This is a genomic window from Streptococcus infantis (genome assembly GCF_047460685.1).
GTDB classification, from domain to species: Bacteria; Bacillota; Bacilli; order Lactobacillales; family Streptococcaceae; genus Streptococcus; species Streptococcus infantis_AD.
Genome location: NZ_JASHFS010000017.1, coordinates 1 through 53,485, shown reverse-complemented (window position 1 = coordinate 53,485; position 53,485 = coordinate 1). Strand labels below are relative to the sequence as shown.

53 protein-coding genes, 1 tRNA gene, 2 pseudogenes and 1 other annotated feature are annotated in these 53,485 nt (G+C 38.6%); of the genes and pseudogenes, 9 read left to right on the top strand and 47 right to left on the bottom strand.

The features are described from left to right. The 5 genes from QM917_RS08960 to QM917_RS08940 all read right to left on the bottom strand — a co-directional run. A partial coding sequence (locus QM917_RS08960) for a YSIRK-type signal peptide-containing protein (protein ID WP_414285497.1) occupies positions 1–1,438 on the bottom strand: 1,438 nt, incomplete at its 3' end. A 255-nt stretch (positions 1,439–1,693) separates the two neighbouring features. Beyond that, positions 1,694–1,987, bottom strand: coding sequence for a 50S ribosomal protein L27 (gene rpmA, locus QM917_RS08955; protein WP_075229047.1), 294 nt, complete (start codon positions 1,985–1,987; stop codon positions 1,694–1,696). A gap of 16 nt (positions 1,988–2,003) precedes the next feature. Beyond that, positions 2,004–2,348 (bottom strand): ribosomal-processing cysteine protease Prp, encoded by a 345-nt coding sequence (locus tag QM917_RS08950; RefSeq protein ID WP_075229048.1) that lies wholly within the window; start codon positions 2,346–2,348, stop codon positions 2,004–2,006. A 15-nt stretch (positions 2,349–2,363) separates the two neighbouring features. Then, positions 2,364–2,678: a 50S ribosomal protein L21 gene (gene rplU, locus QM917_RS08945; RefSeq protein ID WP_000109137.1), complete on the bottom strand. Its 315-nt coding sequence runs from the start codon at positions 2,676–2,678 to the stop codon at positions 2,364–2,366. A 34-nt stretch (positions 2,679–2,712) separates the two neighbouring features. Then, positions 2,713–2,892 (bottom strand) — a sequence feature (ribosomal protein L21 leader region). Positions 2,893–2,965: 73 nt separating this feature from the next. Continuing rightward, entirely contained in the window at positions 2,966–3,643 is a 678-nt protein-coding gene (locus QM917_RS08940; RefSeq protein ID WP_414285496.1) for a YoaK family protein, read from the bottom strand. Positions 3,644–3,788: 145 nt separating this feature from the next. Here QM917_RS08940 and QM917_RS08935 point away from each other — a divergent pair, with 145 nt between their 5' ends. Further along, positions 3,789–4,766 (top strand): Gfo/Idh/MocA family protein, encoded by a 978-nt coding sequence (locus tag QM917_RS08935; protein WP_414285495.1) that lies wholly within the window; start codon positions 3,789–3,791, stop codon positions 4,764–4,766. Next, positions 4,763–5,845, top strand: coding sequence for a DEAD/DEAH box helicase (locus tag QM917_RS08930; protein WP_414285494.1), 1,083 nt, complete (start codon positions 4,763–4,765; stop codon positions 5,843–5,845). Before QM917_RS08935 ends, QM917_RS08930 begins: the two co-directional genes overlap by 4 nt. 115 nt (positions 5,846–5,960) lie before the next feature. Here the strand turns inward: QM917_RS08930 and QM917_RS08925 are convergent, their stop codons facing one another. Beyond that, the gene (locus QM917_RS08925) at positions 5,961–6,338 is read right to left on the bottom strand and encodes a DUF1934 domain-containing protein (RefSeq protein ID WP_414285493.1); all 378 of its coding nucleotides are present in this window, start codon (positions 6,336–6,338) and stop codon (positions 5,961–5,963) included. A 72-nt stretch (positions 6,339–6,410) separates the two neighbouring features. Between QM917_RS08925 and QM917_RS08920 the strand changes: the two genes are divergently transcribed. After that, positions 6,411–7,715, top strand: coding sequence for an HD domain-containing protein (locus QM917_RS08920; protein ID WP_414285492.1), 1,305 nt, complete (start codon positions 6,411–6,413; stop codon positions 7,713–7,715). Between the two features lie 12 nt (positions 7,716–7,727). Then, positions 7,728–8,534 (top strand): sugar-phosphatase, encoded by an 807-nt coding sequence (yidA, locus tag QM917_RS08915; protein WP_414285491.1) that lies wholly within the window; start codon positions 7,728–7,730, stop codon positions 8,532–8,534. Positions 8,535–8,573: 39 nt separating this feature from the next. Here yidA and QM917_RS08910 read toward each other — a convergent pair whose 3' ends face one another. The 7 genes from QM917_RS08910 to QM917_RS08880 all read right to left on the bottom strand — a co-directional run bounded on the left by QM917_RS08910 (position 8,574) and on the right by QM917_RS08880 (position 11,435). Next, entirely contained in the window at positions 8,574–9,176 is a 603-nt protein-coding gene (locus QM917_RS08910) for an AbiV family abortive infection protein (RefSeq protein ID WP_414285490.1), read from the bottom strand. A gap of 153 nt (positions 9,177–9,329) precedes the next feature. Beyond that, positions 9,330–9,401, bottom strand: a tRNA-Arg gene (locus QM917_RS08905). Between the two features lie 42 nt (positions 9,402–9,443). Beyond that, the gene (gene rplS, locus QM917_RS08900; RefSeq protein WP_001068669.1) at positions 9,444–9,791 is read right to left on the bottom strand and encodes a 50S ribosomal protein L19; all 348 of its coding nucleotides are present in this window, start codon (positions 9,789–9,791) and stop codon (positions 9,444–9,446) included. Between the two features lie 118 nt (positions 9,792–9,909). Then, positions 9,910–10,239 (bottom strand): fluoride efflux transporter CrcB, encoded by a 330-nt coding sequence (gene crcB / locus QM917_RS08895; protein WP_075229056.1) that lies wholly within the window; start codon positions 10,237–10,239, stop codon positions 9,910–9,912. After that, positions 10,233–10,607, bottom strand: a complete 375-nt coding sequence (gene crcB, locus QM917_RS08890; RefSeq protein WP_075229057.1) for a fluoride efflux transporter CrcB — start codon at positions 10,605–10,607, stop codon at positions 10,233–10,235. Before crcB (QM917_RS08890) ends, crcB (QM917_RS08895) begins: the two co-directional genes overlap by 7 nt. After that, positions 10,604–10,870: a chorismate mutase gene (locus tag QM917_RS08885; protein ID WP_075229058.1), complete on the bottom strand. Its 267-nt coding sequence runs from the start codon at positions 10,868–10,870 to the stop codon at positions 10,604–10,606. The genes crcB (QM917_RS08890) and QM917_RS08885 overlap by 4 nt, the downstream gene beginning before the upstream one ends. A 121-nt stretch (positions 10,871–10,991) precedes the next feature. After that, the gene (locus tag QM917_RS08880) at positions 10,992–11,435 is read right to left on the bottom strand and encodes a flavodoxin (protein ID WP_075229059.1); all 444 of its coding nucleotides are present in this window, start codon (positions 11,433–11,435) and stop codon (positions 10,992–10,994) included. Positions 11,436–11,538: 103 nt separating this feature from the next. On the opposite strand from QM917_RS08880, the gene QM917_RS08875 reads away from it, so the two are divergent. Continuing rightward, a complete protein-coding gene (locus QM917_RS08875; RefSeq protein WP_414285489.1) occupies positions 11,539–12,477 on the top strand; it encodes a DHH family phosphoesterase in 939 nt (312 codons plus the stop codon). A gap of 92 nt (positions 12,478–12,569) precedes the next feature. Further along, positions 12,570–12,812 carry a type B 50S ribosomal protein L31 gene (locus tag QM917_RS08870; RefSeq protein ID WP_000710764.1) on the top strand — a complete coding sequence of 81 codons (243 nt, stop codon included), beginning with the start codon at positions 12,570–12,572 and terminating at the stop codon, positions 12,810–12,812. 44 nt (positions 12,813–12,856) lie between these two features. On the opposite strand, the gene QM917_RS08865 is transcribed toward QM917_RS08870, so the two are convergent. From QM917_RS08865 to QM917_RS08845, 5 genes are all read right to left on the bottom strand, one after another. Then, the gene (locus tag QM917_RS08865) at positions 12,857–13,177 is read right to left on the bottom strand and encodes a heavy metal-binding domain-containing protein (protein ID WP_414285488.1); all 321 of its coding nucleotides are present in this window, start codon (positions 13,175–13,177) and stop codon (positions 12,857–12,859) included. A 332-nt stretch (positions 13,178–13,509) separates the two neighbouring features. Continuing rightward, positions 13,510–13,785, bottom strand: a complete 276-nt coding sequence (locus tag QM917_RS08860) for an HU family DNA-binding protein (protein ID WP_001284633.1) — start codon at positions 13,783–13,785, stop codon at positions 13,510–13,512. A 106-nt stretch (positions 13,786–13,891) separates the two neighbouring features. Beyond that, complete coding sequence (locus QM917_RS08855) at positions 13,892–14,728, bottom strand: DegV family protein (protein WP_414285487.1); 837 nt, start codon at positions 14,726–14,728, stop codon at positions 13,892–13,894. 182 nt (positions 14,729–14,910) lie between these two features. Beyond that, entirely contained in the window at positions 14,911–16,140 is a 1,230-nt protein-coding gene (locus QM917_RS08850; RefSeq protein ID WP_414285486.1) for a tetratricopeptide repeat protein, read from the bottom strand. Then, entirely contained in the window at positions 16,130–17,293 is a 1,164-nt protein-coding gene (locus QM917_RS08845; protein WP_414285485.1) for an AI-2E family transporter, read from the bottom strand. Before QM917_RS08845 ends, QM917_RS08850 begins: the two co-directional genes overlap by 11 nt. A gap of 209 nt (positions 17,294–17,502) precedes the next feature. Here QM917_RS08845 and QM917_RS08840 point away from each other — a divergent pair, with 209 nt between their 5' ends. Next, on the top strand, positions 17,503–18,510 hold the full coding sequence (locus tag QM917_RS08840) for a lactonase family protein (protein ID WP_414285484.1): 1,008 nt from the start codon (positions 17,503–17,505) through the stop codon (positions 18,508–18,510). A 41-nt stretch (positions 18,511–18,551) separates the two neighbouring features. Here QM917_RS08840 and QM917_RS08835 read toward each other — a convergent pair whose 3' ends face one another. The 14 genes and pseudogenes from QM917_RS08835 to QM917_RS08770 all read right to left on the bottom strand — a co-directional run bounded on the left by QM917_RS08835 (position 18,552) and on the right by QM917_RS08770 (position 31,097). Beyond that, on the bottom strand, positions 18,552–18,971 hold the full coding sequence (locus QM917_RS08835) for a F0F1 ATP synthase subunit epsilon (protein ID WP_000068038.1): 420 nt from the start codon (positions 18,969–18,971) through the stop codon (positions 18,552–18,554). 10 nt (positions 18,972–18,981) lie between these two features. Continuing rightward, positions 18,982–20,388, bottom strand: coding sequence for a F0F1 ATP synthase subunit beta (gene atpD / locus QM917_RS08830; RefSeq protein ID WP_000094353.1), 1,407 nt, complete (start codon positions 20,386–20,388; stop codon positions 18,982–18,984). An 81-nt stretch (positions 20,389–20,469) separates the two neighbouring features. Beyond that, positions 20,470–21,348: a F0F1 ATP synthase subunit gamma gene (locus tag QM917_RS08825; protein ID WP_414285483.1), complete on the bottom strand. Its 879-nt coding sequence runs from the start codon at positions 21,346–21,348 to the stop codon at positions 20,470–20,472. Positions 21,349–21,363: 15 nt separating this feature from the next. Continuing rightward, the gene (gene atpA / locus QM917_RS08820; protein ID WP_000996628.1) at positions 21,364–22,869 is read right to left on the bottom strand and encodes a F0F1 ATP synthase subunit alpha; all 1,506 of its coding nucleotides are present in this window, start codon (positions 22,867–22,869) and stop codon (positions 21,364–21,366) included. 14 nt (positions 22,870–22,883) lie between these two features. Next, positions 22,884–23,420 (bottom strand): F0F1 ATP synthase subunit delta, encoded by a 537-nt coding sequence (locus QM917_RS08815; RefSeq protein ID WP_414285482.1) that lies wholly within the window; start codon positions 23,418–23,420, stop codon positions 22,884–22,886. After that, positions 23,420–23,914 carry a F0F1 ATP synthase subunit B gene (atpF, locus tag QM917_RS08810; protein WP_153224986.1) on the bottom strand — a complete coding sequence of 165 codons (495 nt, stop codon included), beginning with the start codon at positions 23,912–23,914 and terminating at the stop codon, positions 23,420–23,422. Before atpF ends, QM917_RS08815 begins: the two co-directional genes overlap by 1 nt. A gap of 13 nt (positions 23,915–23,927) precedes the next feature. Next, complete coding sequence (gene atpB, locus QM917_RS08805; RefSeq protein ID WP_153224987.1) at positions 23,928–24,641, bottom strand: F0F1 ATP synthase subunit A; 714 nt, start codon at positions 24,639–24,641, stop codon at positions 23,928–23,930. Between the two features lie 34 nt (positions 24,642–24,675). Beyond that, positions 24,676–24,876 carry a F0F1 ATP synthase subunit C gene (locus QM917_RS08800; protein ID WP_001054552.1) on the bottom strand — a complete coding sequence of 67 codons (201 nt, stop codon included), beginning with the start codon at positions 24,874–24,876 and terminating at the stop codon, positions 24,676–24,678. Positions 24,877–25,104: 228 nt separating this feature from the next. After that, a pseudogene (locus tag QM917_RS08795) lies at positions 25,105–25,416 on the bottom strand (CHY zinc finger protein). A gap of 13 nt (positions 25,417–25,429) precedes the next feature. After that, a complete protein-coding gene (locus QM917_RS08790; RefSeq protein ID WP_414285481.1) occupies positions 25,430–26,716 on the bottom strand; it encodes a peptidase U32 family protein in 1,287 nt (428 codons plus the stop codon). Between the two features lie 125 nt (positions 26,717–26,841). Then, entirely contained in the window at positions 26,842–29,061 is a 2,220-nt protein-coding gene (locus QM917_RS08785; protein WP_414285480.1) for a ComEC/Rec2 family competence protein, read from the bottom strand. Continuing rightward, on the bottom strand, positions 29,045–29,686 hold the full coding sequence (locus QM917_RS08780; RefSeq protein WP_414285479.1) for a helix-hairpin-helix domain-containing protein: 642 nt from the start codon (positions 29,684–29,686) through the stop codon (positions 29,045–29,047). The genes QM917_RS08785 and QM917_RS08780 overlap by 17 nt, the downstream gene beginning before the upstream one ends. Positions 29,687–29,751: 65 nt before the next feature. After that, positions 29,752–30,321 carry a GNAT family N-acetyltransferase gene (locus QM917_RS08775; RefSeq protein ID WP_414285478.1) on the bottom strand — a complete coding sequence of 190 codons (570 nt, stop codon included), beginning with the start codon at positions 30,319–30,321 and terminating at the stop codon, positions 29,752–29,754. Between the two features lie 161 nt (positions 30,322–30,482). Beyond that, positions 30,483–31,097 carry a hypothetical protein gene (locus QM917_RS08770; RefSeq protein WP_414285477.1) on the bottom strand — a complete coding sequence of 205 codons (615 nt, stop codon included), beginning with the start codon at positions 31,095–31,097 and terminating at the stop codon, positions 30,483–30,485. Between the two features lie 179 nt (positions 31,098–31,276). On the opposite strand from QM917_RS08770, the gene ald reads away from it, so the two are divergent. Then, the gene (ald, locus tag QM917_RS08765) at positions 31,277–32,389 is read left to right on the top strand and encodes an alanine dehydrogenase (RefSeq protein ID WP_414285476.1); all 1,113 of its coding nucleotides are present in this window, start codon (positions 31,277–31,279) and stop codon (positions 32,387–32,389) included. A gap of 353 nt (positions 32,390–32,742) precedes the next feature. Here ald and QM917_RS08760 read toward each other — a convergent pair whose 3' ends face one another. Further along, the gene (locus QM917_RS08760; protein ID WP_414285475.1) at positions 32,743–39,174 is read right to left on the bottom strand and encodes a S8 family serine peptidase; all 6,432 of its coding nucleotides are present in this window, start codon (positions 39,172–39,174) and stop codon (positions 32,743–32,745) included. 318 nt (positions 39,175–39,492) lie between these two features. Between QM917_RS08760 and QM917_RS08755 the strand changes: the two are divergent. Next, a pseudogene (locus tag QM917_RS08755) lies at positions 39,493–40,380 on the top strand (transposase); the annotation flags it as partial. Positions 40,381–40,383: 3 nt separating this feature from the next. Here the strand turns inward: QM917_RS08755 and QM917_RS08750 are convergent. The 14 genes from QM917_RS08750 to tuf all read right to left on the bottom strand — a co-directional run bounded on the left by QM917_RS08750 (position 40,384) and on the right by tuf (position 52,986). Further along, positions 40,384–41,370 carry a PhoH family protein gene (locus QM917_RS08750; RefSeq protein ID WP_414273374.1) on the bottom strand — a complete coding sequence of 329 codons (987 nt, stop codon included), beginning with the start codon at positions 41,368–41,370 and terminating at the stop codon, positions 40,384–40,386. Between the two features lie 210 nt (positions 41,371–41,580). Beyond that, positions 41,581–41,796, bottom strand: a complete 216-nt coding sequence (locus QM917_RS08745; protein ID WP_001232087.1) for a YozE family protein — start codon at positions 41,794–41,796, stop codon at positions 41,581–41,583. Between the two features lie 7 nt (positions 41,797–41,803). Further along, positions 41,804–42,658, bottom strand: coding sequence for an RNA-binding virulence regulatory protein CvfB (cvfB, locus tag QM917_RS08740; protein WP_153224996.1), 855 nt, complete (start codon positions 42,656–42,658; stop codon positions 41,804–41,806). 60 nt (positions 42,659–42,718) lie between these two features. Then, on the bottom strand, positions 42,719–43,276 hold the full coding sequence (gene frr / locus QM917_RS08735) for a ribosome recycling factor (protein WP_001262232.1): 558 nt from the start codon (positions 43,274–43,276) through the stop codon (positions 42,719–42,721). Between the two features lie 9 nt (positions 43,277–43,285). Next, entirely contained in the window at positions 43,286–44,020 is a 735-nt protein-coding gene (gene pyrH, locus QM917_RS08730) for a UMP kinase (protein ID WP_000433488.1), read from the bottom strand. Between the two features lie 86 nt (positions 44,021–44,106). After that, positions 44,107–45,441, bottom strand: coding sequence for a methylenetetrahydrofolate--tRNA-(uracil(54)-C(5))-methyltransferase (FADH(2)-oxidizing) TrmFO (trmFO, locus tag QM917_RS08725; protein WP_322741476.1), 1,335 nt, complete (start codon positions 45,439–45,441; stop codon positions 44,107–44,109). Between the two features lie 134 nt (positions 45,442–45,575). Continuing rightward, entirely contained in the window at positions 45,576–46,454 is an 879-nt protein-coding gene (rsmI, locus tag QM917_RS08720) for a 16S rRNA (cytidine(1402)-2'-O)-methyltransferase (protein WP_414285474.1), read from the bottom strand. Between the two features lie 2 nt (positions 46,455–46,456). Further along, the gene (gene yabA, locus QM917_RS08715) at positions 46,457–46,774 is read right to left on the bottom strand and encodes a DNA replication initiation control protein YabA (protein ID WP_001034369.1); all 318 of its coding nucleotides are present in this window, start codon (positions 46,772–46,774) and stop codon (positions 46,457–46,459) included. Positions 46,775–46,798: 24 nt separating this feature from the next. Further along, positions 46,799–47,695 carry a DNA polymerase III subunit delta' gene (locus QM917_RS08710; protein WP_153224999.1) on the bottom strand — a complete coding sequence of 299 codons (897 nt, stop codon included), beginning with the start codon at positions 47,693–47,695 and terminating at the stop codon, positions 46,799–46,801. Beyond that, a complete protein-coding gene (tmk, locus tag QM917_RS08705; RefSeq protein WP_045763718.1) occupies positions 47,692–48,330 on the bottom strand; it encodes a dTMP kinase in 639 nt (212 codons plus the stop codon). Before tmk ends, QM917_RS08710 begins: the two co-directional genes overlap by 4 nt. Positions 48,331–48,449: 119 nt before the next feature. Then, the gene (gene proC / locus QM917_RS08700) at positions 48,450–49,247 is read right to left on the bottom strand and encodes a pyrroline-5-carboxylate reductase (protein WP_371608030.1); all 798 of its coding nucleotides are present in this window, start codon (positions 49,245–49,247) and stop codon (positions 48,450–48,452) included. 3 nt (positions 49,248–49,250) lie between these two features. Beyond that, complete coding sequence (locus QM917_RS08695; RefSeq protein WP_414285473.1) at positions 49,251–50,513, bottom strand: glutamate-5-semialdehyde dehydrogenase; 1,263 nt, start codon at positions 50,511–50,513, stop codon at positions 49,251–49,253. Positions 50,514–50,522: 9 nt separating this feature from the next. Then, the gene (proB, locus tag QM917_RS08690; protein WP_075231254.1) at positions 50,523–51,632 is read right to left on the bottom strand and encodes a glutamate 5-kinase; all 1,110 of its coding nucleotides are present in this window, start codon (positions 51,630–51,632) and stop codon (positions 50,523–50,525) included. Positions 51,633–51,789: 157 nt separating this feature from the next. Beyond that, positions 51,790–52,986 carry an elongation factor Tu gene (gene tuf, locus QM917_RS08685; RefSeq protein ID WP_001040718.1) on the bottom strand — a complete coding sequence of 399 codons (1,197 nt, stop codon included), beginning with the start codon at positions 52,984–52,986 and terminating at the stop codon, positions 51,790–51,792. Positions 52,987–53,485 lie beyond the last annotated feature (499 nt).

Sequence of the window (53,485 nt, the reverse complement as noted above, 5' to 3'; positions counted from 1 at the left end):
CTCCTTTATCACTTACAACGGCTTCGGGTAATGCAGGCTGAACTGCGGGTTCACCTTTATCAGTTACAACGGCTTCGGGTAACTCTGGCTGAATTGCAGGTTCGCCTTTATCGGTTACAACTGCTTCTGGCAATTCAGGTTGAACTTCTGGTTCTCCTTTATCAGTTACAACCGCTTCGGGTAAGGCGGATTGGACAGAAGGTTCCCCTTTATCGCTTACAACTGCTTCTGGTAAGGCGGGTTGGACTGTCGGTTCACCTTTGGCGTTTACAACAGCTTCTGGTAATTCAGGTTGAATTGCAGGCTCACCCTTATCAGTCACGACTGCTTCTGGTAACGCAGGTTGAACTTCCGGCTCACCTTTGTCAGTCACAACTGCTTCGGGTAAGGCGGGTTGGACTGCTGGTTCTCCTTTATCAGTAACAACTGCTTCGGGTAATTCTGGCTGGACCGCTGGTTCGCCCTTGTCACTTACTACTGCTTCTGGTAACTCTGGGTGAACTTCTGGTTCGCCTTTATCAGTCACAACTGCTTCGGGTAATTCTGGCTGGACCGCTGGTTCGCCCTTGTCGGTTCCCAGAGTTCCAGCTTGTACATTCTTATGTTCGGCTAATTGTGCTTGAGAATCTGAAGATTTTTTCTCTTCTTTTCTTGGATTCGTTAATTCTGTAGAAAGAGGTTTTTCAACTACTTGAACTTCTGTCGGCTTAGTTGAAGAAACAGGTGTTTGTTCCTGAGTAGCCTGTACTGTTGATGGATTCTCTACAAAATTCGGTGTAACACTATAATCCACCTTTTGTTGTTTTGTAGGAGTGGCTACTGATTTCTCTTGATTACTTACTTTAGAATCAGAAGTCATTTTTCCCTCTTTAATATATCCAATATATGTATAACCTGAAATGTCTTTAGGAAGAGGTAATTTTTCTCCAGAGGTTAATTCATAGTCATTATTGTAATTCAGTAAGAGATTATTTTCTAAAGCATGAGCGGATACAAGAACACCATTTCCTATTCCTGCAACCAATACTAAATGTAATACTGTTTTATTCTTAACTTTTTTCTTAGAAACGGCAAAAATTAAAACTCCCAGAGCAGCTAAGCTAGCACCAGCAACCAAGGTTTGCATATCATTCTTGCTTCCAGTATTTGGCAACTCTCCCAGTTGATTTTGGGAATTTAATTTATAAACAAGATAATAAGTCTCATCATCATTCTCCATGTATGTCGGAATGTCATAGACAAGCTGCTCCTTTTCATCTGATGATAGCTCTAACTCTGTCACATATTTATAGTGAACACCTTTAGTCTCTTGAGCCTCTACAGCTGAACTACCTAATATAGACATAAAAAATAAACTTGAAATCGTTGCAGATACAAGTCCTACTGATAATTTTCTAAATGAAAAACGCTGCTGTTTTTCACCAAAATACTTTTCCATGATTCCTCCTTGAAATACAATTTTAAAAATATGAAAGGTAAACTTTATTATATTAGCTTGTTATCTTATAAAAAGGCAACACACTTTGATTATACTCTTAATTTACAAAAAAGTCTTAAAATTGAGTTGCGCTTTCATACTTTGTTTTATATATAAAATACGAATGAGCAGGGTTTGAATTTCTTATATTCTTTTTAGATAAAAAATAGGCTCTCCGAAAACTCGGAAAGCCTTATTTAATGCTACTTAGAGCGATTATTTTGCGATTGGGTAAACAGAAACTTGTTTTTTATCGCGACCTTTACGTTCAAAGCGTACTACGCCTTCAACTTTAGCGAACAAAGTATCGTCTCCACCACGTCCAACGTTTACACCTGGATAGATGTGTGTACCACGTTGACGGTAAAGGATAGATCCACCTGTTACAGTTTGTCCATCAGCTGCTTTAGCTCCAAGACGTTTCGCTTGTGAATCACGTCCGTTTGATGTAGAACCTCCACCTTTTTTGTGGGCGAAAAGTTGCATGTTAGTAAGAGTCATTTTTAACATAATGTTTTCCTCCGTGTTAGTTTTCTGTGATAACTCTGGTTTGGACGAACTCAGAAGAGTCCTCCGATAAGTTTGCCATTCCTAAGAAAAATGATTCAAAGAATAACTGAGTCATTTCTCTCTGATGTGAAGGGATATCTTTAGGAATTTCCACCATTAGATAACCATCTTCATCTTCGTTTAATTGTAAGATTGGTTCATAGCCTGCAAATTTCTCAATTGAATTGACAAAGTTAGTGGCAAGCGTAGAAACCGATGCACACACGACGTCAAAGCCGTTTTCGCCAATTTTGGCGTGTCCAGTAATCTCCGCACTCCTCAGCTCGCCATCTTCGGCTCTCTCAAAGACTGCTTGTATCATGTGTTCTCCTTAAAATTAAGCGTTGATTGCGTTGATGACAACTTTTGTATATGGTTGACGGTGACCTTGTTTACGGTGGCTACCTTTTTTAGGTTTGTACTTGTAAGTAACAACTTTCTTTTGTTTTCCTTGTTTTTCAACAGTTCCAACTACAGTAGCTCCAGCAACAAGTGGAGTTCCGACAACAGTGTTTTCACCACCAACAAGAACAACTTCGTTAAAAGTAACTTCTTGACCAGCTTCAACGTTCAATTTTTCAACGTAGATTGCTTGACCAACTTCAACTTTAACTTGTTTTCCGCCAGTTTTGATAATTGCGTATGTGCTCATTATGCACCTCCTATGATTTTTTGGGGTTTCCCCGTATTTTGTGAAGACTCGCCTAGCATCGTGGGACGAACCACTTAAAAGAAGAGCTCTTAGTATAACAAAGAATAAACTAGGAATTGAGCCGAAGACATAACTTATGTTAGGCGAGGCGATAATAACGAAGTTTAAATTTGTTATACGACGAGCAACGATGTTCGTGCGGTTGCACAGGACTGTGCATAGTCAACTCTACAAGTATAGCACGATTTCTTTTTTTTGACAAGCATTTATCATCAAAATTAAGCTTTTTATCCGACTTTTTTCCTCCAATTAGCAAAAAGCATACTTAGATAAAAAATGCTCATCATTATTGGAATTCCTAAAATTGTTTTTTCTTCATAAAAAATACTTAGATAAGCTGAGACAACAACTCCAAGAACAAAACTCGATAGCAAACTTACAAAGATTAGACCTTCTCGCAAAAAGGGGGTATGTTTGGTTCGAACATAGTCACCGAAAGCCAACATAGTTCGTTTAATATTCCCCGTCATAAAAGCATTATTATAGGCAATACCCGAAACTTCACCGAAGGCTGTTGTCACAAGTCCCATACAAAATGCAAGCGGCGGAACTATAAAGTGATTATCGACTGTTAAAGGTACAAATCCGATAATCAAGGATAAAACTCCCAAAGGAACAAGGGATAGAATTGGTTTTTTTACAATTTTCAATTTTTCCTTGTAAATAGTTAGGAGAAATACTCCCAACATGAAGGACAAAAGGGTCAATATTTTCACTTCAGCATCTGCTACATTGTGTTGAACGATTCCAACTGATAAAAAAACCACATTTCCAGTTTGACCTGCAACTAGGGTATTTCCTCTTTCGATAAAGGTATAGGCGTCTACATAGCCCGCACAAAAAGTCAAAAAAAGCGCCAATCTTTTTGAATGACGAGAAATTTTTCTCATTGGTAATAATCTCATACTACACTCCTAATTCTACTAAAACTATTGTACCATTTTCTCTTAATTTTTCGAAGTGTCAAATAAAAGATTTGTCTCCCTTTGGCTAGTTTAGTCTATCTGTGATATAATGAAAGCAGTCATTACTTGTAGAAAAGGAGATTTCATGCTAAAACTTGGTATTATCGGTACTGGTGCAATCAGTCACCACTTTATAGAAGCTGCTCATACTAGTCAGGAATTCCAGTTAGTGGCTGTTTATTCAAGAAAGCTCACGACTGCTCAGCAATTTACTAGTCCTTATCAAAATGTTAGTCTATTTGATAATTTAGAGGATTTCTTCCAGTCTGAATTTGATGTTGTCTATATCGCAAGTCCAAATTCTCTACACTTTACTCAAGCTAAGGCTGCTTTATCTGCTGGCAAGCATGTTATCCTTGAAAAACCAGCGGTGACTCAACCACAAGAATGGCAGGATTTAGTTGAAGCAGCTCAAGAAAATCAATGTTTTATCTTTGAAGCAGCAAGAAACTATCACGAAGATGCTTTTGCCACAATCAAAGACTTTCTTGCAGACAAGCAAGTTTTAGGGGCAGATTTTAACTATGCCAAGTATTCTTCTAAGATGCCTAACCTTCTTGCTGGCGATACTCCTAATGTTTTCTCAGACCGTTTTGCAGGTGGTGCACTTATGGATCTTGGTATTTATCCTATCTACGCTGCTGTTCGCTTATTTGGAAAACCGACTCATGCAACCTATCAAGCTCAGAAACTAGATAATAGTATCGATTTGAACGGTGACGGCATGCTCTACTATCCTGACTATCAAGTACACATCAAAGCAGGAAAGAATATCACTTCTAATCTTCCTTGTGAGATTTATACTACTGATGGAACCTTGACACTTAATACAATCGAGCATGTCCAATCAGCTATTTTCACTGATCATCAAGGTAATGAAACACATCTTCCTATTCAGCAGGCACCTCATACCATGACTGAGGAGGTCGCTGCTTTCGCGAACATGATCAAACATCCAAACCTAGAACTTTACCAAGCTTGGCTAGATGATGCAACACACGTCCATAAGCTACTTTACACCATGCGCCAGACTGCTGGCATTAGATTTGAGGCAGAAAAATGAAAAACAAACTACCTACCGAATGGCTGGAACTCCTTGACCAACTCGGTTTCCAAGAATTTACCCCCATTCAAACTCAACTTTTTGAGCCTATAACAGACGGTGAAAATCTTCTTGGAGTCAGTCCAACTGGTACAGGTAAAACTTTAGCTTATCTCCTACCAAGTCTTCTTCGTCTCCAAAAGAAAAAAGCGCAGCAACTATTGATTTTAGCACCAAATACTGAACTGGCTGGTCAGATTTTTGAGGTAACTAAAACTTGGGGTGAAGCAATTGGCTTGACTGCTCAACTCTTCCTTTCTGGTTCGAGTCAGAAACGTCAAATCGAACGACTTAAAAAAGGCCCAGAAATCCTTATTGGAACTCCTGGTCGTATCTTTGAACTGATTAAATTGAAGAAGATCAAGATGATGAACGTGGAAACGATCATTCTTGATGAGTTCGATCAGTTGCTAGATGATTCTCAAATTCACTTTGTTGAGAAAATCACTCACTACGCACCTCGTGACCACCAACTCATCTATATGAGTGCCACTACCAAATTTGACCAAGATAAGATTGCACCTAACACGCGCACGATTGATCTATCCGATCAAAAGCTCGATAACATCCAACACTTCTACATGCAAGTAGACCAACGACACAGGGTTGATATGCTTAGAAAACTGGCACATGTCAAGGATTTCCGTGGCCTAGTCTTCTTTAATAGTTTGTCAGACCTCGGAAGCGCTGAGGAAAAATTGCAGTATCGCGATGTTTTAGCTGTTTCACTAGCTAGCGATGTCAACGTTAAATTCAGAAAAGTTATTCTCGAAAAATTCAAAGACAAGCAACTAACACTGCTTCTTGCAACAGACCTTCTAGCTCGTGGTATCGACATTGATAGCTTGGAATGCGTGGTTAACTTTGACGTTCCTAGAGATATGGAAACTTACACTCACCGCGCTGGCCGTACAGGACGTATGGGAAAAGAGGGTTATGTAATCACACTTGTAACGCATCCCGAAGAAATCAAAAAGCTCAAAAAATTTGCAAGTGTACGTGAAATTGTCTTGAAAAATCAAGAACTGTATATCAAATAAGGTTGGGATAAAAATCCCAACCTCATTTTTTATTAGCAAAAAACTTTGACCTGCTAGCTGATTTAGAACTTCGAAATCGAAACTTTATCTACTGATTTCTCCTCCACCAGCTTTCTTACCCCCAGGTAATTTCTAAGCGATAGTTTGCAAATGGATTTCCTTCTTTATTTTGTAGTTGATAGGCTAGTCCAATCTTTTGTTGTTCAACTTGATAATGGCTTGTTTGGATGATAAACTCCTGTATCCCCATTGGTGTAGGAATATAGGCTAAACTATCATCTTCCTTCAGAAAACGCATGATGGTCTTGGGATTGGAAAATCGAGACATCACCAACTCTGTATCATTAAACTTGAGTACCACTTTTTCTTTCTCTTCATTGTAAAAAAGGAGATAGGAAAAATCACCTTTCTCACGTAACTCAACGTCATAAAGTTGGTCGATCACTTCCAATTGTTCATCAAATTGGATGGTATTTCTCATTCGAATATTCACTTCAAGTCCTCTTTCGTCTCTATTATCCCTACTATTTTACCAAAAAGCTCAGTATTTTGCTATAATGGTCTTATGAATGAAAAAGTATTTCGTGACCCTGTTCACAACTATATCCACGTTAATAATCAGGTTATTTATGACCTGATCAATACAAAAGAATTTCAACGGCTTCGTCGAATCAAGCAGTTGGGTACATCCAGTTATACCTTTCATGGTGGAGAGCATAGTCGCTTTTCTCACTGTCTAGGTGTTTACGAGATTGCACGCCGTATCACAGAGATTTTTGAGGAAAAGTATCCTAAAGAATGGGATCCTTCCGAGTCCCTCTTAACCATGACTGCAGCCCTACTTCATGACCTAGGACATGGTGCCTACTCGCATACCTTTGAAAATCTCTTTGATACTGACCATGAGTCTATTACTCAGGAAATTATCCAAAGCCCTGAGACAGAAATTCACCAGGTTCTTTTACAGGTAGCTCCAGATTTTCCAGAAAAGGTAGCCAGTGTCATCGACCATACCTATCCTAACAAGCAGGTCGTACAACTCATTTCCAGTCAGATTGATGCAGATCGCATGGACTATCTCTTACGTGACTCCTATTTTACAGGAGCTTCTTATGGGGAATTTGACCTGACTCGTATCCTACGGGTCATTCGTCCTGTTGAAAATGGCATCGCTTTTCAGCGAAATGGCATGCATGCCATCGAAGACTATGTTCTTAGTCGCTATCAAATGTATATGCAGGTATATTTCCATCCAGCAACACGTGCTATGGAAGTTCTTCTTCAAAATCTTTTGAAACGCGCTAAAGAACTTTATCCAGACAACAAAGAATTCTTTGCTCGAACTTCTCCTCATCTACTCCCATTTTTCGAAAAGAATGTTAGCTTGGCTGACTATCTATCTTTGGATGACGGAGTTATGAATACCTATTTCCAACTATGGATGACCAGTCCTGACAAGATTCTCGCAGACTTATCGCAACGCTTTGTCAATCGCAAGGTCTTTAAATCAATTACCTTTTCTCAAGAGGATCAAGAACAGCTTGCATCTATGAGAAAATTGGTTGAAGATATCGGCTTTGATCCTGACTATTACACAGCTATTCATAAGAACTTTGACCTTCCTTATGATATCTATCGCCCTGAATCAGAAAACCCACGGACGCAGATTGAGATTATACAAAAAAACGGAGAACTAGCAGAACTCTCTAGCCTGTCTCCTATCGTTCAATCCCTTGCTGGCAGTCGCCACGGAGATAATCGTTTCTATTTTCCAAAAGAAATGTTGGATCAAAACAGCATCTTTGCAAGCATCACTCAGCAATTTTTACACTTGATTGAAAATGATCATTTCAAACCCAATAAAAGCTAAAAGAGGAACTATATGAGTATTAAACTAATCGCTGTCGATATCGACGGAACCCTTGTCAACAGTAAGAAGGAAATCACTCCTGAAGTATTTGCCGCTATTCAAGATGCCAAAAAAGCTGGTGTCAAAGTTATGATTGCAACTGGACGTCCTATCGCAGGAGTTGCCAAACTTCTAGATGACTTGAAATTAAGAGATGAAGGTGACTATGTAGTGACCTTCAACGGTGCTCTTGTCCAAGAAACTGCTACAGGACATGAAATTATCAGCGAATCCTTGACTTATGAGGATTATCTAGATATGGAATTCCTCAGTCGCAAACTTGGCGTTCACATGCACGCCATTACTAAGGATGGTATCTACACTGCTAATCGCAATATCGGAAAATACACAGTGCACGAATCAACCCTCGTCAGCATGCCCATCTTCTACCGTACACCTGAAGAAATGGCTGACAAGGAAATCGTCAAGTGTATGTTTATCGATGAACCGGAAATTCTCGATGCCGCTATTGAAAATATTCCTGCAGAATTTTATGAGCGCTACTCCATCAACAAATCTGCTCCTTTCTACCTTGAGCTCCTTAAAAAGAATGTAGACAAGGGGTCAGCTATTACTCACTTGGCTGAGAAACTAGGATTGACCAAAGATGAAACCATGGCTATCGGAGACGAAGAAAATGACCGTGCCATGCTGGAAGTCGTTGGTAACCCCGTCGTCATGGAAAATGGAAATCCAGAACTCAAAAAAATCGCCAAATACATCACTAAAACAAATGACGAATCCGGCGTTGCCCATGCCATTCGAACTTGGGTGTTGTAGAAAGAATAGACAAAAACCGCTCAGCAGAGCGGTTTTTGTCTATTTCATTTTAGAATTAGCAATAATTTCAAAAAACAAATCAGTTTTCTTTGATAACTCAATTGAGTAATTTGTCCATCCCACCAGATTATCATCAAATGATTCTATCGCAAATAAAAGTAGATTTCTTGCAAGTTCTTGAGTAATTAAATCTTTTGGTGTCACAATACTGTTATTTTTTCTATCACAATAAATTACTTTTTCTCTTAAATCTTTCAATTCTCCAGAATAAATAAATTGAAAAATTTTTTCCAAATTTTCATTAGAAATTGCATTTTTAATCCTTTCGCCCATACAAATAGTGTAGCTCGCTCCAACAATTTGTTTAGACTTATGATCTCTTAATTTATCTTTTCTCACATAGGAATCTGAACCTTTAATAAATATTCCCATTTGAATTTTTCCAACCTCTTCTAGCACACTAATAGCTAAAAAAGAGGAGAAGGTATATGAATTATTTATATATAAAACATATGAATCCGAAATCAACTGAACAACATGATCTAAGCATTTATTCAATTCTTCATTTGAAGAAATATAAAAATTGCTAGTTCCGTTTAAGATAGATTCTATCTTATCAAAAGAAAAATCTTTATCGACCATTAGTACTCCAAATTTTATAATTCATGATAATTTGTCAAAGTAATTCTAGGGGTTGCTTATCAAACCTATGTCAACACTTTATATAATTCTTGTAATTTAGGGGCGAATTTGGGGCGAAACACCTCAAACACCCAGCAAAATCAATAGTTTATATGCCCCCTGCCGGAATCGAACCTGCAACTACTCCTTAGGAGGGAGTTGTTATATCCATTGAACTAAGGGAGCTAGAGAAAAACTCTGCCGAATGAGCAGAGTTTTTTGGTCGAATTAACGACGGATTTCTTTGATACGAGCTGCTTTACCTTGAAGAGCACGCAAGTAGTACAATTTCGCACGACGTACTTTACCGTAACGAACAACTTCGATCTTTTCAACACGTGGAGTGTGAATTGGGAAGATACGTTCAACACCTACACCGTTAGAGATTTTACGAACTGTGTAGTTTTCAGAGATGCCAGCACCTTTACGTGCAATAACAACACCTTCAAAGATCTGAATACGTTCACGGTTACCTTCGACAACTTTCGCGTGTACACGAACAGTGTCACCAGGACGGAATGATGGGATATCAGTACGAAGTTGACCTTCAGTCAAGCTTTGGATTAATGGATTCATTTTATTCTCCTATCTTTGTCAATCTTGAGGAAACTTCCTCAGCGGATAAACTGTATTTTTGTGCGTCCATTACACACAAGATACAGTTTACCAAATTTCTAAAAAAAAGTAAAGAAATTTATAGCAAAATTCCTAAAAAAATCGCTACTAATCCACCTAGGTAGGTTAAGATAAAATAGCTGAAAAATACTTTCTTATCGCTCAACAGTCTTTGAAGTTCATCATTCAAGGTTGAAAAAGTGGTTAGACCTCCACAAAAACCTGTAGCAAGAATAGTATAGATCTCTTTATCTTCCACATAATTATAGAATAAACCAATTAAAAAGCAACCTAGAAGATTTGCAAGAAGTGTCCCTAGTGGTAAAACCCTCTCTTGATTGAGACTAGATAGGAAATAACGGACAAGTGCTCCGACTCCACAAGCAAGTGCTAGATAAATGATTACCATTTCTTCCTCCCTAGATAATAAGCCGATAAAAGCCCTCCACCAATACTCAAAACTAGATAGATAACTAGATTTGGATAAGAACCTGTATCCAGCAATTTTACGGCATCTAACATGAGACTAGAAAAAGTGGTCAAACCGCCACAAAAGCCAGTACCAAGTGCCAAAATCAGGCCCTTACTGGTCCCCTTATAAACCAGATAGCCTTTTACAAGATAAACTAAGCAAAAAATCCCTAGATAGTTAGCAAAAAGAGTTCCCCAAGGGAAGCCTGGACTAGCTGGTAACCATGTAGAAATCAGATAGCGGACAAGGCCACCCAACATAGCAGCTAGAAAAATTCCTAACGGATAGAATCGTTCTTTTTTCATAAGAGTTTCTGCTCCTGGTAGTCTCTAGACCGCTTGAGAATATCTGAAAAAGTCGCAACTATCGGCTCCTGATACTGCTTATCCTCTACCCGATTTCTTACTTTCTCAAATATTATTCCCTCTCTTTTACTATCAAAGACTGGCTTTCCTGACGTTTTTTTAAAGGTCGCCACCTGATCTACTAAGGTCATACGTTTTTCTAAAAGGCCAACTAATTCTTGGTCAACTTGATCTATCTGTTGACGAATAACTTCCAAATCCATCTCGTCTCCTTTTTTATTTCATGGTTTTATACAAAAGTCTTCTTCAAAGTGGCTCAAAAAAGAAACTGCTAAGAAACGAAAAAGACTGCACCAACCTTGTTTAGTCAGCACAGTCAGATCTTTACCCTACTTTAGCAGCTAACTCTTCTGCGAATTGCTCTAAGCGTTCAATATCTTCTTCTTCTGCAGAAAGATCTACTTTGACAGATTCTGAACCCTTTTCAGCTCCTGTAGAAGCAAATACATGATCAAAATCATCAACAGCCTTACAGAATTCATCGTAGAAAGTATCACCTGAACCGACCACTCCGTAGATTTTGCCATTCAAGTTGAGATCTGCAAGGTCTTCATAGAAGTCCATCATCTCATCAGGTAATTCTCCATCTCCGTAGGTATAGGTTGCTACAATTACGATATCTGCTTCTAGGAAGTCTGAAGCGTCAACAGTTGTACACTCGTCCACATCGACATCCAATCCCAAGTCACGTAATTTATCTGCTACAATATCTGCAATTTCTTCGGTATTACCGGTCATACTGGCAAATACAATTTTTGCTAATGCCATATCGTCCTCCTCAATTTATCTTTCTCCATTATATCACATCTTTTTCATTTTAAAAATAAAAACTCTTGTGCTACAATGAAATGAGAAAGAATTGAGGTTATTTATGGAGATTTGCCACCAAATTTTAGAAAGAATTAAAGAATACGATACCATTATCATTCACCGTCATATGAAACCAGACCCTGATGCCTTGGGAAGTCAGGTTGGACTAAAGGCTCTCTTGGAACATCATTTCCCAGAGAAAAATATCAAGGTAGTTGGTTATGATGAACCAACACTAACATGGCTGGCAAAGATGGATCAAGTTTCAGATAGTGACTACCACGGTGCTCTTGCAATTATCTGTGATACAGCCAATACGGCTCGCATTGATGACAAGCGTTACCAACAGGCTGAAACTGTTATCAAGATTGACCACCATCCAAATGACGAAGTTTATGGGGACTTAGTCTGGGTAGATACTAACTCTAGTAGCGCTAGTGAGATGATTGCCCTCTTTGCAGAAGAAACAAAGCTTGAGCTTTCGGATTATGCTGCTAAACTATTGTGTGCAGGTATTATTGGTGATACTGGTCGTTTCTTATATCCTTCTACTTCTAGTCGTACTCTTCGTATCGCAAGCCATCTACGCGAACATAATTTTGACTATGCAGAATTAACTCGTAAAATGGACACGATTAGTTTCAAAATTGCCAAACTACAAGGTTATGTCTATGATCACCTAGAAGTCGATGAAAATGGAGTTGCCCGTGTGATTCTAAGCCAAGAACTTCTCCAGTCTTACCAAATAACTGATTCTGAAACAGCTGCTATTGTTGGAGCTCCAGGTCGTATTGATACTGTTAACCTTTGGGGAATATTTGTGGAACAAGCAGATGGCCACTATCGTGTTCGGCTTCGCAGTAAATTCGTTCCAATCAATAGTGTTGCAAAAGAACATGATGGCGGTGGCCATCCCCTTGCAAGTGGTGCTAACTCCTATAGTTTAGAAGAGAATGAGCTCATCTACCAAAAATTAAAAAACTTGCTGAAAAATAGATAAAAAGCTTGCCAAACTTATCAGAATCTGATAGACTAGTATGGTAACAATCTATGGCTCGCAAAGAGACCATGGCAGAAAGGAAATATTGCAAAATGAAAAAAGATATCCATCCAGAATATCGCCCAGTTGTCTTCATGGACACAACTACTGGTTACCAATTCCTTAGCGGTTCAACAAAACGCTCTAACGAAACAGTTGAGTTCGAAGGCGAAACTTACCCATTGATCCGTGTGGAAATTTCATCAGACTCACACCCATTCTACACTGGACGTCAAAAGTTCACTCAAGCAGATGGACGCGTGGATCGTTTCAACAAAAAATACGGTCTCAAATAATCATAAAAAGAACAGTTCCAACTGTTCTTTTTTTGTTCCTAAAATTAAGATTCAACCACCACTGCTGTTCCACTACAGGTGACCATCAGCATACCATTTTCAGCACCTAACGTTTCATAGTCCATTTTTACGCCTATAATAGCATTTGCTCCACGTTCACTTGCACGCTCCATCATTTCTGCTAGAGCTTCTTCTCTAGCTTGAGTCAATTCACCTTCATAACTACTAGCACGGCCACCAAAAACATTACGGAAGCCAGCAGCCATATCTTTGAACATATTAACCCCAGCAACCACTTCACCAAAGACGATTCCTTTGTAGGCTAGGATTTTCTTGCCTTCAATTCCCGTTGTTGAAATAATCATCTTCCTTTCCTCCTAACTTCTTTTATATAATTGTAAACCCTTTCACTAACTCTGTCAAGAAATTCTATAAGAGGTTCAGAAAATCTGCTCACCTCCTTGACTGCTATCAGTTTAGTGCCAACTGTATTGATAAGGGCTTGAAAGTTTCCTTTACAGACCTAACTTGGTATAGCTTTCTCAGCTTCACCAATCTTACAAATAGGTAGAGATTGGTGTCCCTGACTGGCAAAGAAGAGGCTGTTCTTCCCTGCCCCCAAAAATGCCCCCTATACACAAAAAAAGCCTGTCACACAAGCTCAAATGCTTGATATGACAGGCTTTTTCTAAATTCATTATTTAACAGCGTCTTTAAGAGCTTTACCAGCTTTGAATGCTGGAACTTTTGAAGCTGCGATTGTAATTTCTTTACCAGTTTGTGGGTTGCGACCTTTACGTGCTGCACGCTCACGAACTTCGAAATTACCAAAACCAATCAATTGAACTTTTTCACCAGCTGCAAGGTAATCAGCTACTGCTGCGAATACAGCGTCCACTGCTGCTGCTGAGTCTTTCTTAGTCAATTCTGTAGCTTCTGCTACTTTAGCGATCAAATCTTGTTTGTTTGCCATGTTAATAATTCCTCCAAATAATTTCTAATTAACAATTACAATCATATCCTAAAATCTCTTATTGGTCAAGTCAAAAACGCTATTTCTTGCGATTTTCTTTATTTTATTAGGAATCATATCTTATCAAAATAGCCCAAGCATTTTCACCTGTGTGAGTTTGAATAATTGAACCCGTTTCTAAGACAGAGATTGGTTTTTCAACATAGTCTTGTAGGACTTCTTTCATCTCTTTAGCCCAGTCATTAGTGCCTGAATAAGAAATTCCAATTTCTGCAACAGAACGTTCTGATAATTTTGAAACTAGCTCATCCAACCATTTTTTAAAGGTCTTGGAACCACGTCCTTTCACGATAGGTTGCAACTCGTCATCCTTCATCTGCATAACTACTCGGATATTTAATAGAGAGCTTAAAAGACCTGTAACACGGCCAATACGACCGCCTTTAACAAGGTTTTCCAAGGTAGAAACACCAATGAAGAGCTCTGTATTTTTCTTAACCTCTTCTACATGCGCCAAGATTGTTTCTAAATCTTTCCCTTCTTGAGCTAATTTGGCTGCTTCAACAACTTGAAACTTGAGGGCTTGGTCTGTAAAAGAACTATCTACTACAGTTACTTTAGCAGTCGAAAGGCTGGCTCCCTGACGAGCTGCTTCTACAGTGCCAGATAAGGCATGCGACATATGAATCGCTAAAATCTGACTACCATCCTTACTCAACTCTTCAAAAATCTCAGCAAAAAGTCCCACTGGAGGTTGACTTGTTTTAGGAAGATTTTTACTCTCTTGCATCAAGCGAAGGAACTCCCCTTCTTCAAGATCAGCATCCGAATAAAGAACACTATCAATCATTACAGAGAGGGGAACAACGGTAATATTTAATTCTTTGACCACTTCTGGTTCAATGGTAACTGACGAATCCGTTACAATTTTTACTTGTGTCATAATTCAAATCTTTCTATGTCTCACTTTTTGAGTGAGTTTTTTCAATTTAACTATAACAATTATATCAAAAAAAAGCTAAAAATTCATACTGTATTTATTCATTTTTATGATGGAATTTATAGATTTTTAAATCTTTCATTTTATCAAAATAGTCGCCTACTAAGACGACTACTGTTCATTTATCATAAACGTTCATACAATTCCTGCATCTGTATATCATCAGGAACCAACTTGAGATAGTGTTGAATCTGTTCTTTTGCTTCTTCAAACCTTCCAAGTTCGCGTAATAGATGAATGTATTGCTCTAAAAACTCAGGATTTTCCTTGAGTTCTGGAACCAATGCCTGATAAGGTTCATAGGCAGCATCCAAATCTTCAGTTTCTTGGTAACTCCGAGCAATCATCCACTTAGTCAAGAGATTTTCTGGCTCATATACTTCTAAGGCTAGAATATCCTCATACCGTTCTTGCTCCTGATACATGGTTGCTAGTCGCAAGAGGATTTCTTCTTGGTCTTCCGCATCTTCTTGGGCTTGAAGAAGATAAGCTTCTGCCTGCTCAGGTTGATGCAATTCGTAAGATAATTGTGAAGCAAGGAGTAATAAACGTGTTTCGAATGGATTTTTTTCCAAGCCTTGTTGAGCTATCAGTAAGGCTTGCTCAGTCTGATGTTCCTTATGGAGAGCCTGACTATAACCATATTCATACCCTTCAAAATCTGGAGAAATAGTATCTAGCTGTTTAAAATATAAAACTGCCTTTTGATATTCCTCTTGATCAAAGTAAAGGCTTGCTAATTCAAATGCAGTCTGATCGTCATATTCTAACTCTAAAGATTTTTCTAAAAACTCTATGGCTGATTCAAACTTTCCAAGTCGAGCATAGGCAGTTCCAATTCGTTGATAGGTCGAAATCCCTGTCTGCTCATATATTTCACGATTATCCAGTTGAGCATAGCCCTTAATCGCTTCTAAATCATTTCCAAGTTCACTATCTAACTCTGCTAGCCCAAAAATCAATAAAGGATCCTCAGAGTAATTAAGAGCTTCTAAGAGCTTCTCACGAGCTACATCCGTCAATCCTTCCATTTGATAAAAATCAGCCTTTAAGACAAGCGCAGATACATAAGAATCGCTATTGGGTTGAATTTCTTCTAGATAGGCAAACGCTTCTTCAATTTGTCCGTCTTCGCTTGCGATACTGGCTAGATTGAGATTTACTTCTGGAAATATTGGTGCTAGTTTTTCATAGATTTGACGAGCTTGTGGATAAAAACCAATACCTTCTAGATAATAAGCCAGTTCCAGAAGAAGATCATCAGGGTCTTCTTCCAAGGCTTTTTGAAAATAGTGATCAGCTTTTGTTAAATCTTGCTGATCCAAAGCTTCAAGCATTTTTTGACTATTGCTCACCTTCAACCTCCTCTTCTAACTCATACAGACCACTGACTTTTTTATACCATTCAAAAATCGCTGAAATAACAACTTTTGCTGAAGCATAAACAGGAATTCCTAGTAGGACTCCCCAAACACCAAACATAGAACCTGACGTCAACAAAACAAATAGAATAGTGATTGGATGGATGTTTAATTGACTACCTAGAATCAATGGAGATACAAAACGACCTTCAATCGTTTGCTCTACGATAAAAACGATAATAACTTTCAAGAGCATAACTGGTCCTGCAATTAAACCTAAGACCAGAGCTGGTAGCATGGCAAGGAAACTTCCAAGATAAGGAATAAGATTTAAAAACCCTGCAGTAATTCCAAGAGTCACTGCATATCTCAAACCAATAATCTTAAAGAAGATGATAAACATAATTGCTACGATGACAGCAACAGTAATTTGTCCTCTAACATAGTTAGAAAGTTGTTGGTTCACATCCGTTAGAACCTTACCTACTGGTTCTCTCAATTTATTTGGTAAGAATTGAGTGATATGATCTCTCAAACCTTTTCCATCTCTAAGGAGATAAAAGAGCATAAAGGGCATGATAATCAAAGCAACAATGACTTGTGACGTTCCACTAATAAGAGCACTTACCCAGTTCACAGCTTTTGATGAAATATTACTTGCCCAAGCAGTTGCTTGTGTTGAGAATTGAGCCAGAACCTGTTCTAGTTGAGGTCTAAAGTCATCTGGTAACCGCTTAGTTACAAGATCATCAATAACTCTGTCAGCATCTTCGAGATAATTTGGTACATTTTGCGCAAAAATAACTACTTGACGTTGAAGATTTGGAATCGCAACTGCCAGACCAATAATCAAGAGTATGGCAATAATGACAAAAATAATACTAATGGCTAAGACACGATTTATCTTGTACTTCTCCATCAAATCCACCAGTGGATTTAAGAGATAAAAAAGCAATCCTGATAAAATAACAGGCAACATGACAACCGATAAAAAATCCACAACAGGGATAAATAAAAAACTAATCTTACTTAAAATAAAAATATTCAGACCTAGTAACAAGGCTACCAAAAAAACTGTAACAGCCTTATTATCTAAAAACCATTTAAAAAACCAAGATAAATTAAAATGTTTCTCTTTTTGTTCCATATCTACTTCCTTTCCTTTGTCCTTTCATTATACCATTTTTATAGGGAATAAACTGTTTTTAAAGTGTTGAGGTGACTATTGAGAACTTTAACAAAGCGACCTTGCTTTTTACTATTTTTATACTTAGATGTTTCATACTTTTTTCACTATTTTCTTCAGGTCTCCTAATTTATGATATAATAGAAACATCTTTATTTAGAGGTATAGCTATGATTGAAACAATTTATTTCGGAACTTACACACGTCGTTTATCCCAAGGGATTTATCAAGCTGATTTTGATACAGAAACTGGGCAACTATCCAATCTTAAACTATTTGCTGCTGAGCCAAGTCCTACCTATCTTGCATTTGATCAAGAAAATCACCTCTACACTGTCGGTAGCAAAGATGGACAAGGTGGAATTGCTGCCTATCAAACAGATGGTACTTTGCTAAATCATGTTGTGACAGAAGGTGCTCCTCACTGCTATGTGGCTGTTGACGAGAAACGTAGCCTAGTATATGGTGCTAACTATCACAAGGGACAAGTTTTGGTCTATAAACGTAAAGAAGATGGTAGTCTAGAATTGGCTGATACAGTTCAGCATAGCGGTCATGGTCCTCATGAAAATCAAGCTTCTCCACATGTACACTTTACAGATTTAACACCAGATCAGTATTTAGTCACTTGCGACTTAGGTACTGATGAGGTTACTACTTATGATGTCAATCCAGAAGGAAAACTAAATAAGCTAACTACCTACAATTGTAGTCCTGGTGCTGGTGCACGTCACCTTGTTTTTCACAACCACTACAAGATTGCTTATCTCATCTGTGAACTCAATAGTACAATTGAAGTATTGATTTATGATGGTGTTGGTGCATTTGAAAAAATGCAAGTTATTTCTACCCTTCCTGAAGGATTTAATGACTTTAATGGAACTGCTGCTATTCGTCTCTCACAAGATGGAAAATATCTGTATGCATCAAACCGTGGTCACGATTCTATTGTAGTTTACACTGTTCTCGCTGATGGTAGTTTAGAATTGTTGGAATTCGTTCCTACAAACGGGAAAACTCCTCGTGACTGTATTCTCTCACCAGACCAAGAATTCCTCATCGCCGTTCACCAGGATTCTGATAATGCAACTGTCTTTAAACGTAATCCAGAGACTGGTCGTCTTGCAGAACCTTCCAATGATTTCCACGTTCCCGAAGCGGTTTGCGTCACATTTTAAACATAAAAAATGAACTTGATTCTCAAATCAAGTTCATTTTTTTATAATTTATTTCCGACATTGATTCGGTTAATAGCACGTTGTAATGCAATCTTAGCACGACGCTCTTGGTCAATCAAGTGTTTGTCTTGCGCTTCTTCGATTTCACGTTCTGCACGAAGTTTGGCACGTTCTGCACGGCTAATATCGATATCACGAGCACGCTCAGCTGAGTCTGCAATGATAGTTATGACATCATTAGCAATCTCAATGATTCCTCCGTTTACTGCTATCCAGTTTACATGAGAATCATCATCAACTCGTTTAACTTTAACTTCATCAACTGCTAATACCGCAATCATATTTTGATGTCGTGGCAAGATCCCCATCTCACCATCCAGAGTTCGAACCGATACAAAGCTGGCATGATGATCATAGACGAGGCCATCTGGTGTCACGATCTGGACAGTTAACTGAGCCATAGATCACCTCTTAAAATCCCATTTTTTCAGCCTTAGCAATAACATCTTCGATTGAACCTACTCCACGGAAGGCATCTTCTGGGAGATGATCGTGTTTTCCGTCAAGAATTTCCTTAAATCCACGAACTGTTTCAGCTACTGGAACATAAGAACCTGGTTGACCAGTAAATTGTTCCGCAACGTTGAAGTTTTGTGAAAGGAAGAACTGAATACGACGGGCACGAGCAACCAAAGTCTTTTCTTCATCAGAAAGTTCATCCATACCAAGGATGGCAATGATATCTTGCAACTCATGGTAACGTTGAAGAACACGTTTGACCTCAGCCGCAACTGCGTAGTGTTCTTCTCCAACGATTTCAGGTGCCAAGGCACGTGAACTTGAAGCAAGTGGGTCAACGGCTGGGTAGATACCCAATTGAACCAATTTACGTTCCAAGTTGGTAGTTGAATCCAAGTGAGCGAAGGCTGTTGCTGGCGCTGGGTCAGTATAGTCATCCGCTGGCACGTAGATAGCCTGGATAGAGGTTACAGAACCTTTCTTAGTTGAAGTGATACGTTCTTGCAATTGACCCATTTCTGTTGCGAGGGTTGGTTGGTAACCAACGGCTGATGGCATACGACCCAAAAGGGCAGATACTTCTGAACCAGCTTGTGTGAAACGGAAAATGTTGTCAATAAAGAGAAGAACGTCTTGACCTTCTACATCACGGAAGTATTCAGCGATTGTCAAACCAGTAAGGGCAACACGCATACGTGCCCCTGGTGGTTCATTCATCTGACCAAATACCATGGCTGTTTTCTCGATAACACCTGATTCTTTCATTTCCCAGTAGAGGTCATTCCCTTCACGAGTACGTTCCCCAACACCAGTAAATACTGAGATACCACCGTGTTCTTGGGCAATATTGTGAATCAATTCTTGGATTAAGACAGTTTTACCAACTCCGGCACCACCGAAGAGTCCGACCTTACCACCTTTAAGATAAGGGGCAAGAAGGTCGATAACCTTAATCCCTGTTTCGAGGATTTCTGAAGAGGTAGACAACTCATCAAAAGTAGGTGCTTTTTTATGAATTGGCTGGCGTTCTGCGTCTTCTCCAAAAGGAGCTTCCAAGTCAATGGTATCTCCCAAAACATTGAAGACACGTCCCAAGGTTTCTTTACCTACTGGTACAGATATTGGACGACCAGTGTCCAATACTTCCATTCCACGAGTTAAACCATCTGTTGATTCCATGGCGATGGTACGAATCATACCATCTCCCAACTCTAAGGCTACTTCAAGGACGATTTTTGTTTTCTTTTCGTCATTTTTGTAGACGACAAGTGCATTGTTAATCTCAGGAAGTTTTTCCCCTGCTGCAAACAAAACGTCTACAACGGGTCCGATAACCTGAGCAATTTTACCTGAACTCATCTCCTTCTCCTATTCTATATAAGATACTGTCGGCTCCTAGTTTTGCTAGGTCCTAAGTTCATTGATCTGAGCAGGATGGCTTTATTCTAAAGCGCTAGCTCCTGCCACGATTTCTGTGATTTCTTGTGTAATCGCCGCCTGTCTGGCACGGTTATACTGAATGGTCAAATCATTAATCACTTTTTTAGCATTATCAGTCGCTGTTTGCATGGCTGTCATACCAGCAGCATTTTCAGCTGTCTTGGCATCAATAATAGCACCATAAATCATACTTTCAGCAAATTGTGGTAGTAATTGATCCAAGATTTCTTCACGACTTGTTTCAAGATCAAAGGTCAAGCTATAGTTCTCATCCGCTTCATTTGGATCCAAGTCCACAATAGGAAGCATCTGTTCTACACGCATTTGACTTGTCAATGTATTCACGTGGTGGTTGTAACAAACATAGAGCTCATCAAAAAGTTCGTTTTGATACATTTCAATCGTTTTTGTAATAATCTTACGAACTTCATCAAAGCTTGGTTGGCTTGCAAGTCCACGCAATTCATAGATTGGTTGAATACCGCGTGATTTGAAGAAATCGGCTCCCATACCACCAATACAGATGACTTCAAAATCATCACCTGAAGGATGGTATTCTTGCTGAATTTCCATGACAGCTTTTAAGATTGAAGAATTATATCCTCCAACAAGACCACGGTCAGATGTAATGACGATATAGCCTGTTTTTTTGACGGGGCGACTGATCAACATAGGGTTAGTTGATCCGCCTGCACCATCTCCGTGGAGGATATCTGTAACTAGTTTACGCACTTTTTGTGCATACACTTGGAAGTTACGAGCTGCTTCTTCAGAACGACCTAACTTAGCTGCAGAAACCATCTGCATCGCGTTAGTAATTTGACTAGTATTTTTTGTTGAGGCGATTTTTGTTTTAATATCATTTAGAGATACTGCCATCTGACACCTCTATTCTTATTGGAAGCTTGATTGATTGAGAAACTCAGTAATCGCAGCATCCAAGACTGCTTCATCTGGCAAGTCTTTTGTTTCACGAATGGTTTCCAAAATTTCAGGATGTTGAGCATCAAAGAACATATGGAACTCTTCTTCGAAACGAACGATATCGTCTACAGGAATTGTATCCAAGAAACCATGTGTTAAAGCATAGAGAATAGTAACTTGTTTCTCAACAGGTAATGGTTTGTGAACAGGTTGTTTCAATACTTCTACAGTACGACGACCACGGTTCAATTTAGCCTGAGTAGCCGCATCCAAGTCAGAACCAAATTTAGTGAAGGCTTCCAACTCACGGTATGAAGCAAGGTCGATACGAAGAGTACCAGCAACTTTCTTCATTGCTTTAATCTGTGCAGAACCACCAACACGCGATACAGAAGAACCCGCATCAATAGCCGGACGGATACCCGCGTTAAAGAGTCCATCGCCAAGGAAGATTTGTCCATCCGTAATAGAGATTACGTTTGTGGCGATATAGGCTGAGATATCTCCTGCTTGTGTCTCAATAAATGGAAGAGCTGTGATAGATCCACCACCTAGTTCATCAGAAACTTTAGCAGAACGCTCAAGTAGACGACTGTGAAGGTAGAAGACATCCCCTGGGAAGGCTTCACGACCTGGTGGGCGACGGAGCAAGAGAGAAAGTTCACGATAAGCTACCGCTTGTTTAGATAAGTCATCATAAACGATCAAGACATGCTTACCTTGGTACATAAATTCTTCAGCCATAGCAACCCCTGCATAAGGTGCAAGGAAAAGCAATGGAGAAGGTTGTGAAGCTGACGCTGTCACGACGATTGTGTAATCCAAGGCTCCGTACTGGCGAAGTGTTTCTACTTGTGTACGAACTGTTGATTCTTTTTGACCAATCGCTACATAGATACAAATCATATCTTGACCTTTTTGGTTCAAGATTGCATCGATAGCGATGGTGGTTTTCCCTGTTTGACGGTCACCGATAATCAACTCACGTTGTCCACGACCGATTGGAACAAGGGCATCAATAGCTTTCAAACCAGTTTGCAATGGTTCTGATACTGATTTACGTTGCATTACCCCAGGTGCTGGTGCTTCAACTGGACGAGTCTTGTTTGTGTCGATTGGACCAAGCCCATCTACTGGACGACCAAGTGGATCCACGACACGTCCAATCAAGCTATCACCAACTGGAACTTCCATGATTTTCCCTGTACGACGAATGGTGTCGCCTTCGCGGATATCTGTAAAGTCTCCAAGGATAATAATACCAACATCAGTTGATTCTAAGTTTTGCGCCATACCATAAGAGCCGTTTTCAAAAATCAACAACTCTCCACTCATGGCATTTTCAAGGCCATGAGCACGCGCAATTCCGTCACCGATGTAGGTTACAACACCAGTTTCAGTCACATCAAAATTGGGTTTGAAATTTTCAATTTGTTGCTTAATTAAAGCGCTGATTTCTTGTGCGTTAATTGCCAAAAGAACACCACTTTCTATTTCAAATTTTCCTTAACAACTTTAAGTTGTTGTTTAATACTAACATCAATTGTCTTGTGATTGGCGATAATAACAAAACCACCGATTAAACTATCGTCGATTTCTTCTTTAATGCTACGCACTTTTAAAGACATCTTTTTCTCTATAATTGGAAGCAAACGTTCTTTTTGTTCATCCGTTAAAGGATGAACAGACATAATCGTTACTTCAAAACGATTCGTTTCTCTCTCAAGACGGTTTAAACAATCTACAATCACATCATAAAAAAGATTTGATCGATGATTGTACAACAGAACTTGAATGAAGTTTTGTAATAATGGCGATGCAGAATCTTGGAAATAACTGACTGTTTTTTCCTTGTCAGACTCATCAACATCTACCTGAGCCAAAAAAGAAGGCAAGTCTGTTTCTTCAGCGACTTGCTTAATCTGGGTCAAGTCTGAGAAGATAGAATCTTCTTCTCCTTTTTCAATCACCAATTGGACAAAAGGCATGCTGTATTTTTCAATTACCTTTACTGTCTTTTTGTCCATTAAGCTTCTCCTAGCTGATCAATATACTGATCAATGAGTTCTTTATGGGCATGACCGTCAAGGTTTTGTGAGATAATTTTTCCAGCTAGACTAACTGTCAAATCTGCTACCTCACCTTTAACGCTTTGTAAAGCCTCAGCTTTGTTTTGCGCAATTTCTTGGTTAGCTTTTTCTTTCAAGCGGCCAGCTTCTAGCTTAGCTTCAGCCAGAATATCTGATTTGCTCTTTTCAGCTGTCTCCTTAGCATTTTCGATGATAGTTTTAGCTTCGCTTCGGCTACCTGCTAATTCATCTTCACGCTTTTGAGCAAGAGTTTCTGCTTTTTGACGAGCTTGTTCAGCACCATCAATATCAGCAGTAATCTTTTCTGCTCGTTCTTCGAAGACACTTGTCAAGTTTGACCATGCGAATTTTTTGACTAAGACGATCAAAAGGATAAAAGAGCCAGCAATTAAAATAAAGTTACCAATCAATTCACCTACTGTTACGTGCATCATTTACTCCTTTCTACTCTTCATCATTAATTTTATTTCCTAGATACATAGAAGACAAGACTGTGAATACATAGGCCTGAACACAGGAAATAAACACAGAAAATGCCGTCCAGACAAGATTGGTAACAAATGCGACTGGATACCAATAAAGTGCCTGATGAGAGAGAGTAATCAGCAAGCTTGCCATCACTTCTCCGGCAAAGATATTCCCGAACACCCGCAAGGCAAGTGATAGGAAATTCGTGACTTCTTCAAGGAGATTCATCGGTGTCATGAAACCTGGGGTTACAAAACCTTTTAGATATTTTTTAACACCGCGACGACGAATTCCTTCAATATGGGTCATCAGGATAATTCCGAATGACAAAGCCAAGTCAAACTGGAGATTTGCTGTTGGCGATGTCCAAAGGTTTGTCCCATCTGTAGTTTGAAGTTTCGCCATCAAACCAAGATTATTTGCGATAACCATAAAAAGAAATAAACACAAGTAAAAGAGTGAGTAATCTTTCATGTACCGTGAACCTACGTTAGGTTCTGTAAATCCGACTACAAAGTCATAGAGATACTCGAGTACATTTTGCTTTCCTTTGGGTTTTACAGTCATATTACGACTTGCCCAATAGATAAAGCTAAAAATAAGTGCCACAGACAACAAAGTCAATGCTGTCAAGGTTAAATCAAAGGTAACAGGACCAATATTGATGGTTGGATTGATACTTTCTTCCATCTAGAATCCTCCCTTTTCCATTTTATACTTCTCTTTATTTGATGATAAATGAAAATACGAGAGTTACAAAGAATGTTCCTTCGATAAAGGCGATCCCCATGATCATCAAACTACGCAATTGTGGGATGATATCTGGTTGGCGTGCTGCAGATTTGAACAAACCGTTCATCAAAAATCCTTCTGCAAGAGATACACCCATACAGGCAAGACATAGACCGAAAAATGTTAAATTCATGACGAATTCTCCTTTTTTAAATAAATTTACTTCCCTAGTTTAGTCCTAAAATTTGCTTTTGTCAACTTTTTACTAGCATTGAAAGCGTTTCTAATCATTTATTTCTATTTTTACGATTTTCAAGTCAATTTTATAGAAAATTTTAATGTCTTTTCAGATTGTTTTCCTTATCTTTCCTGTTTTTCTGAAAACAAAAATCCAAGTTTTACAACCTGGATTTATCGTTTCTTATTTAAAATAATAGGAATGGTGGCTCTGGCAAGCTGGATTAAAGAGTGCTGCACAATAAGGACAGCTCCCCTTTTCTCTATACTCCTCATAAGTTAGGATCTTCTTACAGGAACCACATAAGATGGGTTTATCCTGTTTAAGTCTTAAAGGGTAGGGAGAAAATATGTGTTCCTCAAGCTAATTGTGACACTGATAACAGGCATAGTATTTCTGACACTCATAGCATTGAAGAGCTACGATGTCTCTATCACTATGGTAATGAACACATCTGCTTTCATTATCTACTAGTAATCCATGAGCTTGAACCATTGACTTTCCTTATCTATGCACGAACTGTGACGCTGGTTCCATCTTCTTTGTAAAGATTGATCAAGCCTTCTTTCAAAGCACGGACCATATCACCGGACTGTACTGGTTGAGGAACCTTGATGGTCAAGAGTTCCATTGGGTTTGGTGCACGGTCAATTTTATTTCCTTTAGCATCATGAAGGTCTTCGATATAAGTTTCAAAATGACGGAAACCTGGACCGTAAAACTCAACTTGGTCACCTTCGTTGATAACGTTACGTTGGCGAATAGTTGCTGTTTGTGTCGCATCATCATAAGAAACCACTTCAGCAACAAACTTGTATTCTGGAATCTTACGACGAGCACCAAACAATTGTTCATTTTCAGATGGTGTTCCGTAATAGAAACCTGTAGCCAATTCACGTTGGGCCACCTTCCACATTTCATCAATCAAGTCTTGCTTAATAGCCTCAAACTTTTCAGGACTTTCAAGGTAGGCATCAACGGCAGCCTTGTAGCAGTTTGTCACTGTTGAAACATAGTGGATAGACTTCATACGACCTTCAATTTTAAGACTGTCCACACCATTTTCAATCATATCTGGAATATGGTCAATCATAGACATATCAACAGCTGACATTGAAAATTCTTCAGGAATTTCTCCCTTGAGACTCTTACGCTCTTTACCAAATGGCATATCGTAAAGGTCATATTTCCAACGGCAAGATTGTGAACATCCACCACGGTTGGCGTCACGCATACTCATATGGTTAGAAAGGGTACAACGACCAGAGTAGGAAATACACATAGCTCCATGTACGAAGGCTTCAATTTCTACATCTGTACGTTTGCGAATTTCTGCTAACTCTTCCATAGAAACCTCACGCGCCAAAACGACACGCGTCAATCCAAGTTCTTTCCAGAATTCAAGAGTTTCATAGTTGGTCGCACTAGCTTGTGTTGAAAGGTGGATTTCAAGTCCTGGTGCTTCTGTTGCTGCAATCATGATTAAGGCAGGGTCAGAAACAATAACCGCTGAAATACCAATATCACGCAACTTACGGAACCATTCTCCGGCACCTTCTTCATTTCCTTCGTGCATAACCATATTAGCAGCCACATATACCTTAGCTCCATACTTAGCCGCGAACTGAACTCCTTCTTCCATTTGTTCGAAAGTGAAGTTTCCCGCACGGCTACGTAGACCATAGGCCTGACCACCGATAAAGACAGCATCTGCTCCGTATTGAACAGCTACTTTTAGTTTTTCTAGTGTTCCTGCAGGTGATAGAACCTCAGGACGTTTCAAAGTTTTTGTCATTTTTTCTCCTATTTGCAATATAAAAGTTTGACACCAATCTTAACTATTTTATAGTAAACAGGATTCAAAATCAAGCCTTGAATGATTGTTTAGACAATTTTAATGTTTAGTTTTCTCTGAAAACCTTATTGAACAGTTTCAACATTCCAAGTAGTCCAGCCTTTAAAACGTATAGCACCCTTTTTGTCAGTTTTTAATACCAAATTCTCAAGTTCTTTATCTTCTTGGTTATTCTCCCCATTTTTAACTTTAAATGATTTTTTCTTGTCTACCGAAATGACTGTGATTTTAGCTTGTAAAGTTTTGAAGACCTCACCATCTGTCTTTTTCTTCGATGCTTGCTGATGAGTTATTACTACATCTGCTTGGTGTTTTGAGGAATGACTCGTCAAGAACTTTTCCTCTGTATTTCCAGTAACTAGAAAGGTTTGATTTAGTAACTTTCCATACATTGTAATTGAATCACTTTTATCCTTATTTTGAGTTGCGATTACTTCCAAATTACTCCCAAAAATAGGTAACTGCTGTCCAGTTTTGATGGCAACTATCTTGACTTTGCTCTCCTTCAACTTATCCATGAATTCTCTCTGTGATAGAGTTTCTTCAGTTACTAGAATTTCTCTAAGCTGGAAGGCTTTACTGATCTCTAACACATGATCTAACTGCTTAGTATCACTAGTCGTCAGAACCAACTGATCAATCTTGGCCACTCCTCGACTTTTCAGATAAGGAATTAAACTACGTTTGGCATTGCTGGTAATAGCTTTCTCCTGCCAGACTTCTTTCTTTTCAACTGCTAGCTTTTCACCAACATCCAGTAGTATGGTCTTCCCTGACATGTCTCTTAGGAAAATGCTTCGCCCCTGTTCCATATCTAGGACTGTGATTTCATTTTCTAGTGGATGCTTGGTTACTAAAAAGAGTGAGATGGCAACTATGACAAGCATAGATATTTTTTTCAAATTCTTTCGATAGTCGTAGATGAGAGCTAAAGAAATCAAAAGAAGGATTAAAATCCAAAGACTCGGATGACCAAAAACAAGAGGCCTCGTAGATAGCTGAGAAATATAGCGTATGATGTTTTCTAGCCATTCAAATAGAAAGTTGAACTGGGTGATGGGATATATAAATGACAGACAGAAGAGAATCGATAAAAGTGGCAATAGGAACATGTCAAACAAGAATGAAAAGACAAATGTCAAGAGAATGGACCATGGTTGAAATTCTGAAAAATAAAAAGATAGAATTGGCAGAATTCCCAAGGAAATAATACAACTCTCTCTAATCAAACCTTTTATCCCTGCTACTTCCTCACCAGTCATTGTCAGGATAAAGGCATAAGCACAGGAAAGAACTCCCCCAGCAGTTAAGAAAAAGTTTGGCATGATAAGAAATAGAATAAGAATCGTTAAAGCAAAATTATCCAATGACTTGAAGCCATGCTGAGCCAATAGCTTTTGGAGGAGACTACGAATAACAGAGGCTGAAAATCCTGTCAAACCTGCATAGACTAAGGAGAAGGGATAGGCTAGCCATTTGAACTTTTCTTGCGTCAAACCCAAACGCAGAAGTAACTTCTTGAAAGCATCCATGAAAAATCCGACCTGCATTCCAGACAAAGCAAAAAGGTGAATAATCCCTAGGCTGGAATAAAGTTCATTCATTTCCTCAAAATCTGTATCTAAATGTCCCAATAAAAGACCTGTCATATAATTGCGCATGGGATCGGGAAAATTCCTTTTTATCCAGACAACTGCTTTTCTCCGCAAACTTGATAGATTTTCTCCAATATCCCAACTGGAAATTTGCTTTAATTCCACAATTTCGGATATGGTCATAGTCTGATAAATTCCTTGTGTTTTGAGATAGTTTCGATAATCAAAACCCGCAAAATTACTGGCTCCTTGAGGACTAGCTAGCTTGCCTTTCACAACCATTTCATGTAGTTCAGATAAATCTTGAAATTTTTCCTTTTCAACTTCTGACTGGAGTTTATAATAGACCTGAAAGAGTCTGCCCTCAGCCTTGCCACGAAAAGATAAGCTATCACCATTTACTTTGATGGTATCCGGTAATATTCTCACTGTATCAACCGTGTCTACAAGATTCCGACTGGCTTCTTCTTGCTGCCATTTTTGAAAAATAAACCAACTCCCAAATATGCTGCAAATCAAGAGGACCTTGGTTACCGTCTTCCATGGAAATTGGAAAAAGAGGCAGACCAGTAAAAAAACAAAGCCCAAAAGTGCTAAGACACTCGCTGAAAAGATAGCATAGTAGAACCATAGCAAAAGAAAACTAAGATAGATTTTTGGAATTGGAAAGCGACTAATCCACTGTAACATACTCTTTTAACTTTTCTATCGTTTTTGTACCAATACCAGAAACCTTTTTGAGCTCATCAACTGACTTAAATTTACCGTTGGAATCACGATGGTCGATAATATCTTGAGCACGTTTAGCACCTAATCCTTTGACTTGTTTAAGCTCCTCTAAACTGGCTTTATTGAGATTGACTTTCTTATTTTCCTTGCTGTTAGAAGCATTTGATTGTGTTGCTTGACTAGTATCTTCTCCCTTAGTTGGAACATAGACAAGTGCTTCGTCACTAATTTTCTGAGCAAGATTGATAGACTTACTGTCTGCATTATCTGTCAAGCCACCAGCTTTTTGAACAGCATCATTGATTCGACTTCCAACTGGCAAATCATAAATTCCTGGCGATTTAACAGCGCCTTTGACATCGACAGTAATCAAATCTTGCTCCACCACTTCTTCCTTCTGATTTTTATCTTCCTTTTCATCCGTCGAATCCTTTGAAACAGTTGTAACTTCTGTTTGCAAATTGCTTTCCTTAGTCGGTGTTTGAGCGACTGGTTTTAGGAGGAAAAATCCACCTAAGACCAAACCCAAACTAGCACAGATAACAATGATTTTGTATTCTTTGATTTTCTCAATAAGTTCTTCCATATTTTCTCCTCTCTTAGATTATTCGTAAGAGAAAGAAAAAACAGCTGAAAAAACTTTTCAACTGCTTACTTATTTGCAAAATAATCTTCCTTGGTTAAAATGTAATGTACACGTGTTACAATTCGTCCTGGTTCTTTATAGTCCATTCTAGCATATGGTTCTTCGTGGGAGAAGTGCATACCTGATTTCTCCATGACTTTTCCTGACGCAGGATTATCCTTATCGTGAAGGGCCGTCAACTTATTCATCCCAATCTTTTCAAAAGCCAGTTCAATTACAGCTCTGTTGGCTTCTGTCGTCAAACCTTGATTCCAATATTTTTGATTGATAATGTAACCAATGGCTGCCTTCTTAAGAACAGTATCCATCTTGTGCAGGTCAATAGTTCCGATAAACTCTCCAGTACTTTTTAGTTCAATTCCCCATCGCCCCAAGGGATTGGCTAGATAAAACTGGGCAATATTATTCTTGGTTTCCTCTAAACTTTGATTGGTTGGAAAAGTGTAGCGCGTATTGTCTCTGTCTGAGGCATACTCAAACATAGCTTCTGCATCATCAAGTGTTACAGGTCTAAGTACTAAGCGTTCTGTTTCGATAATTTGATGCTTAGCTAGTTTGATAAATAGTGATTCCATGATTGCACCTCTCAAAATAGATTGCTAAAAGAATAACATAAAAGAAATAGGTTTACAAGTTTTTCATGTGAACAATGAAAAAACACTTCTTTCAAAGATATTTTCTCATTATAAAAATGTTACTCTCATAGTTTCACTCATAAACTTCCAATTATTGTTACCTATTTTCCAAATAAATCTTTAGTAATTAAGGGGAATCCTCCAAAACCTACAAAGCCTGTGTTCCTATCGTCAAAATAACCTTCACGAAATAAAACTATTCCACCACTACCAACCACATTCTCAATATACTCACTATTTTCTGCTATTGTTTTTGAAAAACCTGACTGTAAAAAAGTGGTAACTTTAAGTCCCTCCGGCAACAATAATAAATGAGCTGTTTGTTTTGCTAGCAAGATTGAAACAATATCTGAAACAGACTCTCTACCTAATACTTGAATTCCACCAAAAAATTTCACTTTATCATTCTTCGTAATCATAATCTCTTGAGAATAAATTGCATTCCTAACTTCCAGGTGTTGCTTTTTTAGCAATTTCCAAAGTTTATAATATTGGGATATTCTAGTATTATCATTAAAGCAATCATCTCCTAATACTAAATATATATTGAATTTATTTTTAGTTGAATAATCATATAATTGCGAAATCAAATACTGTAAATACTCCTCCCTTCTTCTATAGTCACCAATAATCTCCCATCGTCCCGCATAGATATTAAATGCCGATGTAAAGTGAATAAGAGAAGAATCTATATTGGTATCTTCATAAATAATCACGCAGCTTTTCCCTCACTAAATTAAGTTTATTTTCTAAAAGCTTAACAAAAAATACAATACAAATCAATAATTTCCCTTGCCTTTTAAAGCGGTTTCATATACAATAAAGTCATCACAAAAACTCTGAAGAATGATGTGATACATAAATTGAAACAGCGTAATAGAAAGTGAGTTATCCTATGCTAATTGGAATTCCTAAGGAAATTAAAAATAATGAAAATCGTGTTGCTTTGACACCTGCTGGTGTACAGAGTCTTGTTGGTCGTGGTCACCGAGTCCTCATCGAAACAAATGCAGGTCTTGGATCTGGCTTTGCTGATACTGACTATGAAAAGCAAGGAGCAGAAATTGTCGCAACTGCTGCTGAAGCCTGGGCAGCAGAATTAGTGGTCAAAGTAAAAGAACCCCTTGCTAGTGAGTACCAGTTCTTGCGTGAGGATTTACTTCTTTTCACCTACTTACACATGGCTGCTGCTCCAGAATTGGCTGATGCTATGCTTGCAGCTAAAACAACTGGTGTTGCTTATGAGACAGTCCGTGATACTCAAGGACAACTCCCACTTCTTGTTCCAATGAGTGAGGTAGCTGGTCGTATGGCAGTCCAAATCGGAGCCCACTTCTTGACGAAACAAGCTGGCGGTTCAGGAGTTCTACTCGGTGGTGTCCCTGGTGTTCCTAAAGGAAAAGTAACCATTATCGGTGGTGGTGTCGTTGGTACACACGCAGCTCGCATTGCGCTAGGTTTGGGAGCTCAAGTAACCATTCTTGATATCAGCGCTAAACGCCTCTCAGTCCTTGAAGACGTCTTTGGTCACCAAATCCAAACTTTGATGTCTAACCCATTTAATATCGAAGCAAGTGTGCGTGAAGCAGACGTTGTGATCGGTGCTGTCTTGATTCCTGGTGCCAAAGCTCCGAAATTGGTGACAGATGAAATGGTACAACAAATGCGTCCTGGTTCTGTCATCGTTGACGTTGCTGTTGACCAAGGTGGTGTTATAGCGACAGCTGACCGAGTGACAACTCACGATGAACCAGTCTATGAAAAACACGGTGTTCTTCACTATGCGGTTGCCAACATCCCTGGAGCAGTTGCTCGCACATCTACGATTGCCCTTACAAATGTGACTCTTCCTTATATCGAAGCCTTGGCAGGTAAAGAATTTAAGAAAGCTATCCTTGAAGACGCAGGCTTGCTTGAAGGTGTAACAACCTATCAAGGATACCTCACCAGCCAACCAGTTGCAGAAGGCTTGGATCGTGACTTCACTTCAATCAGTGAACTTGTCTAAAATGATTTATAAATTTAAACTACAAAAATAGAATGCTACGTAAAAACTAGCTTCTAAATCTCAAAAACGAGCATTTCCGTTCTTGGAGATGCTCGTTTTCTGATGTCATGGTTTATAATTTAAATTTTGATAGACTCTAGTTTCTAATCAATGTGATCACTATTTGTCAATATTAATCCTTTCAATCAATTCATTAGTTATCTAAACTAAGTCCATTAATTCATTCTAAAAGAGTATAATTATCAATGTAAACTTAAGAATTAAGTATTAAATAGTAATTGTCAGCAAACTGTTTAACCATCACAGTATCTAATCTCAACACATAAACCTTTTTTTCATCCATACCTTTTATCTTAATCTTGATCTTTTCTCTTCAATCCAAGAAGTGCTCCTACTATAAACAATATTCCGGCAATGAATGGTGTAAGAACTTCTCTAACCATTCCGGTTTTTGGCAATCTGTCAGAATTGTTAGTATCCGATTTACTATCGATATTGGTATGTTTATTAGCTATATTCTCTGGTTCATTAAGATAAACTTCCTTCTTATTTTCAAAGTTTTTATCATTTTCATCAGGAACTGTAACTTTGACATCCTCAGTTGAATCAGATTGTGTTTTTTCTTTCTTTTTCGATACATCAAAAGTAGGTTTATTTTCCTCCTCCTTTTTATCCTCTATTTTCTTGAATACAGGTTTTATAAGGGTATCTTTTGATAGATTAAGAACATAGCCAGCGTCTTTTTTCCCTTCGAAACCAGAAATTTCCCAGCCATCAAATTGATATCCTTTTTCTAATTCACCCTCATAAACAGGTAAAATGAAATCTTCTTCCGACACTATCTTAGAACTCATTTCTTTTCCATTTTGAATGGTCACAGTTACCATCTGAGGTTTTAGTTCGCTCACCTCTCCCGTATCTTTGTTTAAAATGAATTCTTTTACGGTTGTATTTCTTGCAAAATCTTTTACAACAATCTTAATGTTTAGTGTCTTATCTGTTAGTTGTTTAATATCATCAAATGATTTGTATTCTTTTCCATTTACATAAATATGTTTGTCTTGAATCTCACCATCGAATCCATTATTTCTTTTATCATTGATGTTAAAGACAACAGATTTTCCGTCAGCATATTCAATACTAGTATTTCCCTTAGGATCAATGTTTACTTCTGGTTTAACATTATCATATAAAAATTGATAGTGTACTCCAACCGCTTTCGCATTCAAATCGCTATAGCCAGTTTGAAGATAAACATTTCCATCCATATCTGTTACCTTATCTGGGAATCCGTTTGCTTTATAGTCTTTCATTCCCCAGTCCATGATGTCACCGTCTTTAACATTAAGCTTAATGTTAAAATCTCTAGTGTTATCAATGTGTAAATCTCCGTAGATTAAATAATTATCTACAACCGATTCATTAACTCTCAACTCCCAGTTAAAACCACCCTTATCAGAAATCTTACCTCTTAAATGGAATTCTGGATTTCGTACATAGATTTTATTCAATTTAGATGGATTAAAGTAGTTCTTGTCCATTGAAAGATTTACTGGTTTTGCATCAATAAATAACGTAGAGCCATCTTCTTTTATAGCTTCTACATTGGACTTATCCTCTCCTGTGTACTCTTTACCATCCTTACCAAATAATACCAGTTTAGAAGAATCTGTCACAAGATTTCCATCTTTATCGATTGCCTCCCTTTTATCATTCATTTTAAAGGTAAACACTTGATATTTTACAATGTTAAAGCCGTCCAAAGCCGACATTAATACTGATTGAGTACTTCTTCCATCTTCAACATTTCTACTATCAGCATAAATTATTTTTTCTGAAAGGACTCTTAGATTAGGATTGGTCTTTTGGATTTTTGCTATATCTTCCTTGTTATAGACTCCATTTCCTTCTAACATATCCGTTTTTCCAGGATTATAGGTAGTCACTTTTAGTGCATAGCCTTTTCTTAGAATAATGTTATCTTTTAACAGATATTGTTGTTTTTCTGAATCAGAATAGATTTTACCAGATTCCATTTCCGTTAAATTGGTTGGTTTGTTTTTTGAAAGATCACCTTCTCCTAATTCTATTACATTTCCATAACTTGATGCATAGGGATATTCTGTTTTAGTTTCCTTATTTTTTTCAGGCATTCTAATTTTAGTTTCAGCTTTTATCTGATCATCATCTTTCACAAAGAATCTCATATCTCCTGCAAAAGCTAATCCATCCACAATATCATTAATATTAGCGTATAAATCAAATGTCATCGTTTTTGAATGTGAATCATACTTGGTCGTTTTGATTTCTATCGATTTATAGTTATTGCCATAATATACCTTGGCATTTTTAGAAACATTACTTATCTTTCCAAGAATTTCAAAGTGTCCATCTTTAGACGGGCTTAAAACACCATAAATTTTTGATTTGATTTCGTCAAGCTTTTCAGTTTCATATTCTAAGGCACTACCATCGTCATAAGCAATGATATTTCCCTTATCATCGTATTTATAATCGTATTCCTCTGTTCTCTTACCAGTTTCACTTGTAAAATCATCAACTTCTCTAAATCTCTTTTTAATGAGTTTCTTTAAGTCTTTGCTTTCAAAATCTCTAATTGTTGAAATAGCTTTATTGATAGTAAAGCTAGATTTTTCTTCGATAGACTCTTCATTGTCTTGATGATGTTCTACTTCAGTTGTATCTTTTTTAAGACTATCCTCTTTTCTATTTTCTAAATTTTTAAATTTAGATTCGGCAATCTCACCAAGTTTTTGGTATTTAGATGAATCTTGGTCAGGATCTACTAGATAATAGGAAATCATCCCCTTTTCATCAGCATGATCAGCAAATTTAATTCTATGAATCTTTGTGAAATTGCTAGAACCATCTAATGCAATGACTTCAATGATTTTTCCTCTTAAATCTCCTGCACCATTAATTTCATAAATGGTATTTCCATCTTTGTCAAGTTTTCTGTTTCTTCCTTGACCCTCACCTGCGTAAGTTACTTCAAGATTTTTCTCAACCTCTCCATCTTCATTAACCAGAGCGGCGCCAGCATACCAAACTTCGTTGGCAATCTCTTCAAATTTTTCAGGATGTTCTTTCTGATCTCTCGCAAATAAAGTTTCATTCTTGTATTGCTCTTTGACCTTGTGATAAGTATCCTTTGTAATCAGCTTAATTTTTTCAGGATTTGAAAAATCAACCGAAACAATCTTAGGGGCTGTGTTATCAATTTTTACAGGAATATAGGAAACCTGCCATGGATAATCTTTAGTTAATCTATATTTAAATTTATAGAAATATTGACCTTCCGCAATCGGTTCAAATTGACCTCTTATCTTAGTAGCAGGATCTTTGGTATCCTTGCTTTCTGGTGCATTTTCTTCTCTACCTCTAGGATTATAGATGAGTCCATCCCATTTCAAGTCGCCCCAAACTTTTAGCTTAGAAGATTTGATTCCCTTTGCATCATTTCTTTTAGAGTTTAAAATTCCTTTAACAAAGTGTTCTCTCGAAATGACTTTTAAGTCTCTTTGATTTTCTCCCTCTTTATTTGTATTTACTATTGAAATCATTCCTTCTTCTGCACTTCTTAATACAAGTGGAGAAGGTGTTAATCCTCTCTCAAGTTGAGCATCTTGAGGATTTCCATTTGAATCTAAAGGATAAATTTTAGCAATATTAGAACCACTTGATGATGGTGCGTTGATCCCTTCGTTATTGAAAGCAAATAATTCTGGATTTTGATCTAGGGATGTTGTATTTTTATCTTTTCTATTTTGTATAACTCCTGCTGGATTAAATTTATCTATACCATGTTCTCCACCAATCCCCTTATTTAAGGTTCCTGGAATTTTTGGTTTACCATCATCATCATAACCTTCCATTGTTTTTGATTTTGAACCTTCTTCCCAGGCCCATTTATCAAGGATTGGTTCGTGGTTCCAATTTCCAGCAAACCCCATTAGAGGCATCGATAAAGAAGGTTGGAAATTTGTTTTCTTCCCATTGGAGTTTAGAGCTTCCATTTCTTCCACTGACTCAAAATGAATAAATGATTCTACAAATTTATTTTTATTTTTAGCCTCTCCAACGTTTATAACCGCATTTAAATCAAAGCTAGAATTTGGGCCTATAGTGAAAGTGTCATGCTCAAATGTAATATTTGCATCTTTTACTTTCTCTGGGTGAATTTCTGGAACAATTTGCTTACCATCTGGAGATTTTTCATCTTTGTATGTTTCATCCAGTTTTAGTCTATCAGTTAGAGCATCTGTAGTTACTGCTGATGCTGAAACTTTAAAGGTTAAAGGTCTGTTTGATGTATTGTGAAGCTTAATTGTAAAGTATTTTTTATCTCCTTTTATTTCTTTAAGAGAAACAGAACCATAAGAGTTTACCAAACCTTTAGAATCCGTGTTTTTGAAAGTCGCTACAACTTCATTTCTCAAAGCATTGACAACATTAATTAGCCCTGCTCCCTGTTGTCTAGGTGATGCAAAGTATTGACTTTTTTCTTTCCAAGAAGTCGCATCCATCATAGGCCGTGCAGTATTTTGTAGGGCAATTTTTGTAAGACTTGTAAGATCTATTTTGTCATCTCCCTTAAGATTTTTCAATAGAGGTCTTTCAAGCATTTCCTTTAACTTTGGTCTAATCAAAACAGTAGAAGCTGCCACGATTGGAGTTGCCATACTAGTCCCTGACATATATCCATAAGTTGACTTTCCATTAATGACATTAAGAGTAGATTTAATATTTTTACCTGGTGCTGAGACATCAGGTTTTAAAAGTAAATCTGTTCTAGGTCCCCAAGATGTGGATCCTGCTGGAACTATGACATCTTCTTTATACAATTCTTTGTCTGTGTCAGGTGCAAACTTAAAGTCAATCTCTTTTTCGTCACCTACATTCGGTTTATTAGAATTATAGCTGGCCATATCAATTGGATAGTATTGCTCCAATTTATCTTTGAAATCTTCCTTACTATTTCTTTTAACCTCAGTTTTTTTATCAGGATTAATCATGTTCCATAGCTTTACACCATCATCTCCTGAAATTGAAAATACTTGACTTTTAGTCCCTTCATCCGCTTCATATCCCATGGCTGGAAGCTCTGTCCAATTATCTCTATTGTAGTAATTGACAGTATTTACAACCATAATGGCGCGTGCGCCCTTATCCGTTGCTCTTTTAAAAGCATCTTTTAAATCCTTGGTATAAATTCGATCCATTACTGCAATTTTGCCCTTAAGATCCAATCCTATCAAATCTTTGTCTTGACCTTTGCCTATATATACAAAGTTTAATTTACTAGGAGCTTTTGAACCGTCTTCATTTGTTGTGATTTTATTCTTATCGAAAAAGGCCCCTATATTTCTGTATTTAAAATTTTCTCCACCTATGTTGACTTTATCAAACTCAACTGTCTGATTTTTAGCAGAAGCGACCGCTATCGCATCTTCATGTGCTGCAGTTCGCGTTACATTTCCAGTGTCGGTCATTTTCAGATTATTATTTGCCACTAAATCCCATGAAGAACTTGAAGCAGAAGTCGCATAGTTACCCGTAGCTACAACCATTGGAATGCCTGCTTTTCTTAACGCTCTAATAGCTTCCCAATATTTCTCACCTACAAGACCTGTTCCTGTAAAGCCAGATGATACCGAAACAACATCGACATTGTGTTTGATCGAATCTTCAATAGCATGAAACATTGTTTCATCTCCTGCGAAGCCAGATCCTGCGTCAGAGTACATTTTATAAGAGAAGATCTGTGCATTAGGAGCAATTCCATCTATTCCGTTAAAGTTTTTAATATCTTTTTCAGTATCATTTCCCGCAAGAATTCCTGCAATATGCATTCCATGTGGATCAAAATAATCGCTTCCATCATCAGCTTTTTCTACAGTGATTTTACCACCATTATAATAATTGAACGCATGAGGGATTTTATCACTCAACCAGAAATTTTTATCAGTACCTTTTAAGTCTTCTTTTTTGAATCTCATTGAGCCTTTAGCATCATCATCAATCCTCATGGCCTTATGCCTATAATCTGTCCCGGTATCGATATTTGAAATGACCATACCCCTACCATCAAAATTTTTACCAAATGGAGCATTGATAGATTTTAGATAATCAATTGCCTCTTCAACTCCAATTTCCTTTCTAGCATGATTCATCATTGGCTGAACTTTTTGTGATCGTTCAACCGATGAGATACCTTCTATTAGTTTAATTTTGTCCAGATTATCTGGAGTTGTTTCTATTGCAACACCATTAAAAACCGTATCATAAGTATATAAAACTTTTGTATCCTTAAGATTGGATAATGCCTTGATTGCTTTTTCTCCAGATTCCTTATCTTTAAATTCAGCAATATAGACAAGTTTATCCTCTTTTTGGGGACTTTCTGGGTCTTTACTTGCAGACGAATCCGCATTATCTCCTTGTGATTGATTGGAGTCTTCTTTGATACTTGCTCCTTCGTTACTAGTTTTTTTGTCTATCTCAGACTTTCTACTAACAACTTCTTTTTCCTCAATAACTGTTGTTTTCTTCTCTTCAGTATCCTTTGAAGTTTCTATAGCATTATGAATATCTTCATGTTTTTCTTTGTTTTCTTTTTGTTTACCTACTACTACTTTTTCTTTATCAGAGATAGTTACAGCATCTTCAGAACTAGATGTTTCTGCTAAGACTACCTCGTTAGGGACATATGCTGCTAAAATAACTGCAGCTGTAGTTAATGACAATACTGTACTTTTTTTCATTTTAATTCCTTACATATTTATTTAACTTCCAATAGATAGAAAACTTTAACTTTGCTAGCCTTTGTTATAAAAAGTTTTACTAAGTATTATCTAGGAAATAGAGTAGTACATTTATATATAATTGTTAGCTCTCTGAAAAATAGTATATCAATTAAAAAAATTTAAGTCAAGAAAAAATTAATACAGGTTAATTTTTTTATTAATGTGTGTTAATTTTATAGAGTCCAAAACTTTCGTAGTTAACTGAGATACATTATAGGCACATTCACACCATCAAAAGTAGTAATAATCAAGTTGAACCACTAGCATCATTTAAGTTTGGAAGTAAATCATTCCTACGATATTCCATCAACTCACGAAGCGAGAATGATTAGCCTATTTGTTGACAATATCCCTAGTCAAGTATTACTGAAATAGACCTCTCACACTGGTCGCCCTGCCTTTCGTCCAACCATACTCATGAAGATGACCATATTCGCTTATGGTCGTCAAGTGTTCTTTGGACGTAAAATCGTTCAAATGAACGAAGAAGTCATTTCCATGAAATGGTTGAGCCAAGATACCTATGTTAGCTATAAAACGATTAATAACTTCCGCTCCAGTAAACATGCCAACAACCTAATCAAAATTGACTTAAAAGTACTAAACGAGACAGATAACCCAATGAACTGGGAATATCTTGAGGACACGGACCAGTTTATAAAGCCCGACGGCCTAGTTTATTCCTTTAAGAACTACTCTAGTCGAACTGATAAGGATGGCTTTCAACGTGATTTCAAGATTTACGAGGCGGATAAAGTTCAAGATACTCCTGAGTTAGAACAGTTAGCTAAAACAGATAGTGGAAATCAGAAACAAATCCATTATAATCCAACTTGGAATTACTTTAAGGAACTCCTTAAGCAAACATTACATAGTGAAGAAGGCTCTCGAATCTATGCAAAACAGAAAATCGATGTTGAACCCGTTTTTGGTAGATTGAAGAGTGTTTTTGGCGTGCGCAGAGTGCATGTCAGAGGTAAACAAGCTGTCGCAACAGAGATAGGATTCATCTTTATAAGCATGAATCTCACCAAGTTGGCCAAGAATCTAGCCTCTAAAACATCCACTATTCAAAAACCACACAGTGTTTCTTTCAGCTTGATTATATTCAAGACTGGAATCACTGTGTGGTTTTATTTGGAAGCGAGTTTTTGCCAACCTTTTTCTTTATTCTGTTTCTTCTTGGTTTTCTTCAGCTTTGACAGGTCGAGGTTCATAGGCTCTGATAATTTGAGCGACAACTGGATGGCGAACCACATCCTTGGCTGAGAAATGTACAAAGTCAATCTGGTGAATATTCTTGAGTTTTTCTTGAGCATCAATCAAACCTGACTTGACATTACGAGGCAGGTCAATCTGGCTAATATCCCCATTGACAATCATTTTCGAGTTAAATCCTAAACGAGTCAAGAACATCTTCATCTGCATGATGGTTGTATTTTGCGCTTCATCCAAAATGACAAAGGCATCATCCAAGGTACGTCCACGCATATAGGCCAAAGGGGCAATTTCAATAATTTCACGTTCCATGAGACGGGTTGTTTGATCCTTCCCAAGAATCTGGTACAAGGCATCATAAACTGGACGAAGATAAGGATCTACCTTTTCCTTGAGATCACCTGGAAGAAATCCTAAGCTCTCTCCTGCTTCCACTGCTGGACGTGTCAGTATGATTCGCTTGACTTGTCCACGCTTGAGGGCTGTTACGGCCAAAGTCACTGCTAAGAAAGTCTTACCTGTTCCTGCCGGCCCAATCCCAAAGGTCACATCGTGTTGCTTGACACTATCCACATAAAGCTTTTGCCCCAAGGTTTTAACACGGATGGGCTTACCTGTATTATCCTTGATAATCTCTTCTTCATAGAGGGCGACAAACTTATCGATTTCATTATTCTTAACCATGGTAATGGCTGTCACCACATCCGGAGTTCCAACGGTCATTCCACGATTGACCAAGACCATTAAGGCTTGGATAACTTGGCGGGCTTCCTCACAAGCATTCTCTGCTCCCAAGACTTGTACAATCTCTGTACGGGCATGGATGATGACATCTAACTCATCTTCCATCAGACGAAGGTGGCGCTCATTGGATCCAAAAAGGTGAAATAGGTCATCTGGATGACTCAGTTGAATATCTATTGAATGTTCCTTCAAACAAAGAACCTCTCTAATTCTCTTATTTCGTTTTATCATTTTGTTTTCTTTTAAGTATGAAATAACTTTCAAAAATCCTATCACTCTGACAATTCGTAATGGTAAACGAAACTTGTCAAAATAAGGAAAATCCTCATAAAAGATAAACTGAATGACTATATTATAGCAAAGAGGCTGAGAAATTACTATCCCAAACCTCATCTAGTAGCCTTAATGTTCTAAATATTCCTGCCAGATACGATCGAAGTCTCCCATATTAAAGGAAAAGCTAGCATGTTCCTCTAAAAAACGACTCACTTGATCGAAATCATCTGTATGTTTCGGAAAGGCGGACTCCTCAAAAGCCAGATCCGCTAAAATTGCTTTGGGACTATTGCTTTTAGGGTTGCGCTCGGTCATCAGCCAAGTATAAAATGATTTTCTCATAAGCCTCCTAAATCAACTCTGTGCCGAACTGATCTTGCTTGATTTTGCCAGCCTTCATCAAACCACCGAGTGCTTTTTTAAATTGACCTTTTGAAATACCGAAAGTAGCCTTGATATCATCTGGTGATGACTTATCATTCAAGGTCATGAAGCCACCATTGCTTTCCAAGTAAGTCAAAATCATCTGCGCATCATTTTCCAACATCTCAAAAGAACGTGGTTTTAGAGAAAGGTTAAGAGTACGGTCAACCTCACGGAAACCAATGACACGCGCATCTAGCACTTGCCCCAAACGAGGTTCCGCATAGCGCTCACTTGGATGGATAAATCCAAGCATGTTGTTCTCTGGTAAATAGACGAAGGTTCCTGATAATTTGAGACGGTAAACAATGGCAGGCCAATTTTGATTCTGCATGTTATTGTAGGCAGGACGTGCCAATCGTTGGAAATCTTCCTGATAAGCTAAGATTCCCCAGATACGGTCCTTCTTATCCACTTCTAGACGAATATAAAGTCGATCACCTTTCTTTGGCCAGAGTTCTTTAAGTTCAGGGAGAATATCTAGTGACACAACGATTTCCTTGTCTGGTAACCCTGTATCAACAAAAACCCCAAGGTCCTTACGAACCTCTGTTACGGTTCCCCAACCAAATTGTTCCTGAGTTGCAGTCACTTCTGTAGTAGTGAGACGCAATTTTTGCTTCATATCTGTGTAAGCAAAACCTTTGACCGTATCACCAACTGTATGCTGACCTTCTTCTTTAGCTAGGGCATATGTTTGACCATCCTTTTGAACAAAGTAAAAGCGGTCATTTTCATCGATGATGAGTCCAACGATAAAACTTGCAAGATTTGTATTCATATTTCCTTCTTTCGAATAAAACTCAGCCAGCAATGCCAACTGAGTTTTTCTGTTTATTTCTTAGACTTCCAAGATTTCTTTTTCTTTGTTGGCAGTCATTTCGTCGATGTGTTTAACAGCATCGTCTGTTGCTTTTTGAATATCTTTTTCAAGAGTCTTCAATTCATCTTCAGTGATTTCTTTAGCTTTTTCTTGTTTCTTAGCTTCATCCATAGCATCACGACGGATATTACGGATAGCTACTTTAGCATTTTCACCAACTTTTTTCACTTCTTTAGCGAGATCGCGACGAGTTTCTTCTGTGAGAGCTGGGATTACCAAGCGAATAACAGAACCATCGTTAGCTGGTGTAATACCTAAGTCTGAAGCATTCAAAGCACGTTCGATATCTTTCAAAGATGATTTGTCAAATGGTGTTACCAACAAGACACGCGCTTCTGGGATTGTGATAGAAGCAATTTGGTTAAGTGGTGTTTCAACACCATAGTACTCAACGTGGATGCGGTCAAGCAAGCTAGCATTAGCACGGCCAGCACGAATACTTCCAAACTCACGAGCAAGTGAGTGGTGAGATTGGGTCATTCTCTCTTTTGCTTTTTCTACGATTGCGTTTGCCATAATGATTTCTTATTCCTTTTCTTCGATATTATTTGAAACTGTAGTTCCGATATTTTCACCAAATACAACACGTTTAATATTTCCTGGTTGGTTCATGTTGAAAACTACCAAGTCAATATCATTGTCCATTGAAAGTGTTGAAGCTGTTGAGTCCATGATACGGAGACCTTTATTAATCACGTCACGGTGAGTCAACTCTTCAAATTTAACAGCTGTCTTATCTTTTTTAGGATCAGCATTGTAGACACCATCAACCCCATTCTTAGCCATCAAGATAGCGTCCGCTTCAATCTCAGCTGCACGAAGAGCCGCTGTTGTATCTGTTGAGAAGTATGGTGAACCAATTCCCGCACCAAAGATAACAATGCGTCCTTTTTCAAGATGACGAAGGGCACGACCACGAACGTAAGGTTCTGCTACTTGTTGCATGGCAATGGCTGTTTGAACACGTGTATCCACACCAACTTGTTGCAATGAATCTGCCATCACAAGAGCATTCATAACGGTTCCAAGCATTCCTGTATAGTCTGCTTGTACACGATCCATTCCAGCTTCTGCTGCAGGTTCTCCACGCCAGAGATTTCCTCCACCAATAACAAGGGCAATCTCAATACCTAAGTTATGTACTTCTTGAATTTCTTGAGCCATTGCTTGAACTGTTTTAATATCAATTCCGACACCACGTTCGCCAGCAAGGGCCTCACCTGATAACTTAATCAAAATACGTTTATATTTGGGTTCCACCTGACTTCGCTCCTTTATTTTATTCAAACTATTTTATCACATTTTTTGAGAATTTTATAGTCTCATGAGTTATTCTTTTGAAAATTTTAAACGGATAAATAGTTTTCCAAATCAGCCAAGGCACGCTCTGCAATTTTTTCATAACGAGCCTTCTTATCACGAATGCGGTCGCCTTCCAATTCCTTGATAATTCCGAAATTGACGTTCATTGGTTGGAAGTGTTTACTGTCAGCATGGGTGATGTAATGGGCTAGACTTCCAATTGCTGTTGTCTCTGGGAAAATAGCCTCGCTTTCGCCCTTGAAAAGACGAGCTGCATTAATACCAGCTACTAGACCTGATGCCGCTGACTCAACATAGCCTTCCACACCCGTCATCTGACCAGCAAAGAATAGATTTGGCTGTTTCTTAGAACGATAAGTTTGCTCAAGAAGATTTGGTGAATCCATATAAGAATTACGGTGCATAACTCCATAGCGAACAAACTCAGCGTTTTCAAGACCTGGAATCATTTGGAAGACACGCTTTTGTTCTCCCCATTTAAGGTGAGTTTGGAAACCAACAATATTGTAAAGACTACCTGCCGCATTATCCTGACGAAGTTGAACGACTGCATAAGGTGTTTTAAAGTCACCATCACGTGGTCCTTTGTAATCATCTGGATACTCTAGGCCAACCGGTTTCATTGGTCCATAAAGCATGGTTTTGATGCCTCGTTTAGCCATAACTTCGATTGGCATACATCCTTCGAAGTATTTTTCTTTTTCGAAAGAATTCAACGGAGCTTCTTCCGCATTAACCAAGGCTTCATGGAAATTCATAAACTCTTGCTTGGTCATAGGAGCATTGAGATAGGCTGCTTCTCCCTTATCATAACGAGATTTGAGATAAACCTTGTTCATATCAATCGTATTAACATCCACAATAGGCGCTGCAGCATCGTAGAAATAGAAGCCATCGCCGTCATTAAGGGCATGAATTTTCTCAGCCAGGGCATCGCTAGTCAAAGGACCAGTCGCTACAACTGTAATAGCATCTGTTGGCAATTCTGTAATTTCATCGCGTACCACTTCAATTAATGGATGATTAGCAATTTTTTCAGTGACCATTTGAGAGAAACCATCACGGTCAACCGCCAGAGCACCACCAGCAGGAACACGCGTTGCTTCGGCGGATTCCAAGATTAGAGAACCTAGGCGGCGCATTTCTTCCTTAAGGAGACCAACAGCATTTGTAAGAGCATCTCCACGCAAGGAATTAGAACACACTAATTCTGCAAAATTGTCAGTTTTGTGTTGCGGTGTTGACTTGACACCACGCATTTCATAAAGCTTAACTGGAATACCACGCTCTGCGATTTGGTAGGCTGCTTCAGAACCCGCCAAGCCAGCACCGATAACATTGATATAAGATTGAGACACGACACTAATACCTCTTTGGGTGAAACTTAAGTTCATTCCAGAACAAGTCATTAGACTGTTTGACACCCACAAATCTTTCTATTTTTTTCTTATTCTAGTATAACAAAAAAAGGGAAGAAGGAAAACTTCCCTGTTTAGTCGTTTTCTTGTTTCTCTTCCCATTCGTGGTAGGCGGCGTATAGCTGGCTTTTATTCCACTGATAAATCTTAGCGACTTCCTTAATGGCTTGATTTTTCTTGATTCCTTGTTGGATACGCTCTTGAATTTCAGAAAATAAATCCTCTTCATCCTTATCTTCTACTTCTTGACTAGCACCCTCCACAATGAGAAGGCATTCGCCTTTAAGAGGTATTTCAGAAATACTTTCTAATAATTCAGTAATAGTTCCACGCTGATATTCTTCAAAGATTTTAGTCAATTCTCTGACCAAAACCACCGAGCGATCACCGTAGACTTCTAGCATATTTTCTAGCGTATCCGCCACACGGTGAGGTGATTCATAGAAAATCTGAGTTTCTGGATAAGCTTTTTTCGCTTCGAAAAACTGCTTTTGTTGGCCTGACTTTCGTGGTAGAAAACCATAAAAGATGTGGGGTTGTGGTGCCAAGCCGCTTGCAATCAAAGCAGAAATTCCTGCACTAGCTCCTGGAACTGTGACAACTGCGATATCTTCTTCAATGGCAGCCTTGACCAAATCATGACCTGGGTCTGAGATGCTAGGAAGTCCTGCATCAGATACTTGGGCAAGATTTTGACCTTGTTTCAACAAACCAATCAAATCAGGAATTTTTTCCTTGACATTGTGTTCGTGAAAACTGATTTGCTTGGTTGAGATCTCAAAATGCTTGAGCAAAAGTCCAGTATTACGAGTATCTTCTGCCGCAATCCAGTCGACCTCTTTCAAGGTCTGAATAGCGCGAAAAGTCATATCATCTAGATTACCGATTGGCGTTGCGACTAGATAAAGCTTGCCATAGGGAGATTGTCCCTTAAAACTCTTTTGAATCTGCATACTTACTCCCTAAACAACAGTTCATCACAGAACATACATTCTGCATCTTGCTCCCGACGTTGGCCATAAAAGTCACGGCAAACATGAAAACCGTCCTCATAAATGCGACGGACATTTTCCCTCACATGTTTCGTTTTGGCTGGAGCTGTCTCCTCAACCTCTCCCAAACGTTCTCTCAGTTTATCATTTTCTAAACGAAGAGCTGTATTTTCCTCTACCAGACTCTTGAGATTTTTCTTGATAGCTTCGACGTCTGCCAAGGTTACCAACAATTGCTGTGAAAAGTCATCTAAAGCATCAAATAATTCTTTTTTATTCATTACAGCCCTTTCTATAATCTATCTTTACTTTAAATTTTTTTGTAAAACCAGGTATTCCAAAGCGTTTTGAAAGCTAACATTGGCCCGCCACATTTTACGAGTTTGGACGAAATTTTGCAAAATATTTCGAGCTGAAACATTGAGAATCTCTTGACCAGCTAGTACCTCTAAAATCCTGAGCACTTGATCTTGCTTTTCTTTATCATCAGCCAAACTCGTTAATTTTGCAACTTGCAAATAGGATTCTTTTTTATGGGCTAAAAGCCAAGAAAAGAGGCGTTCACTTTCATCTACTAGTGTCCAAAATCCTGCTTGATGGACAAGCTTATCAGCCTCTGCCTGCGATTGACTAAACTGAGCCAATAGCTTAGCTTTATTTTTTACTAAACCAGCCTCTTCAAGCTGTGACATTAAAGTAGAGACTTGCTTCTTAAATTGGAAAATCTGTGTCCGACTTCGAATTGTTGGTAACATCTGTTCCTCATCATCGGTCAAAAAGAAAATATAAATCTCACTTTGTGGCTCTTCAATAACCTTCAAGAGTGAATTTGCAGCATTCACATGCATTTTTTCTGCTTGTTCGATAATAAAGACCTGACGTTGATTTTCAATACCAGACTGGGAAAATTGACCAACTAATTCTCGAATACGCTCCGTCTTAATGACTTGATTCAGAGGTTTAATTATGGTCACATCAGGAAACTCTTCCTGCTCAATCAATTTACAATTCCGACATTTTTCACAAGGAAAAATACCAGTTTTCTCACTACAAAAGAGACTTTTAGACAAGAAAAGGGCCATCTCTAAACTTCCAAAATTACCTGAAAAAAGATAGGCGTGATTGAGTTGTCCTTGCTCCAAGATATGAACAAAACGTTCAAATTGTAGAGGTTGACAAGCTCTTAATTGCTCTTGTTTCATCTCCTTAATCCCATCCTGTCAAAAAGTAGCTGCTGCGTATTTTCAATCACTTGATCAAGTGGTAGGCTAGCATCGATTTTTTCGATGCGATTTCCTTCTCTTTCAATAAGAGAAAGGTAACCTTGACGAACTTTTCGGTGTAGATCCAGACCTTCCATGTCCAAACGATTGACTTCCCGATTACTGTTGGCAGCAATACGTGCCAGGCCCTCTTCGACCTCAATATCAAAATAAAGAGTTAAATCAGGTTTCAGTCCATCAGTCGCAAACTGATTAAGCCAATCAATGGCATCGATATCTAAACCACGCCCAAAGCCCTGATAAGCAACCGAACTATCGATAAAGCGATCCATGATAACCAGTTTTCCAGCTGCAAGTGCTGGTAAGACCTTTTCCACCAAGTGTTGTCGACGACTAGCAATATAGAGGAGAAGCTCAGTCTTAGGATCCATTTCAGTATGACTAGGATCTAGGATAACTTCGCGAATTTTTTCTCCAATTAAGACCCCACCTGGTTCACGGGTTGTTAAAACTTCCACTCCCCTATCCTCTAATACAGGGATTAGGGCTTCAAGAACGCTTGTTTTTCCTGCTCCCTCTGGTCCCTCAAGAGAGACTAAAAATCCTTTTGACATGTCTGACTCATTTCTATTTTTCTCTCTTCTATTCTATCAAAAAAATGGGGATTTGTGAAAAGCTTTTTTCATTTCCTTCTTTGTAAGAAAAAAAGAGGGTGAGTTTTAACGCTCACCTCTTATTTACCTAATTCTTGAGTCCTTATGTAGGCTTGATTGACAGCATCCATAACGGTTCCTCTAAAAGCATGTTCTTCTAGACTTGCTACACCAGCAATGGTTGAACCACCTGGACTGCAAACTTGGTCTTTCAAGACTCCAGGATGTTGCTGACTTTCTAGGACCATTTGACCTGCACCAACTACTGTTTGAGCCGCCATTTTCAATGCCGTTTCTCTTGGTAATCCTGTTTGAACTCCTGCATCTGCCAAAGCTTCGATAAATAGATAGACAAAGGCTGGTCCACAGCCTGCAAGTCCTGTTGCTGCATCTATTAAACCATCACTTATTTCAACCAACTGCCCTGCATTGGCTAACAGTTGACAAAATAGTTCATTGTCTTCTGGATGACAATTTGCAGACAAGGCATAACTAATCACTCCTTGCCCAATAGCAACAGGTGTATTAGGCATGATGCGAATAATCCTATGGTGACTTGGAAGAAGACTAGCGAGTTTTTCCAAGGTCAAACCAGCAGCCATGGAAATCAAAAGAAGACTTTCTCGTTTCTCAAGGATTGACTGATATTGAGTAAGCAGTTCTGAGAATTGAGCTGGCTTTACTCCTAGAAAAATCACATCTGCTTCTGCAAAAATTTCGTCATTACTAGAAGCCAGACCACCATAATTGGCAATAAAAGCCTCCACCTTGGCTTGACTACGATTAGCAAGGAGAATCTGATGACTCGTTTTTGCCTGCAAGACAGCCTTAGCCAAACTGGAACCCATATTCCCCAAGCCGATAAATCCAATCTTCATCTCTTACTCCCTTATCTGTCCATCACCAGTAACCACATATTTGTAGCTGGTCAATTCCTTCAATCCCATTGGACCACGCGCATGTAATTTCTGAGTAGAAATCCCCATTTCACAACCAAGACCAAATTGACCACCATCTGTGAAACGAGTTGAAGCATTGACATAAACCGCTGCCGAGTCCACTTGATCTGTAAAGTAAGTTATAGCATCAGCATTTTCTGTCACAATAGCATCCGAATGATGGGTACTGTGGGCTTCAATATGGGCAACCGCTTCTTCTAAACTGCTCACGACCTTAACCGCTAGGATATAGTCTAAAAACTCGGTGTCAAAGTCTTGTGGCTCTGCTGCTATACCTGAAATAAATTGACTAGCTTTTTCATCTAAACGGAATTGAAGCGGTTCAAGACCAGCTTCCTTTCGATCGGCAACCAGAACTTGCTCCAAGCGAGAAAGGAAGCTTGCCGCCTTGTCTTGATGAACAAGCAGCACTTCCATGGCATTGCAGACTGAAGGACGACTAGTTTTAGCGTTGTTTATGATCGATAGAGCCTTATCGTCGTCTGCGTCCTTATCGACATAAACATGAACAATCCCTGTCCCTGTCTCGATAACGGGTACAATAGCATTCTCAACCACTGCATTGATTAAGCCAGCCCCTCCACGAGGAATGAGAAGGTCTAGATAGCCCTTGGCCTTCATCATAGCATAGCTACTTTCACGGCTAGTATCTTCCACCAGTTGGATCACATCAGGATGAATGGTCGTTGTCTCCAAGCCCTTCTTCAAGGCTTTAACAATAGCATGGGCAGTTTGATAGGCATCCTTCCCACTACGAAGAACAACCGCATTTCCACTCTTGAGAGCCAAAGCAGCCGCATCAGATGTCACATTGGGACGGCTTTCATAGATAATGCCAATAACCCCCATAGCCACCCGTTTCTTGGTAATAACCAAGCCATTTTCAAGCTGACTCGTTTCTAAAACTTCACCGATTGGATCTGGTAAAGCAACCACTTCACGAATCCCTCTTGCCATTGCTTCAATACGTCCTGCATCCAAATAAAGACGATCCAACATAACATCTGAGATTTTTCCCTTGGCCGCTTCCATATCGAGGGCATTGGCCGCTAAAATCTCCTCAGTAGCAGCCACTAAGTGATCAGCCATGGCTAGCAAGGCTTGATTTTTCACATCTTCACTAGCTGTGTTGATTGATTTTTTAACAGCCTGTACCTGTTCAAATTGTTCTTGTGTACTTACCATAGTTTACCTCTAAAATTCTGTAAAGAGTAGTTGGATTTCAGGAGTAATGGAAATCCAGTCATCACGGTGAATCAGGACTCCCTTGGCTTTTTGAGAACGAAGGACATCTTTGAGCCCCGATGCACCTAGTTGTACTCTACCTTTTCCAAGTGATTTTCCAGTTTCCTTATCAAAAACAGTAACAATATCGCCATAAGAAAAGTTGCTCTCAACATCTACAACCCCTGATAAAAGGAGACTCTTTCCATGTTGAGAGAGGGCTTCTGCCGCCCCTTTATCAACCCAAATTGCTCCCTGACTTTTGGCATAAAAGGCCAGCCACTGCTTCTGGGTACGAAGTCCCTTTTCCTGTGCAACAAAGTAAGAACCATCCAAAGTCTTCTCTGCCGCCTCTATCATAGCATCAGCTTTCAAGGATGAACAAATATAAACCGGTACTCCTGACTCTGTCGCAATGGTCGCTGCCTTTATCTTAGTCAGCATTCCACCAGTTCCATTAGATGATCCTGATCCACCAGCCATATCAATAATTTCACGATTGATGGTCTCAATTCTCTCCAGACGTTTAGCTCTTGGATCCGAGTTAGGATTACCAGTATAAAGACCGTCTACATCTGTTAAGAGGACCAAAAGATCTGCCTGCACCATTGCAGCTACCTGAGCACTGAGCGTATCATTATCCCCGACCTTGAGCTCATCAATAACGACACTGTCATTTTCATTGATAATCGGAATCGCGCCACGATTGAGAAGAACAGATAAAGCTTGATGGGCATTTTTATAACGTCGCTTATCGACAAAATCATCCTGAGTTAGCAAGATTTGCGCTGAAACAATCTGTCTTAAGAGCAAATTGGTTGTATATTCTTCCAGAAGCAATCCTTGACCAACCGCCGCTGAAGCCTGCTTATCCGCAATCTTTGTTGGTCGTTTTTTAAATCCTAAGGCTCCGAAACCTGCTGCAACAGCCCCAGAAGACACCAAAATAAGCTCATGACCTGCTTCATGCAGCATTGCAAGCTGTTGTGTGATAGCTTTTACTTTACTGCGAGATAAACTTCCATCTTTATGTGTCAGGGATGAAGTTCCCACTTTAAATACGATACGCTTATACTTCATATTTTTCTCCAAATTTAATATTTAACCATTTTACCATGATTTTATGAAATTGTAAAAAAGTAACTCTCTCACTTTTGATCGCAAAAAAAGAACCTTGCATAGCAAGATTCTTTTAGTGTCTGACTTAAATAATTGTTCTTCTGGGAACTAAATCGAATTAAGCTTCGATTTCTGTAACCATACCTGAACCAACAGTACGTCCACCCTCACGGATAGAGAATGTAGTACCTTGTTCTACGGCGATTGGGTGGATCAACTCAACGTCGATTGTCACGTTATCACCTGGCATTACCATTTCAGTACCTGCTGGAAGTTCGATTGAACCTGTAACGTCAGTAGTACGGAAGTAGAATTGTGGACGGTAGTTGTTGAAGAATGGAGTGTGACGTCCACCTTCTTCTTTAGTAAGGATGTAAACTTCACCTTTGAATTTAGTGTGTGGGTTGATTGAACCTGGTTTAGCGATAACTTGTCCACGTTCGATTTCGTCACGTTGAACACCACGAAGAAGGACACCTACGTTGTCTCCTGCAAGACCTTCGTCAAGTTGTTTACGGAACATTTCAACACCAGTAACAACTGCTTTTTTAGTTTCTTCTTTGATACCAACGATTTCGATTTCGTCGTTAACACGAACAGTACCACGGTCGATACGTCCTGAAGCAACTGTACCACGTCCAGTGATTGAGAATACGTCTTCGACTGGAAGAAGCAATGGTTTGTCAGTGTCACGTTCTGGTTCTGGAATGTACTCATCAACAGTGTTCATCAATTCCATGATGATGTCTTCGTATTTAGAGTCACCTTCAAGAGCTTTAAGAGCTGAACCTTGGATAACTGGAAGATCGTCACCTGGGAAGTCGTATTCTGAAAGAAGGTCACGGATTTCCATTTCAACCAATTCAAGCAATTCTTCGTCGTCAACCAAGTCGATCTTGTTCATGAAGACGATAAGGTGTTTAACACCAACCTGACGTGAAAGAAGGATGTGCTCACGAGTTTGTGGCATTGGTCCGTCAGTTGAAGCTACTACAAGGATAGCTCCGTCCATTTGAGCGGCACCAGTGATCATGTTTTTAACGTAGTCCGCGTGTCCTGGAGCGTCGATGTGAGCGTAGTGACGTTTTTCAGTTTCGTACTCAACGTGCGCAGTGTTGATTGTGATACCGCGTTCGCGTTCTTCTGGAGCAGCATCGATAGACGCATAGTCTTTAGGTTGGTTAACTGCTGAAGGCAAGCGACGTGCCAAAACAGTTGTGATAGCTGCAGTTAGGGTAGTTTTACCGTGGTCAACGTGTCCGATAGTACCAATGTTAACGTGTGGTTTACTACGATCGTATTTTTCTTTTGCCATTTGAGTAAAAGCCTCCAATAAAATATATTTTATAGATAGACAGTAGGCAATACAGTCTAACTTTCCTTACTATTTTATCAAATTTCAGCTAAATTGCAAGTGTTTTACAAAGTTTTTGTGAATTATTCTTATTCTTGCTCTACTTCCTCTACCAATTGATTTAAAATATCTATAAATAGGCTTATTTTCACAAAAAGCGATAGACCATAAATCAATAACCCAAGTCTGAATTTCCTATATTCAGCCCCGAAAGACTTCAATCATTCAGTTGTTTGTAAAAAAATATGTATTGAAAAATTAAAGTTTCATCATAAGAGATTTGAGAGTTTAAAACCAATAAAAAGTTTGATCAACTACAGCGCCAAAGATAAAGGCTCTATAATATTTGTAGTGGGTAAATCCCCTATAGATATTATGGAGCCTATTTTGTTGTAGAAAAAAAGTCCCATATGACCTATAATGAAAAGCGACAAAACAACTCATTAGAAAGATTCATATG

Excerpts from the sequence above, each read along its gene's own strand:
- rpmA (WP_075229047.1), bottom strand. The coding sequence starts at position 1,987 with ATGTTAAAAATGACTCTTACTAACATGCAACTTTTCGCCCACAAAAAA.
- QM917_RS08950 (WP_075229048.1), bottom strand. The coding sequence starts at position 2,348 with ATGATACAAGCAGTCTTTGAGAGAGCCGAAGATGGCGAGCTGAGGAGT.
- rplU (WP_000109137.1), bottom strand. The coding sequence starts at position 2,678 with ATGAGCACATACGCAATTATCAAAACTGGCGGAAAACAAGTTAAAGTT.
- QM917_RS08940 (WP_414285496.1), bottom strand. The coding sequence starts at position 3,643 with ATGAGATTATTACCAATGAGAAAAATTTCTCGTCATTCAAAAAGATTG.
- QM917_RS08935 (WP_414285495.1), top strand. The coding sequence starts at position 3,789 with ATGCTAAAACTTGGTATTATCGGTACTGGTGCAATCAGTCACCACTTT.
- QM917_RS08930 (WP_414285494.1), top strand. The coding sequence starts at position 4,763 with ATGAAAAACAAACTACCTACCGAATGGCTGGAACTCCTTGACCAACTC.
- QM917_RS08920 (WP_414285492.1), top strand. The coding sequence starts at position 6,411 with ATGAATGAAAAAGTATTTCGTGACCCTGTTCACAACTATATCCACGTT.
- yidA (WP_414285491.1), top strand. The coding sequence starts at position 7,728 with ATGAGTATTAAACTAATCGCTGTCGATATCGACGGAACCCTTGTCAAC.
- QM917_RS08910 (WP_414285490.1), bottom strand. The coding sequence starts at position 9,176 with ATGGTCGATAAAGATTTTTCTTTTGATAAGATAGAATCTATCTTAAAC.
- rplS (WP_001068669.1), bottom strand. The coding sequence starts at position 9,791 with ATGAATCCATTAATCCAAAGCTTGACTGAAGGTCAACTTCGTACTGAT.
- crcB (WP_075229056.1), bottom strand. The coding sequence starts at position 10,239 with ATGGTAATCATTTATCTAGCACTTGCTTGTGGAGTCGGAGCACTTGTC.
- crcB (WP_075229057.1), bottom strand. The coding sequence starts at position 10,607 with ATGAAAAAAGAACGATTCTATCCGTTAGGAATTTTTCTAGCTGCTATG.
- QM917_RS08885 (WP_075229058.1), bottom strand. The coding sequence starts at position 10,870 with ATGGATTTGGAAGTTATTCGTCAACAGATAGATCAAGTTGACCAAGAA.
- QM917_RS08880 (WP_075229059.1), bottom strand. The coding sequence starts at position 11,435 with ATGGCATTAGCAAAAATTGTATTTGCCAGTATGACCGGTAATACCGAA.
- QM917_RS08875 (WP_414285489.1), top strand. The coding sequence starts at position 11,539 with ATGGAGATTTGCCACCAAATTTTAGAAAGAATTAAAGAATACGATACC.
- QM917_RS08870 (WP_000710764.1), top strand. The coding sequence starts at position 12,570 with ATGAAAAAAGATATCCATCCAGAATATCGCCCAGTTGTCTTCATGGAC.
- QM917_RS08865 (WP_414285488.1), bottom strand. The coding sequence starts at position 13,177 with ATGATTATTTCAACAACGGGAATTGAAGGCAAGAAAATCCTAGCCTAC.
- QM917_RS08860 (WP_001284633.1), bottom strand. The coding sequence starts at position 13,785 with ATGGCAAACAAACAAGATTTGATCGCTAAAGTAGCAGAAGCTACAGAA.
- QM917_RS08855 (WP_414285487.1), bottom strand. The coding sequence starts at position 14,728 with ATGACACAAGTAAAAATTGTAACGGATTCGTCAGTTACCATTGAACCA.
- QM917_RS08845 (WP_414285485.1), bottom strand. The coding sequence starts at position 17,293 with ATGGAACAAAAAGAGAAACATTTTAATTTATCTTGGTTTTTTAAATGG.
- QM917_RS08840 (WP_414285484.1), top strand. The coding sequence starts at position 17,503 with ATGATTGAAACAATTTATTTCGGAACTTACACACGTCGTTTATCCCAA.
- QM917_RS08835 (WP_000068038.1), bottom strand. The coding sequence starts at position 18,971 with ATGGCTCAGTTAACTGTCCAGATCGTGACACCAGATGGCCTCGTCTAT.
- atpD (WP_000094353.1), bottom strand. The coding sequence starts at position 20,388 with ATGAGTTCAGGTAAAATTGCTCAGGTTATCGGACCCGTTGTAGACGTT.
- QM917_RS08825 (WP_414285483.1), bottom strand. The coding sequence starts at position 21,348 with ATGGCAGTATCTCTAAATGATATTAAAACAAAAATCGCCTCAACAAAA.
- QM917_RS08815 (WP_414285482.1), bottom strand. The coding sequence starts at position 23,420 with ATGGACAAAAAGACAGTAAAGGTAATTGAAAAATACAGCATGCCTTTT.
- atpF (WP_153224986.1), bottom strand. The coding sequence starts at position 23,914 with ATGCACGTAACAGTAGGTGAATTGATTGGTAACTTTATTTTAATTGCT.
- atpB (WP_153224987.1), bottom strand. The coding sequence starts at position 24,641 with ATGGAAGAAAGTATCAATCCAACCATCAATATTGGTCCTGTTACCTTT.
- QM917_RS08800 (WP_001054552.1), bottom strand. The coding sequence starts at position 24,876 with ATGAATTTAACATTTTTCGGTCTATGTCTTGCCTGTATGGGTGTATCT.
- QM917_RS08790 (WP_414285481.1), bottom strand. The coding sequence starts at position 26,716 with ATGACAAAAACTTTGAAACGTCCTGAGGTTCTATCACCTGCAGGAACA.
- QM917_RS08785 (WP_414285480.1), bottom strand. The coding sequence starts at position 29,061 with ATGTTACAGTGGATTAGTCGCTTTCCAATTCCAAAAATCTATCTTAGT.
- QM917_RS08780 (WP_414285479.1), bottom strand. The coding sequence starts at position 29,686 with ATGGAAGAACTTATTGAGAAAATCAAAGAATACAAAATCATTGTTATC.
- QM917_RS08775 (WP_414285478.1), bottom strand. The coding sequence starts at position 30,321 with ATGGAATCACTATTTATCAAACTAGCTAAGCATCAAATTATCGAAACA.
- ald (WP_414285476.1), top strand. The coding sequence starts at position 31,277 with ATGCTAATTGGAATTCCTAAGGAAATTAAAAATAATGAAAATCGTGTT.
- QM917_RS08760 (WP_414285475.1), bottom strand. The coding sequence starts at position 39,174 with ATGAAAAAAAGTACAGTATTGTCATTAACTACAGCTGCAGTTATTTTA.
- QM917_RS08745 (WP_001232087.1), bottom strand. The coding sequence starts at position 41,796 with ATGAGAAAATCATTTTATACTTGGCTGATGACCGAGCGCAACCCTAAA.
- cvfB (WP_153224996.1), bottom strand. The coding sequence starts at position 42,658 with ATGAATACAAATCTTGCAAGTTTTATCGTTGGACTCATCATCGATGAA.
- frr (WP_001262232.1), bottom strand. The coding sequence starts at position 43,276 with ATGGCAAACGCAATCGTAGAAAAAGCAAAAGAGAGAATGACCCAATCT.
- rsmI (WP_414285474.1), bottom strand. The coding sequence starts at position 46,454 with ATGCAGATTCAAAAGAGTTTTAAGGGACAATCTCCCTATGGCAAGCTT.
- yabA (WP_001034369.1), bottom strand. The coding sequence starts at position 46,774 with ATGAATAAAAAAGAATTATTTGATGCTTTAGATGACTTTTCACAGCAA.
- QM917_RS08710 (WP_153224999.1), bottom strand. The coding sequence starts at position 47,695 with ATGAAACAAGAGCAATTAAGAGCTTGTCAACCTCTACAATTTGAACGT.
- tmk (WP_045763718.1), bottom strand. The coding sequence starts at position 48,330 with ATGTCAAAAGGATTTTTAGTCTCTCTTGAGGGACCAGAGGGAGCAGGA.
- proC (WP_371608030.1), bottom strand. The coding sequence starts at position 49,247 with ATGAAGATTGGATTTATCGGCTTGGGGAATATGGGTTCCAGTTTGGCT.
- QM917_RS08695 (WP_414285473.1), bottom strand. The coding sequence starts at position 50,513 with ATGGTAAGTACACAAGAACAATTTGAACAGGTACAGGCTGTTAAAAAA.
- proB (WP_075231254.1), bottom strand. The coding sequence starts at position 51,632 with ATGAAGTATAAGCGTATCGTATTTAAAGTGGGAACTTCATCCCTGACA.
- tuf (WP_001040718.1), bottom strand. The coding sequence starts at position 52,986 with ATGGCAAAAGAAAAATACGATCGTAGTAAACCACACGTTAACATTGGT.